The following is a 57,671-nucleotide window of genomic DNA, read 5'->3' on the forward strand; positions in this document are numbered from 1 at the left end:
TGGTTTCTGGTTTCATATTAGAGCCTCATTATTGCAGTATGAAGCTCACATTTTGCACAAAATTTTAAAAAAAAGCAAAGAATTATAAAACCATTCTCACAATATCAATTTCGCCTAATTCTTTATAAAGATTCTCAATTTGGTCAATATGTGTTGCGTTAATAGTAATCGATACAGAATGATAATTACCTTTACTACTTGGTTTGACAGACGGCGTATAATCACCAGGTACATGACGTTGAATCACGGATACGACTTTGTCAACCAACTCTGGTTTTGCTTCTCCCATCACCTTATAAGTGAATGAACAAGGAAAATCTAATAATTCATTTAATTTTGTTTGTTGCATAATTTTATATGTCTCATTTTATTAGTTCATTTTATTGGTATGAATACCAGGAATTACGAATATATATAGGCGGTTTATAATTCTTCAAGTATTAGGAAATATAAACATCGCTTTTTAAAGCTTATAATTTGATCTATGATAAGAAAATTCTAACATAGCTTGATAAATCTATCTTGCATTTTGTTCATAAATATAAGGTTAATATAGCATGTCATCTTTGTCCAATAACAAAGAATCTTTTGGAACATTATTAGGTTATGCGCCAGGCGGTGTTGCAATTTATTCATCTGATTATGAAACATTAGATTCCAATCTTTACCCTAATGATGCTTCATTTCGCAGTTATTCTGGACATGAATATATGGGATACAAATGGCAATGTGTTGAATTTGCAAGGCGATTTTTATTTTTAAATCACGGTATTGTATTTACTGATGTGGGCATGGCACATGAGATATTTTCATTACGATTTTTAAGACAAGTGATTAATGAAGCCATTTTACCTTTACAAGCCTTTGCCAATGGCAGTAAACGAGCCCCAGAAGCAGGTGCATTATTGGTTTGGGATGATGGTGGCTTTTTTGATCGTACCGGTCATGTTGCTATTATTACTGAAGTATTTGAAGATAAAATTCGGATTGCTGAACAAAATGTGATACATACACGTTTGCCAATCGGTCAACAATGGACACGTGAGCTTGCCATGACAAGGATAGATAGTGGTTATCAATTGCATGATACGTTTGATGATACAACAATTCTTGGTTGGATGATTCAAACAGATAATACCGAATATAGTTTACCACAACCCAATGTATCTAATTTGTTGCTGAAGATACACAGTACTCATATAGAAAATGAAAATCAATTTGATAAAAAGTGGCTCGATGAATTAAATACACTTGAAAATGCCTATGTATCAGCCACAGGACATGAAATCAGCCATGACGATCACTATCGTTATTTCAGTATTTCTGAAAGTGCTGAACAAGAATTAATTCGCGCAACCAATGAATTACATTTAATGTATTTACATGCTACTGATAAAGTCTTAAAAGATGATCGCTTATTAGTTAATTTTAATATTCCTGAAATATTATGGCCCAGACTCCGACTGTCATGGCAACAACGTCGCTATCAAATGATCACAGGACGATTAGATTTTTGTATGGATGAACGAGGTTTTAAAGTTTACGAGTATAACGCTGATTCCGCTTCTTGTCATACTGAAGCTGGACATATATTAGAAAAGTGGGCGATTCAAGCAGGATTAAATGTTGGCGTGAACCCAAGTTGTGGTTTACTCAATTCTTTGGCTAACTGTTGGACACATAGCGATGCACAAGCTTTTGTTCATATCATGCAAGATAATGATAGTGAGGAAAATTATCACGCCTTGTTTATGCAAACAGCCTTAACTCAAGCAGGGTTTAATAGCAAGATTCTACGTGGACTTAATGGGTTAAGATGGGATAAGCAAGGTCGATTAGTCGATGATGAAGAGCGGCAAGTCACATGTGTGTGGAAAACATGGGCATGGGAAACCGTTTTAGAGCAACTACGAGAAGAAAGTGAAGCTCAAATTGCCGGTTTACCAATTCGTACTTGGCATCCTGAAAATGCTGTAAGGTTAATTGATGTGCTTTTACGACCTGAAGTGTCAGTCTTTGAGCCTCTGTGGACAGTTATTCCGAGTAACAAAGCTATTTTGCCTGTTTTGTGGTCTTTATTTCCTAATCACCGTTATTTATTAGAATCAACGTTCAAACTTAATGATAGCTTGATTAAAAAAGGTTATGCCATCAAACCAATAGCAGGGCGCCGTGGAAGTGATATTCAATTAGTTAGTAGTCAAGAACAAATTCTCGATAAAACCGTAGGGCAGTTTGCTAAGCAAGAAAATATTTACCAAGAACTTTGGTGTTTGCCGAAAGTTGATGATCGTTATCTACAATTATGTACCTTTACAGTAGGCGGGCATTATGGAGGAGCATGTTTACGTTCTGATCCCTCTTTAGTTATAAGAGGTGAAAGTGATATGCAACCATTACGAGTTTTAACTGATGAAGAGTTTTTAAAACAATTACAATAATCCCCTTCATCATCAACAGTAATCGAAATTGAGAGGATAAAAAAATAGATTGGAAACGTTGGCTGATATGGATGCTTGGTTTGTTGCCTTTATTATTGCTTGTATTTGCAATATTTAGGTTACGAGGATGTTGGCAAATTGGATATTTCGGTCCATCAGGAGATTGCAAAGAAAATAATATCAATCAACTTTCGTTAACCGATAAAAAACAAGATATAAAAGAGGTGATGGCGAAAGATCCCGTGATTGATAGGCAAATTGATGTAAATAATGGCACAAAAAATAATGCAAAGTATACAGTTGAAACCAACGGTGTACCTATTAGTACTGATGTTTTAGTAGATGCTCTTAATACGGTTGATTCAAATGTAATACCAAATAATATTGAAAATAATGGTGGTATTAATCAAGTTTCAAACACTTTAAGTAATAAAAATGACAAAGTTGGTAACTTGTACTTAGCAAAGCCAGATAAAAAAGTCGATAATTTAACTTTATCTCCAGCTCAAGTAACACAAAGATCAACTAACTTTTTGAATGGACAATGGTCTGTGAGTGGAGGTATTCAAGATAAGGCTACAGGTAAACCATTACAATTGAGCTATGAATTTAAAAATAGGAATGGTCAAGTTACTGTTACTCGTAGCGATGGAGTTAAATGTCTAGGTCAAGTTGATAGTGGTATTCAAAATGCTAACTTGAGTATTGTCGGTAATAACCAAGCTATTTGTAGTGATAATACCAAATATCAATTACCTAAGATTCAGTGTAAATTAGGCAACAATAATCAAGCTGATTGTCAGGGAATTTATGACAACGGGGCTTTGTTCCCCATTACGATGAAAAAACAATAAGGTTGTATATGCTTCCAGAAACACGTAACTATGGTCAAGAAGTTACACTTATAATGAATTTTGGAATTCAATTTATTGATTTTTAGTTAAAAATAGATTGAAAAGATAGTCAATGGCGCAATAAAATTAATGGTAGTTTTATCGATCCTTATGAAAGTGGGGCACTAGTTAGATTAATTGAAGATAGCAATAATGGTAAATTTTTTGAACCGGGTAATCACTTTTTTATAGTTACCCCTACACCAGAGATTAGTGTTGACCAATCACTAAAAATGTATGATGGTATTTGGTTGCCTGTTTCTGTTTTAAGATCAATACCCCTTGAACGCTTTGATATAGGATCTCATAACTGGAGACGTGTAAGAATTGTTAGCATTCCAGAAGGAGACGAACCTGATGGCAATACACATCGTGTAACTTTTGCATTTGATACTAAAATCTTTGCAAATATGCAATACGTTGTTTATTTAGCTCCTAATGAGAATGATGTAAAAAAAGGTTCAGTATTTAGTCTGGCACATTGCTCAGATCAGATTTCTTGGTATCTAGAGCTAAAATGGATAACAAGTTGGTTAATTGACTTATTCCAAGAATTAGCTCCTCAGCCAGAACGACTAAAATTACATAAAGAGGATATTGAATTAGAAATAATTAAGAAATCTTATTATGGCCATTATCTGAACATTCTTAATTTGCTTGTAGATTCAATACAACTACCAACAATCAAAATTGTATCAAATTCTCGAAAATTTTTTTGGAGATGGTGGAATGTGTTATTATTAACTCTATTATTATCCGCATTAGGCGCTTCATTGTTCTTTTTTTATCCATTTAACAAGGATAAATTCTCAGAAACCATACCGAAAATTATTATTATTTCTCCTGTATTGATTAGAAAAAACACTTTAACCAATTATTGAACCTTCTAAAGAAGAACCTAGATTCATAGAAGAATTGAAGTATGAAAAGTTACCAATTGAAGATACAAACTCTGGTATCAGGATAGAAAAGGCACCTAAACCATCGCTAGAAAACAAAAATTTCACGAATTGTATTACTAAAAGAAGAGATACAAAATAATCCTAATCCATCAAGAATGATCATTGTGTTTGATAACTCTTTATCCATGATGGCAACGTTAGTTGAACCGCCTCACGAAGTAGAACAGTTTTTAGAATATATAAGTTACGGTTATCCAAATTATATATCAGAATAAGAATAAAAAAACCAGACATTTGTCTGGTTTTTTTATTTATTTTATTGAAAAAACAATTTTAAAAATCTAGATTAGCTGCCTTTAAGGCATTTTCTTCAATAAACAATCGGCGAGGTTCAACCTCATCACCCATTAATGTGGTAAAAAGTTGATCTGCTTCTATAGCATCTTTGATAGTCACTTGTAACATACGGCGACTAGTTGGATCCATGGTGGTTTCCCATAGTTGTTCGGGATTCATTTCTCCGAGACCTTTATAACGTTGAATAGTAAGTCCCCGACGAGATTCGCGGATTAGCCAATTAACCGCTTCTTCAAAGGAATTAACAGGCTGTTTACGCTCTCCCCGTTGAATAAATGCACTCTCTTCAAGAAGATCTTTTAATTGCGATCCTAAATGGCAAATATTTCGATATTCATTACTATGAATAAATACTTGGTCTAATGCATAATTAGTATCAACGCCATGTGTTCTTACTTTTATGATTGGTATATATAATTGCGTTTTTTCATTAAAAGAGGCCGAATAACCATAGCTACTACCGTGTTGTTCTTTACTTGATAATTTTTCTACAATGGTTTTTGCCCAATTTTCAGCTTTTTGTTGGTCTTTTAGTATATTTTCTTCTAATACTTCATGATAAACCATTTCAGAAAGCAGCGCTTTAGGGTAGCGTCGTTCCATTTTAGTAATTAGCTTCTCAACTTTTTGATATTCAGCAATAAGCTTTTCTAATGCTTCGCCAGCTAATGCTGGTGCATGATCATTAACATGTAATGATGCATCTTCAAGAGCTAAGGCGATTTGAAATTGAGTCATCGCATCATCATCTTTAATATATTGTTCTTGCTTGCCTTTTTTTACTTTATATAAAGGTGGCTGAGCTATATAAACATAACCACGTTCAATAATTTCTGGCATTTGACGATAAAAGAACGTTAATAGCAATGTACGAATGTGTGAACCATCGACGTCGGCATCGGTCATGATAATGATACTATGATAACGCATTTTATCAGGATTATATTCGTCACGACCAATTCCGCAACCTAGAGCGGTAATTAATGTTGCTACTTCTTGAGAAGAAAGCATTTTATCAAAACGTGCTTTTTCAACATTTAGAATTTTACCTTTAAGCGGTAAAATGGCTTGATTTTTACGGTTACGACCTTGTTTTGCCGATCCACCTGCAGAATCCCCTTCCACTAAGTAAAGTTCTGAAAGTGCAGGATCTTTTTCTTGGCAATCAGCGAGTTTCCCCGGTAGTCCTCCTAAATCTAAGGCGCCTTTCCGACGGGTCATTTCACGTGCTTTACGTGCAGCTTCACGGGCTCTAGCTGCATCAATGATTTTACCAACAACAATTTTGGCATCCGATGGGTTCTCAAGTAAGTATTCAGCTAATTTTTCACCCATAACAGATTCTACTGCTGATTTAACTTCTGATGAAACCAATTTATCTTTGGTTTGTGATGAAAATTTAGGATCTGGAACTTTTACAGATACTACAGCAATTAAACCTTCACGAGCATCATCTCCCGTGGCACTGATTTTTGCTTTTTTACTGTATCCTTCTGTTTCCATATAATTATTAAGCGTTCGAGTCATGGCGCCTCGAAAACCAGCTAAGTGTGTACCACCATCCCTCTGCGGAATATTATTAGTAAAACAATAGATATTTTCCTGATATCCATCGTTCCACTGTAATGCTATTTCAACACCAATGCCGTCTTTTTCAGTACTAAAATAAAAGATTTTAGGATGAATAGGATTTTTATTTTTGTTTAAGTATTCAACAAATGCTTTAATCCCGCCTTCATAGTGATAATGTTCACTTTTACCGGTACGTTCATCAAGTAGTCTTATCGATACACCTGAATTTAAAAATGATAGTTCTCGTAGACGTTTAGCTAAAATTTCATAGATAAACTCAATATTAGTAAAAGTTTCTGGACTTGGCCAAAAACGAACATACGTACCTGATTCCGTTGTTTCACCAATAACTTTAAGCGGTTCTTGTGGAACCCCAAGTTTATAGATTTGGCGATGAATCTTTCCATCACGGTAAATAATTAATTCTAATTTGTTTGATAAGGCATTAACAACCGAAACACCTACACCATGTAAACCACCAGAAACTTTATAAGAATTATCATCAAATTTACCACCAGCATGCAATACAGTCATGATAACTTCAGCTGCTGAAATTCCTTCTTCTTCATGAATGCCTGTTGGAATACCTCGACCATCATCTCGCACAGAAACAGAGTTATCAGGATGAATAGTGACTTCAATATGGTGACAATAACCGGCTAATGCTTCGTCTATGGCATTATCGACTACTTCAAAAACCATATGGTGAAGTCCTGTTCCATCATCAGTATCACCAATATACATCCCTGGACGTTTTCGGACAGCATCAAGCCCTTTGAGTACTTTAATACTAGAAGAATCGTAAGAATTAGACATGAATTTCTCGACTTATTTGATTGTTTATATCGTTCTGTATATCTAAGAAATTATACCAGATTTTATGTGAAAAATCTTATCATTTTCATTGATCATATGGGTAATCTGATCTTGGCTAACTGCAGTAATAAATACTTGTGAATTAGCTAATTTTAAACGTTTTGCCAATAATTCTCGTTTGGTATTGTCCAATTCTGAAGCGAAATCATCTATCAAGTAAACGCAAGGTTGTGAGTTTTGTTTTGAATAGTACTCACCTTGAGAAAGACGTAAAGCGCACATTAATAATTTTAACTGACCTCGAGACAACATATCTTCAACGGGAATATTATCAATACGTAATCGAATATCAGCTTTATGAGGTCCAACCGATGTATAATTAATGAATTTGTCTCTTTCATATTGTTTATTTAATATTTCTGAATATTCAATACCGTGTTCCCAGCCTTGATAATATTGACAATTAATTTGATATTCAGGTAAAAAATCCTGACAAGTATGAATAATCTCTGGAAAAATATGTTGTGAATAATTTGCTCTAATCTGACTTATTTTCTCAGCTATTGGGGTTAGTTCTTTATCCCAAGGTAGTAATTGATTATAGCTATTACATTGTTTAAGTAAAGCATTACGTTGTTTTAACAAACGCTTCAAATTGTTCCAAAGATAAATAAATTCGGGATAATGATGAAAGCATCCCCAATCAATAAATGAACGCCGATATTTTGGGCCTCCAGTTAATAAATCAAAACCTTCAGGTGTAATTAACTGAATTGGCAATAGTTTAGCCAAATCTGTTAACCGGAAACCTTCATCACCATCAATTTTTATTTTATTATCATTATTACGATTTTTTGCTAGACCAATTGTTCGAATTTGCTGATTGATTGATTTAATTTGGCTGAATAAAACTAATTCTGGTTGTTCGTGTTGTATAATTCGATTGGATTGAATATGTCTAAATGCACGTCCATGTCCAAGCATATAAATGGCTTCAAGTAGACTGGTTTTACCACTACCGTTATCACCTATGATATAGTTGAAATGATGAGATAATGATAACTCAGCATTATCAATATTACGAAAATGATGAATTTTGATTTGTGAAATTGTCATATTAATGAATAAAGCTTCTGATCATCGTCAGAAGCTAAATGAGATTTGATTATAAACGCATTGGCATAACAACATAAGTGGCTGATTGGTCATTAATGTCTTCAATCTGAACACTTGATGTTGCATCAGTTAATAAAAGCTGTACGCTATCACATTTTAATGTATTTAATATATCTAATAAATACGTTACGTTAAAGCCAATTTCAAGTTCTGCTGATTCATATTTTACATCAATTAACTCTTCGGCTTCTTCTTGTTCTGGATTATTTGCTGTGATTTTTATTTGATTATTATGTACATACAATCTTATTCCGCGGAATTTTTCATTAGATAAAATTGCTACGCGAGATAAAGCATTCCTTAATTCATCACAAGATACTTCTAGAGGTTTATCTGGATTTCGAGGTAGTACTCGTTTGTAGTCTGGAAATCTTCCATCAATTAATTTTGAAGTAAAAGTAAAATCACCAAGATTAACACGTAAATTATTATTACCAATTTGTATGTTAATCGGTTCCTCATTATCACCAACAAGTTTCGCAAGTTCAATGACGCCTTTTCTTGGAAGAATAACTGAGCAAGCAGTAGAAATATTTTGCCCAACAGGCTGAGCACAAAATGCTAAGCGGTGACCATCAGTCGCAACCGATTTTAATAAACCATCTTCAATTTCAAATAGCATACCATTTAAATAATACCTTACATCTTGATTAGCCATTGAGAATTGAACTGCATCAATAAGTCGTTTTATGGTTTTTTGTGGAACGGAAAGATCAATATCACTTTGCCAATTTTCAAGATTAGGGAAATCACTAGCAGGTAGTGTTGTTAATGAAAATTTACTTCGACCTGATTGAATAATTAATCGGTTATCGTCAACAGTTATTGAAATTTGAGCATTGCTGGGTAAATTACGACAGATATCGAGAAATTTTTTCGCGGGAACTGTTGTTGCACCCGGTTCGCTTGCTTCAATCAAAGGTAAATGAGAAATCATTTCAATTTCAAGATCTGTACTTGTCATTGATAAAACATTATCACTCACTTGTAATAATAAATTACCTAAAATTGGTAGTGTTGGGCGACTACTTAGTGGTGCGCTAACAAGTTGCAATGGTTTGATAAGTTTTTCGCGATCGATAATAAATTTCATAATGTTGATTCTTTTTTAGGTTGATAATGTTCGTATTAAATTGGAATAATCTTCTTTAATATCGTTGTTTTCTTCTTTTAATTCTGCGATTTTACGACATGCATGTAATACTGTTGTATGATCTCTTCCTCCAAATCCATCACCAATTTCAGGAAGACTTTTGTTTGTTAATTCTTTCGCTAATGCCATTGCAACTTGACGTGGTCTTGCAACAGATCGTGAACGACGTTTTGATAACAAATCAGATACTTTGATTTTATAATACTCAGCAACTGTCTTTTGTATATTTTCAATAGTAACAAGTTTCTCTTGCAAGGCGAGTAAATCTTTTAGAGCATCTTTTACAAAATCAATAGTAATTGATTTGCCAGTAAAATTAGCGTTAGCAATAACGCGATTAAGCGCCCCTTCTAATTCACGCACATTGGAACGTAAACGTTTAGCAATAAAAAAAGCAACCTCTTCAAGCAGTTTAATATTATTTTCTTCTGCTTTCTTCATTAAAATTGCCACACGGGTTTCAAGTTCCGGTGGCTCTATTGCTATTGTTAATCCCCAGCCAAAACGTGATTTTAAACGATCCTCTACGCCATTTATCTCTTTTGGATAACGATCTGAAGTTAATATAATTTGTTGGTTACCCTCTAGTAATGAATTAAAAGTATGAAAGAATTCTTCTTGAGAACGTTCTTTATTCGCAAAAAATTGTATATCATCAATAAGTAATGCATCAACAGAACGATAATAGTTTTTAAACTCTTCAATTGCATTATTTTGTAAGGCTTTTACCATATCTTGCACAAAACGTTCTGAATGCATATAAACAACTTTTGCATTATCTTTTTCATCAATTATTTGATTACCAACAGCATGCAATAAATGAGTTTTGCCTAATCCAGTTGAACCGTATAAAAACAATGGGTTATAAGCCTTGCCTGGATTCTGGGCAACTTGTTTAGCAGCAGCAACAGCAAGTTGATTAGATTTGCCTTCAACAAAGCTATTAAATGTGTGCTTATGATTAATACCTGAGTGATAAGCGTGATTGCTATTAGTTTCTTTAGTCATTTTCCAAGCAGGAACAAGTTCTGCTTTTGGTTGTTCATTTTTGATTTTTTTATCCATCGAAAGTGTTGAACCAACTTCGAGATGCAATTTCAAAGAATCATTATTAAAATGCTTATTTAGTAATTGAGATATTGTTGTTAAATATTTATTTCTGACCCAATCTAACACAAATCTGTTAGGGGCATAAATATAGAGTTTGTTATCAACCATTTCCGCTTGCAATGGTCGAATCCATAAATTAAATTCAGTTGTTGGAAGTTCTTCTTGTAATTGAGAAAGACAATCTTGCCAAATAGCGGTAGGCACAGCAACTCCTTTAATTTTAATTACTAACAATGCTTCTGTAATTATAATCTTTTTTGTGGGTAATTTATAGATAGGGGTGACTATATAATTTGATGAATAAAAATTATATAGATAAAAAAACCCAGTTTAACTGGGTTTTTCAAGTAGAAGTAATAATTAATTTGTTGTATCAATAACTTTAACTTCTTGAATATTACGTGCTTTAACTTCAATTTCAACACGACGATCTGGTGCTAAACATGCTTTTAAGTTAGCGCCACGAAGTGCATTACATTTAGTACCTGTAACTGGTTGTGTTTTACCCACACCACGTGCACTGATTAGATCAGCTGGAACACCTTTTTCTACTAGGTATTTCATTACTGAATGTGCGCGTTGCTCAGAAAGTTTTTGATTATAGGTATCTGAACCAATACGGTCAGTATGACCAATTACAACGATAGCGCTTTGAGTTGGGTTAATTTTAACAAGTGATGTTAATAAGTTGTCTAATGCTTGACGACCTTCAGCTTTTAAGTCAGATTTCGCATAGGCAAATAATACATCTTCATTTAATACATAACGATTTTCTTGTGTTTTAACTTCAACTTCAGGTGCTGCTACAACAGGTGAACCTAAACGGTAAGTAATACCTAAAGTTAATAAACCGGCGTCTGGTGATGCATTAGTTTTAGTGTGGATATGTTGAACATATTGATATTCTAAACGAGTAGAGAAGTCTTCATCAAAGCGATAGTCAAGACCTAATGCATAAACAGGAGATAAGTCAGTTTTAGTTCCGCCGTGTCCATTTACATCTTTAACTAAGCCGCTATTTTTCCACTTGGCAATAGTTACCATTCCACCTGCACGAGCATAAATATCAAGGTCATCAGAAATGAATGATATTGGATAACTTAATTTACCAGTTAAAGAAACACCTTGTGCTGAAACTTTACTGTGACCTAGATCACTGTGAGTGCCTTGATAATTGTAAGTCTTTTTATATTTAGCAGAACCCAACCAGTCATATCCTAATTCAAATGCAAGATAAGGATTTGCTTGGAAACCAAGAAAAGCACCGCCGCCGATATTGCTACGATCAGAAGTGCTAACACCAACGTTAGAGTTTTCACGAATTTTATTTGCATCTAATCTGTAGAGTTCTGACCAACCTAATTTAGCACCTGTATAAAAAGTGTTATCTTCATATGCTGCATTAGCTGCAGTAGCTGTTAAGCTTGCAACTGCAATTGCTAGAGCTAGAGTTGTTTTTTTCATTTTTTTGCCTCAACTTTAATGTTGTTATAGACGATGTTTAGTTTCCTTTTGTTTAAATTTCACTTTAAATAAAAGAACAATTACTTATTGTTGTATTAATTATGCTATACATAATCCTAGTTGATTATAGCATATCTTGTATACAAATCTATATCTAATGATATCGCCTTTAAAAAATTTAAACAATGTTATCAAAATATTTTGTTAATCACTGTAGTAAAATCATTTACCGTATTGGATAACACTTTTGACATAATAAAAAAGTCAGCTTCAAGTCGTTTATCAAATTCATCTGAGCTTATATCTTCATTTTCATCTAGTATTATAGAATCAAATTTTATTCGTTTAAATGTTAGGTCAGAATTGACGATAAAGTTAACACCTCTCTCATCGACAATTTTCATTTTTGTAATCCATTTACCCGAATCAAAATGAACGCGCATTTCATCGCTTGTGATTTCTTGATTTTTACAGCTGATAATTCCATTACCTTCGAGCGGATCTTTAAGTTCAGCTTGATCACCTAATATAAAGGGTGAAAAATTAAGCTTTTCTTTAACCCATGAGGTCATAATCTGTTCAAGTGGTTTGTCAATTGATAGTGGAGTTAATGCTAATGAACCAAGTTCTTTGCGTAAAATCGCGAGAATATCTTCAGCTTGTTTAAAACTACTACAATCAACAATAATACGTTTATTTTCAGTATCAATCCAAAGCCAATAATGGTTATATTTACTAAAAGCCCTTGGCATTAAGTCAATTAAAACTTCATCTTTTAAGCTAGCCTTCTCGTTTTTTGTAAGTCTTCTACTTAGAGCTTGTTCTTGTTTATCAATTTTTTCTAATAAAGTTTGTTTAATGACTGGCGCTGGTAATATTTTGGTTTCTTTTTTTATACGTAATAATAAATGACCTTGCATATCGACAATAAAATCATTTTGGTTATTGTCATGATAGGGTGAAACCCAGCCCATTTTTGTTGTATCTAAGTTGCCACATGGGGTAAACATTTGAGATTTAATTGCTTTTTCAATAGCATCTTTATTGAGTAACGTGTCATTATTTAATTGATAAATAATGGCATTTTTAAACCAAAGCATGGATTTATCGTTCCTAAAATGTGTTTATGGTTATTATTTTAGCATGTTTAGTTTTTATTAACTGCCTGTAAATTGTAAAACAGTCATAGTTTTATTATTGTGCTTAGATTCAGCATGTTTCTAAGGTTAGAATTTATAAGATATGCCCATATAAACTGATGTTACTGTACTATTATCAACCATTGGACTGTCCGCAGCATCACCAGTTAATTTATCAATATGTACACTACCAAATGTAGCAATGTTGTCAGTTAATAAATATTGTGCTCCTATTTCAGCGTAAGGCGTAAATGAGCTGTCAACATTAAAGTAATGTAATTTTGAACGCGATGATTCTTTATGAGAAATACCATAGTAATAATCGTTATGTTTGCTGTTTGCCCAATTTACACCTATAGTTGGAACAATTATTAAGTTACCTTGCATATAAGGAATACTATAATCAGCATTGGCTAATAAACTATTACTTTCATCTAGTATATCAGCTCCTATACTACTAGAAAAACTTCCAAAATTAGTATCTATAGAGTATTCAATTTCAGCCAATAGGGTTGAGTGACGGTTATCAAGAAGTTTTAATTGATGATTATTGGAGTCATTTGGTTTGAATTCGTTAGATAAGTAACGTGCTCCAATGGATAAACTTTGATTATTTGTATTATAAGCATAAATGCCAGCTGATAAATCATCGATAAAAAATAGACCATTGTCATAATCAATATGAGGAACTGGATAAAACTTTGAACTGTAACTTTTATACGGAGAATTCCCCCAACCAATACCTAATCCAATAGATGTTGGATTGGCAGATACAGTTGGTATAGTTGATAAAGTAATTATTGATAAAATAGGAATTGAACAAAATGTTTTTTTCATCTTTTTTATATCCATTTAAGTAATAACGCTATCATCTAATCGAATATTATTCATCTGGAGTCTTGGTCACACAATCAATACATTAATTGTACATTGTAACAAATGAATTTCCTTAATAATAATGCCACATTTTGTCATATTTGAATATGGATTAGTGAGATAAATTATGAGTAAACCAACTTTAGAAATGATTAATAGTCGGCCCGACGATGCAACGTTATTGGCTGATGAAGCAAAATATTGTTCATTTGGTGATACCGTGCATTATGTTGAACCACCAAAGATTTTTGATGGCTGTGAAGGTAGTTACATGTATGATAAAGAAGGTAAAGCCTTCCTTGATTTACAAATGTGGTACTCTGCTTGTAACTTTGGTTATGCTAATGAACGTTTAAATAACGTACTTAAAAAGCAAATTGATACTTTACCACAATGCGCTAGCCAGTATTTACATCCTACTAAAATCGAATTAGCCAAAACAATTGCTCAAGGTATGGAGCAGCGATTCGGTTACCAAGGGCGAGTTCATTTTAATGTTGGTGGTTCACAATGTATTGAAGATTCATTAAAAGTCGTTCGTAATGCTACTGGTGGTAAATCTCTGATGTTTGCATTTCAAGGTGGTTACCATGGCCGTACTTTGGGTGCATCTTCAATTACCTCAAGCTACCGTTACCGTCGTCGTTATGGTCACTTTGGTGATCGTGCAATGTTTGTACCATTCCCATATCCGTTTCGTCGTCCAAAAGGAATGACAGCAGAAGAATATGGTGAACATTTAGTTGCTGAGTTTGCTCGTTTATTTGAAACTGAATATCACGGTGTATGGGATCCAAAAGTAGGACAGGCTGAATATGCTGCATTTTATGCCGAACCGTTACAAGCAACAGGTGGTTATATTGTTCCTCCACGTAATTACTTTAAAGGTCTGAAAAAAGTTTTAGATCAATATGGTATTTTATTAGTTGTTGATGAAATTCAAATGGGCTTTTATCGTACTGGTAAATTATGGTCAATTGAGCATTTTGATGTTAAACCTGATGTGGTGGTATTTGCGAAAGCATTAACTAATGGTTTAAATCCATTAGGTGGCTTATGGGCTCGTGAAGAGTTAATCAATCCGGAAGTATTCCCAGTTGGCTCAACTCACTCTACGTTTGCTTCAAATCCTTTAGGTACTGCAGTTGGTTTAGAAGTATTAAAAATGACTTCAGAAACAGATTACGAAAAAATGGTAATGGATAGCGGAGCATACTTCCTTGAAGGATTAAAAACACTTGAGAAGAAACATAAAGAGATAGGCGAAGTTGATGGTCTAGGTCTTGCACTTCGCGCTGAAATTTGTACCGAAGATGGATTTACCGCTAACAAAGCCTTAGTTGATAAAATGGTAGATATTGGTATGTCAGGTGATCTTGATTGGAAAGGTAACAAAATGGGCTTGGTGCTCGATATTGGTGGTTACTATAAAAATGTTATCACCTTTGCTCCATCATTACATATTTCTCGTCAAGAAATCGATCAAGGTATCGAATTGCTCGATCAATTAATCACACGAGCAAAAAAAGAACTTTAATCCTTTAATTCTATTCTTCCTGCCAACTTTTGTTGGCAGGTTGCGTTTTATAGCCAACCATTTATTAAATTTATGAAATACATCAATCAGTTAGAAAAAAATGAATTAATAGACAGCTTTTTAACTTATCCGCCACAGGATTTTTCAGCTTGGTTAAGTGATGATGATGTGCCTGTTTTTTCTGCCAAGTTTGATTTACTTACAACTGCAAATGATGATTTTAAATATAAAATTCAAAAATTTCCTTTTTATAAAAAATGGAAACATTGGTTACAGCCAAGAACCTGTTTTGTTGGGACAACTGTTTCGGAATATACGTTATTAACAGATAAGGTTGATGCTAATCAATTGGCTAAACATCTTAAAACAACTTATGCCAAACAATATCCTTTTATGATTGTTAAAGATCTTCCTTTAGCATCCCCGTTATTAAGTGAATACGATAACCACTATTCAGAGCAGCTTATTGAAGCGTTAAAAGAACAAGGCTATATCGAAGTTGAAGGACAAGCATTAGCTTGGTTACCTATTGATTTTGTTGATATAAACGAAGTTTTCTCGCGTTTTTCGTATAGTCGACGAAAAAATTTTAGAAGAAAACTAAAATCACGCGATAAATTAGACATTAATATTTTGCATAGTGGGGATGAATGCTTTTTTAATCAAGATGTTCAAGACGAATATTATCAACTTTATCTTAATGTTTATCAGCAAAGCGAAATACATTTTGATTTATTAACTAAACCATTTTTTATTCAATTATTGCAAAGTAAAGCAGCCAAAGCCCATATTTTTACTTATCACAATAATGGAGTATTTATTGGTTTTAATATCTGTTTTGAAGTAAATAATATGCTGATTGATAAATATATCGGCATGGTTTATCCAAAAGCAAGAGAACTAAATCTTTACTTCGTAAGCTGGTTTGTAAATCTTGAATATGCGTTGCAACAAGGATTTAATTATTATATTGCAGGTTGGACAGATCCTGAAGTAAAAGCATCATTGGGTGCTAAATTCACATTTACTAAACATTTAGTATATATTCGTAATCCATTATTACGTGTAATATTACGTAAATTGATTGGTCACTTTGAAAGTGACAAGGAGAAAGTAGCATGACCTGTCCTATTATACTCAATTTCGATAAAAGTGTAGGTAAGATAAACAATGCTAAAACCATCGATGTGACTGAGTGGCAGGATGCCATTCGCTTTGGCTGTACTGAGAAAAAATTCTTTCACTTTAAAAAAGTGTTGCAACACTCCCTACCTGATAAATATGGAACGGTGTTAATGGGAAGTGGAGATTTTCATCATGTTTCGTTATTATTGATTGAACGTTTAGCTAAAGAATATTCAGCTAGCAATCCCATTCAAGTTGTCGTTTTTGATAATCATCCTGACAATATGCGTTATTTATTTGGAATACATTGCGGATCATGGATTAGTTACGTGGCAAGTTTACCTTTTGTTAGCCGCGTACATGTTTTAGGTATTTCATCTCAAGACATTGGTCTTTCTCATTTTTGGGAAAACAGATGGTCACCGCTATTCCATAAAAAACTGACTTATTGGAGTTTAGATGTCAATGTTACTTGGGCAAAAAAAATTGGCTTAAGTCATGCTTTTCGCCATTTTGCTACCCCTGATGATCTTATTGCTAGCTTTCTTTCAGAACAATATCATAGCGCACAACCTGTTTATTTATCGATTGATAAAGATGCATTAAGTGAAGAAGTTGTACATACCAATTGGGATCAGGGTAAATTACAAACATATCATATCCTTGATACTATCACCTCAATCAAACCAAGGCTTGTTGGTAGTGATATTACAGGGGAACTTTCTATATGGAAACCGACAAATTGGTTTAAACGTTTTCTTAGTTCACTAGATAAGCAACCTAGCATATCATCTGATGATCTTATCAATTGGCAGAAAGAGCAACATCAGCTTAATCTAACGTTATTGAAAGCTATTTCAGGATAAACTATTGTCAAAAAGTTTGAGGAAATGTAGGTGTTTGAGTATAAAACTTAGACCTACTTTTCCAAAGATCTGAAAAAAATTTAAGGATGATGTTTAGAAGAATTCTGTTTAGATAATTTGCCTTCTGCTAATGCTAAAAACAAAATTCCTGAAACAATTAGAATTGTACCGATTAATTTAAATAACGTAATAGGTTCCTGAAATAACCAGATTGATGCAATCATTACCGTTACTACTTCAAAGTGAGATGCGGCAAATGCTGGACCGACTGGTGCTTTTTTTAATAACGTCATCCAGGTGAAAAAAGTAAGAATATATCCTGTTATTGATATATAAATCCATGGGTTAGTAAAAACCCGCACTAACCAATCCATACTCATTTCTAGAGGTTGGGCATGGATAGCGGTTAATTTAAAACTACATTGTGCAATAGTATCAAAAAAAAGTAATACTGAAAAACCGATAAGATAGAATCTAGCCATATTTAAGACATTCCTACAAAAATGACGCCAGTAGTAATTAATAGCATGCCAATTAAACGATAAAAGGTAAGCAGCTCTTTGAAAATAATACGTCCAACAATCATAATAGTAATAATATTAAATGAGGCTAGCAATACACCTTGTGAAAGGGGAACTAAAGTTAAAAATGCCAACCATAATAAAAATTCTGCAACATAAGAGATAATGCCAATCCAAATCCAATGATTTTTTGCCAAATCTAGCCAATAATACCAACCATCACGATTATTTGGTGAGATGGCAGCAAATTTAAAAGCGACTTGTCCTAAAGTATCAAAACAGATGTTACTAACCCAAAGTATCATTACTAATGGTGACATTATGACTCTATTCCTTTTGCTATATTATTGAAGAATGTAATGCACTCTTTAATCACTTCCCGACGTTGACTATCAATTGTTATTAAATGATAACTGTCATTTAAGATCACTAGTTTTTTGGAGCCAGAAACGTTTTTTTCAACTAGTTTTGCATTGGTTTCAATATTGGCGATATCATCATTACCTGAGTGCATAATTAAACATGGTGAAACAACATTAGGCAGTTGAGCGCGTACATCCTTGGCAAGTAATTGCATTTCGGCAAGTGCTGGGAAGGGATTTCCTGCAAGTCCTGCTGAAGCTGCATCACCACTTAACATGCTTTCAGATACGACGGCTCGAATCCGTTCATCTTTAAGTCCATATGGTGGTTTTTCAATAAAAGACACTTTTTGGAAAATTCTTAATTTTTTAAAATAAACCAACAAAAAGAAGAATTTTTTTGCCCAAAAAGGCATACTCCAGCCATCGTAATAAAAAGTTGGTGCTAAAACGCCAACACCCTTAATTTGTTCTGGTCTATCAGCGGCTAGTTTCAGTGCTAAAAGTGCACCCATTGATAATCCAGCAACATAAACATTATCAACATGTTGAGCTAAGTAATCAGCCCCTTCTTGTACACTTTGGTACCAATCTTGCCATGATGTTTTACAAAGATCAGCTTCGGTACCACAATGACCGGCTAGTTGAATAGCATAAACTGTAAATCCAGCTTTATGTAAACCATTAGCTAAAATTCGCATTTCATTCGGCGTACCAGTTAAGCCATGAATTAGAAGTACACCATTTTTATTACCAGGTAAAAAATAAGATAAATCTTGCATTGTACTCATTATTATGCCTTTACTATTTTACTATCATGATGGGAATTAAAGAATGTTGTGCTTGTTCTAATGCTTTGGTTACATCAGCAAAACTATTGATAGCACAGTGCGCAATCTTATTTTTTTTACAGTAATTCACTAGTTTGTCTTTGGCAAAAACATAATCAACATTATGTGATACACAGTAGTCTGAGGTACCATCTCCTACAAAAAGTATTTGGGGGAAATATTGTTGCTTTTTAACATGATTACATTTGCAATTACCACTTTGTTTAATACAATCCTTATTGGCATAAGGAAATTCAAGTCGCCAACTACGGTTATTATCATGAAGCAACTTATTGGCAAAAATAGGCAAATGTTCAATTCCATGACGTTTTAATACAAACTGTATTGCGTAATCTAACCCATCACTCACAACATGAACAGGAATATTCTTTTGTTCGGTATAATTAATAAACGATTTAAACATTGGATCGATTTCAATCTTGGAGAGAACTTGATTGAGTTCCTCTAAACTGGCATCCATTAGAGCAATTTGTTTACTCATGCATTCTTGAGAGCCAATTTTGCCATTAACCCACATTTCTTCAAGCTCATCACAACCATCTTGCCCGAAATAACTCAGTAAAGTATCGGTTACATCATTAACACTGATGGTTCCATCAAAATCACATAAGACAATAGGAGTCTGATGCTGAGTATAAGATGGATAAAAAAGATGGTCAGCCATCGATGAAAAAGTATTCATTTTAAAATCAAAATAGTCTAATTGTAGATAATGGCGCAAATTTTCTCATAAAGTAGTTTTAAACTTTGTGGGCTCTTTGTATATATTTTGTAACGAGGGTGAAATTGTCTGTATAATGAGGTTCACTCGGTATAAGCTATAGTAATGAGAATCGATAATGAGCGAACGTATATTAATCATTGAAGACGATCCAAGATTAGCCAACCTCATACAAGTATACCTTGTTCGGCAAGGGTATACCGTTGATTGGCATAATAGTGGTGAAGGAGCAGAAGAAAAAATTCGTCAACTCAATCCAGATTTGGTCATATTAGATGTAATGTTGCCACAAAAATCAGGTTTTGATATTTGTCGTGATATACGAGGCTGGTTCGCCAATTATATTTTAATCATGACAGCCAGTGAAGATAACATCGATGAAATTGTCGGACTTGAACTTGGTGCTGATGATTATTTGGCAAAACCAGTTGAACCAAGATTATTACTTGCTCGAATACGTGCCTTGTTACGACGTAAACAGATAGAAAATGAAAAAGATTGTGGCAAAGAATGGGTTATGCCCTTAAATAACAAAACCCTTATTTTTGATAACTTAGTGATAGATGGCGAAAATAGGAAAGTAGTATTACAAGAACAAGAGATAGATTTAACTACCGCGGAATTTGATCTTCTATGGTTATTGGCTAATAATGCTGGAAACATATTATCAAGGGATGATATTTTTTCTCAAGTGCGTGGTATTGATTTTGATGGTAGCGATCGTTCTATTGATTCCCGTATATCAAGACTTCGCCGTAAATTGCTCGATGATCCTGACAATCCATCACGAATTAAAACGGTTCGAGGAAAAGGTTACTTATTCATGCGTGAGGGGGATAGTCATTGAGTCAATTATTAGCCAAACCACTATTTTTTAATAGACGAATTGTATTTTATCTCGTTATATTACTTTCTTTGCAGTGTATCATTGCTTATGGAGCTTTATTGGTATTTGATTCTTTACCTTCCTCATTAACTGATATGCCCGATGATCATCTTGTATTTCGTGAGTCACAACGAGGTACAGTAAACTTAATTCGTATGAGAATTAACGAAAATAAAAATCGTCCTTTGCAAGAAGTTGTTGACGAGTTGCAACCTTATTTTGGCTACCCAATAGAAATTTTACCAATCAATACGGTTTTACCGCATTCAGTTTTTCAAGAATTAAAAAATCTTGGTTTTTCTTTTGATAGTGATAAAGAAGTTGTCTACATTGATTTAAATGATGGTAATTTATTACAGTTAGGTCCTATCGTAATGCGCGATATATTACAGTCTAACACTATGTCATTAAGTGTTTTTTTAATTATTTGGGCGTTATTTAGTGCGATCATCTTTTTTATTCTAATCTATTTTGCTTTTAGTGCAGTTTGGAAAGATTTAGTAAATATAAGACAAACTGCAGAACAGCTTGGGCAGGGCAATTTAAAAGCCAGAACTGAAAACGTTAAAGGCTGGTTATTCAAACCACTCGCAAAAGTTCTAAATAATATGGGAACACACATAGAACATTTAGTTGGTACGAACCAAACTATCTCGCATGCTATGGCACACGAACTGCGCACACCACTTGCCCGTATGCGATTTGAGCTTAGTATGCTTGAAGAATCTAATGATGAACAAGAAAAATTGCTTCTACAAAAAGGTATGAGTGATGATATTAACGAATTAGAAACCTTAATCAGTGCCAGCTTAAATTACTTTAAAATGCAACAGAGTAATATTGAGTTAAACTTAACTCAAGTTTCATTAAAACAATGGGTTGAAAAAGTCTGTCAGTCCTTAGCATTATTTAAACCAAAAGGATTTGAATTAGTGTGCAATAGTCAGGATGTTTTAGCTATCATTGATACTAATTTAGCAGAAACAATTGTTAAAAATTTACTTCTAAATGCATTTAAATATGCTACGCATAAAGCAGTATTAAATATTACAAAACAGAAAAATAGCGTAGTAATTGAAATTGATGATGATGGACCAGGCGTTCCGTTTGAAGCACGTGAAAAGATTTTTATGCCCTTTGCTAGACTAGATACCAGTCGAACACGTTCTACTGGTGGTTATGGCCTTGGTTTAGCATATGTCAAATTAATGGCAGAATTTCATGATGGTAATGCTTTCGTCGTTACTAGCCCTCTTGGAGGAGCAAGGTTTGTGATTTCATTAAAGTCTAACGATTGTTAATCATTTTCTTATAATTAATGCGTTATTATTAAATATGATCATAATTATTAAGTTTCAATAAGTTATTTTTTACAGTTTATCATAAGATAATATTTACTTTATTGAACAGTGAGGTAAATATTATGACAAATAAGTCAATGCATTCAATTCCAAAATTTTATTGGATCAAGTTTGTGATAATTTTTCTTTTTGGATTGTAATGTTATTTATGCTGGAAGATCTGTTTTAATTCCTTTAGTATGAGAATTACAATCCCAGTTTGGTTTAAATAAAGCACAAAATGGGGGGCATGATAAGTTTGTTTTTTTCGCTTATACAATATTTCAAATACCATCACTTGTTCCTGGCGATATATTGGTAAAATTAGTTTAAATACCGTGTTGATAGCTTTAGTTTCTGATAATGCATCAAAAGCATCATTAAGTACTGTATTTGGACTGTATAGTTTTTTTGTATGGCTGCATCAATCTGTGCTCCTTATTTTTCAGACTTGATTGCCGATAAAACGGTAAGTTTAAATAGTGGTTTTTACTTAGCTGCAGTTATTACTATGGTTGGAATAACTGCAATGCTATTTGTCAAAGAAGGACCAACTGTTTATTAGATTTAATGTATCGTGGTGATTTTAAAGATTTTTAATCATTCTTTCTTGTTGATTATCTTGTCAGAAATATTAGGTAAAGCATAAATTTTAGTAAAACATAGTGTTTTATCGGAATAAAAAGTCTGCTTTTTTTCCATTTCAGAAAAAGAAAAAATTTGTTATATTCTTTAGTCAAAATGATAAAAAGTGACAGAACAAATTTTTAAATTCGTCATTGAAATATAAAATCAGAGGTTTTTTATGAGCGGTTCACTACCGGCTGAGACTGATAATCGTCCAACAAATTTTATTCGCCAAATTATAGATGCAGATCTTGCAGCAGGAAAATATAAAACAACACATACTCGTTTTCCACCGGAGCCAAATGGTTATTTACATATAGGTCATGCTAAATCAATATGTTTAAACTTTGGCCTAGCTCAGGATTATCAGGGTAAATGTAATTTACGTTTTGATGATACTAATCCAGTTAAAGAAGATATTGAATATGTTGAGTCAATTAAAGAAGATGTACGCTGGTTAGGTTTTGAGTGGGATGGTGAAATTTGTTATTCATCTGATTATTTCGACCGTTTATATGAGTATGCTATTGAGCTTATCGAAAAAGGACTCGCTTATGTTGATGAACTATCAGCTGATGAAATTCGTGAATATCGAGGAACGCTAACTCAACCAGGTAAAAATAGTCCTTACCGCAACCGTAGTGTTGATGAAAATTTGGCACTTTTTAAACAAATGAGAGAAGGTATCTTTGCTGAAGGGAAGGCTTGTTTACGCGCTAAAATCGATATGACATCTCCATTCATTGTCATGCGCGATCCTGTTTTATATCGCATTAAATTTGCAGAGCATCACCAAACAGGTAATAAGTGGTGTATCTATCCAATGTACGATTTTACCCATTGTATTTCCGATGCGATTGAAAATATTACCCATTCTCTCTGTACACTTGAGTTCCAAGATAATCGGCGTTTATATGATTGGGTGTTGGATAACATTACAATTGAGGCTCGTCCGCATCAGTATGAGTTTTCTCGTTTAAATTTAGAGTATGCAATAACTTCTAAACGTAAACTGACGTTGTTAGTGACAGAAAAAATTGTTGATGGTTGGAATGATCCACGTATGCCTACTGTTTCAGGCCTACGTCGCCGTGGATATACACCAGCCTCGATTCGTGAATTTTGCCGTCGTATTGGCGTAACTAAACAAGAAAATACCGTTGAGATGAGTACGCTTGAGTTTTGTATTCGTGAAGATCTTAATGAGAATGCCCCACGTGCTATGGCAGTGCTTGATCCTGTTAAAATAGTAATTGAGAACTTTTCAGAAACACTTGATGAAGTATTAAGCATGCCTAATCATCCTAATCGTCCAGAGTTAGGTAATCGTGAAGTGACTTTTACTCGTGAAATTTATATCGATCGTGCTGATTTTAGAGAAGAAGCTAATAAAAATTATAAGCGTTTAGTTTTAGGAAAAGAAGTTCGTTTGCGTAATGCTTATGTAATTCGTGCTGATCGCGTTGAAAAAGACTCAGAAGGTAATATCCAAACGATCTATTGTACTTATGATCCTACTACATTAAATAAAAATCCAGAAGATGGGCGTAAAATTAAAGGTGTAATTCATTGGGTGTCAGCTAAATTTGCAAAACCAGCTGAAATTCGTCTTTACGATCGTTTGTTTAATACGCCAAATCCTGGATCAGCCGATGACTTTTTATCGACCATTAATCCTAATTCTTTATTGATTAAAAGAGGTTTTGTTGAGCCAAGTTTACAATATGCAGAGATCGGTAAGGCTTTTCAGTTTGAACGTGAAGGTTACTTTTGTTTAGACAGCAAATATGCCTCAGATGATAATTTGGTATTCAATCGAACTGTCGGATTGAGAGATAGTTGGAACGATGCTTAAACAATAACATGACATTCGCCGACTTAGGTCGGCGGATTATTAAAATTTAATCTTTAATCTTCAAATTTAAATAATTTTGTTTGTTGATCTAGATAGTTAAGTAAATCAGGTATTCTATATTTACCTGACATTGATTTTACATTTTCCGCAGCCTTTTCTAATGATATACCTAAAGCAGTGACATATAAAGGATGTTTACTTTGCCCTCGAGCTACTTCGATTAAGTATTCACTATTTTCATAAAAAGGTTTTTTCGCTACTCCAATAATGGGTATTTTTTTATCTAAAGCATTATATAAATATCCACCTAATCCTATCTTACCGTTATTCAAGTGCACATATCCATCAATAACAATTGTGGTAATTTTGCTTAAATCGATTTTATTTAAAAGTGACATTATACAAGGTAGTTCTCGTTGATAAAACTGACCTGATTGATAAGGGGCAACATTATTTTGATAATCAATAATGATTCTTTCAATATCACATTTATTATCAGCCCAATGATTAAATAAAATTCCTACAGATTTTGCTTGGTTATTTATGTAATAAACATCAATTGCAAGAATCATTTACCTTAATTTTCCTCTCAATATATTATTCAGTAAACACAACTTATAAATTTTACGATTCATTAAATAACATGATACCATTATTCATTATCATTTCTCTATTATTTATTTGATATTCAATACTTATCATAAAGTTAGGCAACTTAATGCATGATTATCCACACAATATAAACTGTTTTTAAGATAGCCATAATGTGCAGTTTCTTTTATACTATTGCTCTATTTTTTACCTATTTTGGTCTTAAAAAGAGTAATTAGCATGAAAATTTTAGCTGGTTCTTCTGCTTTATCCGCATTTCGTATTAGTAAAATCTTATCTATTTGTCATGAAAAATCCATTCCCGTTATTAGCCTTGAAGCTCAATTTATCCATTTTATTGATTCAATTGATGAGTTTACAGTTGAGCAACAATCAATACTTGAAAAATTATTAAAATATGGTCCGAAATCTGTTCACGTAGATGAAGATTGTAATACCAATAGACAACTCTTTTTAGTCACGCCTCGTGCTGGCACGATTTCTCCATGGTCCTCAAAAGCAACTGATATTGCTCATAACTGTGGTTTAACACAAATTCATCGTATTGAGCGGGGTATTGCTTATTACATTGCAACAAGTTTGCCAATGACTCAATCTCAAAAAGATGAATTTGCCGAGTTAATTCATGATCGTATGATGGAAGCCGTATTAACCAGATTTGATCAAGCAGAACAATTATTTAAAGTTGATGAACCAGCACCAGTAATTGTTGTGGATTTGTTAGGTCAAGGACGACAGGCACTCGAGGAGACTAATATCAAGTTAGGTTTAGCGTTAGCATCTGATGAAATTGATTATTTAGTTGAAAGTTTTAAAAAATTAAATCGTAATCCAACAGATATTGAACTGTATATGTTTGCGCAAGCAAATTCAGAGCATTGTCGACATAAAATTTTCAATGCAGATTGGATTATTGATGGTATTAAGCAGCCTAAATCATTGTTTAAAATGATAAAGAACACCTTTGAAAATGTACCTGATTATGTTTCATCTGCTTATAAAGATAATGCCGCGGTTATGGAAGGTTCTAAAGTAGGTAGATTTTTTGCTGATTATGGAAATCGAACCTACAATTATCATCAGGAATATGTAGATATTTTAATGAAGGTTGAAACGCATAATCATCCAACAGCGATATCACCTTGGCCAGGTGCGGCAACAGGTAGTGGTGGTGAGATCCGTGACGAAGGTGCAACAGGAAAAGGTGCCAAACCGAAAGCTGGATTAGTTGGCTTTTCAGTTTCAAATTTACGAATCCCAAATTTTGAACAACCATGGGAACAAGATTTTGGCAAACCTGACAGAATAGTGAGCGCTTTTGACATTATGATGGATGGACCTTTAGGAGGTGCCGCATTTAATAATGAGTTTGGGCGTCCTGCATTGTTAGGCTATTTTCGTACATATGAGGAAAAAGTAAATAGCTTTAATGGTGAAGAAGTTAGAGGATATCATAAACCTATTATGTTAGCCGGTGGTTTGGGAAATATTCGCCGTGAACATATCCAAAAAGGGGAATTCCCTATTGGTTCCAAATTAATTGTTCTTGGTGGCTCTGCCATGAATATCGGTTTGGGAGGAGGAGCAGCCTCTTCAATGACATCTGGGCAATCTAATGCTGATCTTGATTTTGCATCAGTTCAACGTGATAACGCTGAAATGGAACGGCGTTGCCAAGAAGTGATAGATCGTTGCTGGCAACTTGGTGATGAAAATCCTATTTTGTTTATCCATGATGTCGGTGCAGGTGGCTTGTCTAACGCTATGCCGGAACTGGTTAGTGATGGTGGCTGTGGGGGGCAGTTTGAATTACGTAAAATATTAAGTGATGAATCAGGTATGTCGCCGTTGGAAATTTGGTGTAATGAATCACAAGAGCGTTATGTGCTGGCTATTCATCCAGAAAGTCTTGAGTTATTTGATGAATTTTGTAAACGTGAACGTACACCTTATGCAGTTATCGGAGAGGCTACATTAAATAAAGCGGTAGTTTTACATGATGAACATTTTAATAATAATCCGATAGATTTACCTTTAGATGTTTTACTTGGTAAACCCCCTAAAATGCTACGAGAGGTTAAGTCTCGACAAGCTCATGGTGATAATTTTTCACCAAATGACATTAATTTATATGACGCGGTTAAACGCGTTTTACATTTGCCAACGATTGCTGAAAAAACTTTTTTAATTACGATTGGTGACCGTTCGGTAACAGGAATGGTTGTTCGCGATCAAATGGTTGGACCTTGGCAAGTACCCGTTGCCGATTGTGCAGTGACAACAGCAAGTTTAGACAGTTATTATGGTGAGGCTATGTCGATTGGTGAGCGTGCTCCTGTTGCACTACTTAATTACGCTGCATCAGCAAGATTAGCTGTTGGTGAAGCAATTACCAATATTGCAGCGACCAACATTGGCGATATTAAACGGATTAAGCTTTCGGCTAATTGGATGGCTGCTGCAGGTCATCCAGGTGAAGATGCCGGTCTGTATGAAGCAGTTAAGGCTATTGGCGAAGAATTATGTCCAGCTTTAGGGTTGGCGATTCCTGTTGGTAAAGATTCAATGTCAATGAAAACAACATGGCAACAAGATGGTGAACAAAAAGCAGTAATTTCACCATTGTCGCTAGTAATTTCAGCATTTGCTCGAGTTGAAGATGTTCGTAAAACTGTCACACCTCAATTATGCACAGATAAAGATAATTTATTATTGCTTATTGATTTATCCAAAGGTCATCAAGCATTGGGGGCAACTGCATTAGCACAAGTTTATCGTCATTTAGGGCAAAAAACAGCTGATGTTCATGATGCTAATGAATTAGCATCTTTTTATCAAGCTATCCAAACATTAATCGCGGACAGTTTGCTAGTCTCTTACCATGACCGTTCAGATGGTGGTTTATTAGTTACCCTGGCGGAAATGGCTTTTGCTGGGCATTGTGGTATTGATGTCGATATTCATACGCTTGGTAGTGATGTGATTGCTTCTCTATTTAATGAGGAACTGGGGGCCGTTATTCAAATTCGTGGAAAGGATTTAGATAGGGTAATGGCATGCTTTAAGCAGTTTGAACTTTCTCATGCGATTCATACGCTAGGTAAAGCAAAAGCAGGACAGCAATTCATTATACGTAATAATATAGCAGTAGTTTATAGCGAATCTCGTTTAACATTAAGAACATGGTGGGCTGAAACCACATGGCAAATGCAACGTTTACGTGATAATCCAGCGTGTGCCGATCAAGAACATCAAGCCAAACAAAATAATGATGATCCGGGCTTGAATGTATGGCTTACGTTTGATCCAATGCAAGACCTTGCCGCACCTTATATATTAAAAGGAGTGAAACCGAAAGTTGCGATTTTACGTGAACAAGGTATTAACTCTCATGTTGAAATGGCCGCTGCATTTAATCGAGCTGGTTTTGAATCAATTGATGTCCATATGACTGATTTATTATCTGGTCAGGTGACTTTAGATCAATTTCATACTCTTGTTGCTTGCGGTGGTTTCTCATATGGTGATGTTTTAGGTGCTGGAGAGGGATGGGCTAAATCAATTTTATTTAATGAGCAAGCTAGATATGAATTTGAACAATTTTTTCATCGTAATGATACTTTATCATTAGGTGTCTGTAATGGTTGTCAAATGATGTCAAATTTAAAAGATCTAATTCCTGGTGCTGATTTATGGCCACGTTTTGTGCGTAATTTATCAGAACGATTTGAAGGACGTTTTAGTTTGGTACAAATTCAATCTAGCCCTTCATTATTTTTTACTGATATGGCGGGTTCGCATATGCCAATTGCAGTATCACATGGGGAAGGGCGAGTTGAAATTCGAGATGATGCTCACTTATCTGAATTAGAAACATCAGGATTAATTACAGTACGTTACATTGATCATTTCGGCAATGTAACACAACAGTATCCTGCTAATCCAAATGGCTCACCAAATGGTATTACGGCTGTGACTTCAAGTGATGGCCGTGCAACCATTATGATGCCTCACCCTGAACGAGTATTTAGAACAGTAACTAATTCATGGCATCCTGATAATTGGGGGGAAGACAGTCCATGGATGCGAATATTCCGCAATGCACGTAAGCAGTTGGGTTAAAATATAAAAACCGCCGAAATTTGTCGGCGGTTATTTGTTAAAATAAAATGGCTACATTAAGCGCTTGCATCTTGTTTTTGTCTTGCTACAAGAGGATTTGCTAAAGTATTTGCCATTTTTCTAAGTAATATGTCTGTTTCATCCCAGTTGATACAAGCATCAGTCACTGAAACACCATATTTAAAGTTTTCTTTTGATTGTTCGGAAGATTGATTACCTTCAACTAGATTACTTTCAATCATCACACCAATAATTGAATTATTTCCAAGTTTGATTTGCTCAATAATTGAATCTGCAACAATTGGTTGATTACGATAATTCTTATTAGAATTTGCATGACTACAGTCAATCATTAAATTCGGTAATAACCCCGCTTGTTTCATCTGTATTTCACATAGTGCAACATTTTCAGCATTATAATTTGGAGCTTTACCTCCACGTAAGATCACATGTCCATGAGAATTACCGACAGTTTGTAAAACTGTTACTTGTCCTTGCTGGTTAATACCTACAAAACGGTGAGGCATAGAAGCTGATTTCATAGCATTAATTGCGACATCTAAATTGCCATCGGTACCATTTTTAAAACCAACTGGCATGGATAAACCAGATGCCATTTCACGATGGGTTTGTGATTCTGTTGTTCTTGCACCTATAGCAGACCAGCTAATTAAATCGGCAATGTATTGTGGTGTGTTTGGATCTAATGCCTCGGTTGCGATAGGTAAACCGATTTTAGTGATATCAAGTAATAATTTACGGGCTTTTTTGAGTCCGTACTCAATGTCAAATGAACTATCCATATGTGGATCATTTATCATACCTTTCCAACCAACGGTTGTTCTAGGTTTTTCAAAGTAAACACGCATAACAATAAATAAATCATTGCTAACTTCGTCAGATAATTTTTTTAGTTTATGCGCATATTCAATTGCTGCTTGAGGATCATGAATAGAACATGGACCACAGACAATGAGTAATCGGGGATCTTTTCTCTCTAAAATATCAACTACAGTTTTTCGTGACGAAGCAATTTGGTTTTCTAATTCTGGAGAAAGTGGGTAAAGTTGTTTTATTTCATTAGGGGTGATTAGCATATGTTCATCTCTAATTCGAACATTATTCAACGTATCTTTTAACATTTTTATTTTCCTTATGAAAAATCTTTTAAATATTTTATATGTAAAATATTAATTACATAAACGCCTACTATGTAAACACAAAATTACATAATAGTAAATAGAATTTTTTGTTTTTATTTCATAATGATGGTTTCATAATATTATATATGTAATATATAAAGCTGTTTTTTATAAATGAGTGAATTTATAAGTTATCTTTTTGTTGTGTAAATAAAATTTTACAAATAGCTTACTTGTTAAATTTTTATGGATAATAGAGATTGATGGTGACTGGTTTTTGTTAAAAAATAATTGTAATGTGTAAAATTGTGAATTTAGGAACAATCAACAATGCTTCAACAAAAACGATTTATTCATATAATGGGTACTATTATTGAAATATGGTTGTTAGACGATAATGCAGAAGTTTTATTAGATGCAGCAGAAAATCAGTTAATGGATTACGATCGTCGTTTTAGTGCTAATAATCCTAAATCAGAATTAATGAATATCAATCAAAATGCTGGGATTAAATTTGTACCAGTATCAGCAGACCTTTTTACATTAATTAAGATTGGAAAAATCCAAAGCACTATTGATAATAGTTTTTTAAATATTGCGATAGGACCTTTAATACAAACTTGGCGAATTGGTTTTAATGATGCTAGATATCCTTCTGATAAAGAAATAAAACAGCAATTAAAGTTTATTAATCCTAATAATATTATTTTAGATGAATCCAATAATTCTGTTTTTCTCACTCAACCAGAAATGGCTATTGATTTAGGTGCATTAGCTAAAGGTTTTTTTGCTGATAAGATAATTGAGTTTTTTAAACAACAAAGTGCCAAAGCAGCATTTATTAATTTAGGTGGAAATGTTTTAACTTTTGGTGATTGTCCTTTTCATGATGATGGATACTGGCGAGTGGGTATTCAGAATCCTTTTCAACCAAGAGGAAATATTATCACTGCACTAAAAATAAAAAATCAGTCAGTGGTTACATCTGGTATTTATGAACGAACATTTAGTTATAATGGCAAAACCTATCATCATATTTTTGATAGTCGAACTGGATATCCAGTAGAAACCGATCTAACCAGTATTACTATTGTGTCAAAAAACTCGCTTAATGGAGAAATTTGGACTACACAGCTTTATGGGGCAAGTGCTCAGTATGCTATAAAGGCTATAAATAAAATACCTGATATTGAAGGAATGATTGTTACGATTAATCATAAGTTTGCTTGTTCAGATGGTTTGCTTATTGAATGAATCATTTATAGATTAAATAAGTATTAATTAAATGGCTTGGCTTCACGATTAAGTGATGAGATAAAAATATCAACAAGCGCCCTTTTAGAAGAATTTAAAGCTCTATTTGCAGAATATGCAATAAAGTAATTAAGAGAAATGAGATCTAAAGGAAGTGGTAATAAGTTATAAGCTTGATCATTTTTTTTATTGCAAATATTAACACTTTCTGGAATGAAAGTAATACCTATCCCTTTTTTGGCTAACTCAACAAGTGTAAAAATATTACTACTTTCAAGAATTATTTGGGGTTCAATTTTATATTTTTGAATTAGATATTCAATCTGATGACGAATTGCCGATCCATGTGCTGTTAAAATAAGCTTTTCTTGCAGTAACATTTTTATAACATCATTATTACATTCAAGTATTTTTGGATTTTTTTGATAAAGTTTTGAGCTTTGAGGGATCAGCGCATAATAGCAATGTTTGCCACAGGTATGGCTAATTAAGTTTTGTGATATTGTTTCAGGATTTTGCCCAATAAAAAAATCTAACGTATTATTTTCTGTTTTTTCTTCAAGATTTGTTGGAGTATATTCATGTAATTCAATTTTTACATTTGGATATTTTTGCATAAATTCTGGCAAAAAAAGTGGCAGCAAATAGGTACCTAAACAAGGTAAAACACCTATTTGAATTACTTCATAATTTGTATCAGTGTACTTTTTTATTTTTCTTTTAAATTGTTCTTCTTTGTCTACCAGTGAAGCTAAATATTGATAATAAATCTTACCTGCTTCAGTTAATTGTAAGGGTACCGTTTGACGATTAATGATTTCAATACCAATTTGATTTTCTATTTTTATTATTGTTTGCGTTAAATATGATTGAGAAATATAAAGATTTTTTGCTGCTTTGGTGTAATTTCCATGTTTAAGTAAAACATCAATGTATTGCATCATATTTAATGAATTTATTTTAGTCATTTTATCTCTCATTTCCTGTTTTACTTTGTTATAACAAATTACTTATAACTCTATAATTAATCAGCTATTTCACAAATGTATTTTTCTGTTCTAAACTAACTTTGATATGCATATCACTCAAATATAAACATGCTAAATCTAATAATTAAATATACAACTGTTTTGTAGGATTTCTAAATAATTTATTCTAAAAAAATGAAATATTAATAAAATTTGTACTGATAATTACTAAGTGAGGTTTTAAAGTGAAATTTATTGGCATAGTTGGCACGAATTCGGATCGTTCAACTAATAGGAAATTACTCCATTTTATGAAAACGCATTTTGCGCACAAAGCAGAAATTGAAGTTTGTGAAATTAAGTCATTGCCTGCATTTAATGAGCCTGAAGATAAAACTCCTCCTTCAACAGTAAAAGAGTTATCAGATAAAATTGAAGCAGTTGATGGGGTGATTATTGCCACACCAGAATATGATCATTCAATTACTGCGGCCTTAAAAAGTGCTATTGAGTGGTTGTCTTACACAACTCGCCCACTAATTAATAAATGTGTGATGATTGTAGGAGCTTCCCATGGATCGTTAGGTTCTTCAAGAGCACAGGCGCATTTACGGCAAATTTTAGATGCTCCAGAGCTAAAAGCACGAATTATGCCAAGTTCAGAATTCCTTTTAGGGCATTCGCTCCAAGCTTTTGATGAAAATGGTGTTCTTATTTATCCCGATAAAGTTAAAGAATTAGAGGAATGTTTCGAAGAATTCATTTTGTTTGTTACATTCACTAATGAATTACTTAAAAAATCACAATGTAATACAGAAAAAAATAAGAAATTCAATTGGAAAAAAGCAGCTAAAGAAGGAGCGTTATAATGAAATTAATCGGAATTGTTGGAACAAATGCTCAGAAGTCTTATAACCGTTTACTACTACAATTTATGCAAAAACATTTTGCTGATAAAGCCGAAATTGAACTATTAGAATTGATTGATGTGCCAATGTTTAATGAATCAAATGATCAATCTAATAATCCGATTATTCAGAATTTTAATAATAAAATTATACAGGCTGATGGCGTGATCATTGCTACTCCTGAACATAATCATTCTATTCCATCAGCTCTAAAAAGCATTATTGAATGGCTATCATTTAATTTACATCCATTTGATGGCAAACCAGTGATGATTGTAGGTGCTGCTTATGATGTACAAGGTTCATCAAGAGCACAATTACATTTAAGACAAATCCTCGATGCGCCGGGAGTGAATGCCAATGTTATGCCAGGATCTGAATTTTTACTTGGACGAGCGCATGAAGCATTTGATGAAAAGGGTGATCTTAAATCAGAACGTACAATTGATTTCTTAGACAGCTGTTTTTTCAGGTTTACTCGCTTTACTCAAGTATTAAGCTTACTTAATGTTCCAGAAGAAATCTCTTTTAAACCTGGAAGATACTGTGTTACTGCACCAGGCCATAATGGTGATTTACCGATGGTGGTTATGTTGTCAAATGATCGTATTGAGTCGATTGATATTGATATAGAGGGTGAATCTGAAGGCATTGCTGATGTGGTATTTAAACGTATTCCATCACAAATCCTTGAAGGGCAAACCCTTAATGTAGATATTTTATCAGGTGCATCTGTTACTAGTAATGGCGTGATTGATGGTGTAGCTAAAGCAATTAAGTTGGCTGGTGGTAACCCTGATGTATTACGTAAACGACCAAAAGCTCCAAGTGCGATTGATAATAGCGATGTGCAATATGAAACCGATGTGGTTGTGGTGGGTGCTGGTGGTGCTGGTTTATCTGCAGCAGCAAGTGTTATACAAGAGGGGAAAAAAGTTATAGTGGTTGAGAAGTTCCCTGCCGTTGGTGGTAATACAGTACGTACGGGAGGGCCAATGAATGCGGCTAATCCTAAATGGCAAAATACGTTTAGCGCCATGGCTGGTGAAAGTCATACTTTACAAGAAATCGCGACAATCAATGAGTCAGCTATTGATACTCAATACCTTGATGATTTTAAAATATTAAAGCAGCAGATTAATGATTATCTGGCTGAAAATAGAGATAAGACTGGGTATTTATTTGATTCTGCATTATTGCATCGTATTCAAACTTACCTTGGGGGTAAAAGAACGGATCAATTAGGCAATGTCATTTATGGTCAATACGATTTAGTGAAAATTTTAACTGATGAAGCTTTAGATTCCGTTAAATGGTTGGAAAATATTGGTGTTGAATTTGATAAACATGATGTGACCATGCCTGTTGGAGCATTATGGCGTAGAGGTCATAAACCAATAAAGAGTGAAGGCTATGCTTATATCTCAGCTTTACAAAAATATGTCGAAGTTCATGGCGGTATAATCATTACAGATACAGCAGTAAAAGAATTAATTGTTGAAAAAGGGCAAGTTGTTGGGATAATAGGCAGTGGTTTAAATGGTAAGAAAGTTACAGTGAAAGCTGATGCGGTTATTTTAGCTTCTGGTGGTTTTGGTGCTAATACGAAAATGTTAAAAGAATATAATACCTATTGGACAGAAATTGATGATGATATTAAAACATCAAATTCGCCTGCTATTACAGGTGATGGTATTATTTTAGGACAAAGTGTTGGAGCTGATCTTGTTGGTATGGGATTTTCCCAAATGATGCCAGTTTCTGATCCTGAAACCGGTGCGTTATTTAGTGGATTGCAAGTTCCCCCACAAAACTTCATTATGGTTAATAAGCAAGGTAAGCGTTTCGTGAATGAGTATGGCAGTAGAGATAAACTTACCCAAGCTGCAATTGATAATGGTGGGTTATTTTATCTAATTGCTGATGAAGAAATTAAGAAAACTGCTTATAACACGTCTCAAGAAAAAATTGACAAACAAATTGCGGCTGGCACGCTATTTTGTGCTAATACTTTAGAAGAGTTAGCACAAAAACTGGGTATGGATGCAAAAGTCTTAAAACAAACTATAACTAATTATAATAATTATGTTGATGCCGGAAACGATCCTGAATTTGGCAAAGATGTTTTTGATTTGAAAGTCCATATTCCGCCATTTTATGCTACTCCGAGAAAACCCGCTGTTCATCATACTATGGGAGGTTTAAAAATCGACAAGCAAACACATGTATTAGATAAATCAGGACAAAAAATTACAGGTTTATATGCCGCAGGTGAAGTTGCAGGTGGTATTCACGCAGGTAATAGACTTGGCGGTAATTCATTAACCGATATTTTTACTTTTGGTCGAATTGCTGGCAAAACTGCATCAAAGGATATAAATCAAAGGGTGAAGTCTAATCATGGTGAATGAAAAGTATTATATTAATAGATAGATTGTTCAAGTTGCATCAACATCAATATTGCTTTGTACTGGTGCTATATACTTTTAATGTTTCTACAGGAACTTTATGTATTGAGAAAATTTGGAGTATGTCTAATTTTATGGTTGCAGTTGGCATAAATTCTGCTGTTGGACCAATTCCTATGATACTAAGTGGTTTTGAACAAGGGTTAGCTTATTTAGGCTGCTTAAGCAATAAAATTAAATTTTTCAAAGAGAAACGTGGGTTTGCATTAGGTACTATTATTGCTGATATTATTGGTCAATAATGGTGGAAATTATACTAAAGCATTTTATATTGCAATTGCGGTTGTGTTGTTGGGTGTAGTATTCGATCTGATTTATAAACAGATTAAAAATAAGAGGGTAAAAATAAAAGGTGTCCTGTATAACACCTTTTATTTTATAAATAATGTCTAATATTAAAAATAGCAATTTAAACTTGCTGTATCGATTTAAACACCATTTCTTTTTCAATTCCATCAATAATTTCAGCATGACCAATTTTTGTGGGAATCACTAGGCGTAATTGCCCTGATAGAACTTTTTTGTCGCGCATCATATGTGGAAGATATGATTCTATGGACATTTGTGTGGGTCTTATTACTGGTAGTTTAGCTTTAATCAATAAGTTTTTTATACGATCAATTTCGGTATCTGTTAACTTATTTAATAATTTGGCGGTTTGAGCTGCCATAAGTATACCAACGCTGACAGCTTCACCATGTAACCAATTACCATATCCAAGTTCAGCCTCAATTGCATGCCCATAAGTGTGTCCTAGGTTTAATATTGCACGCATATCTTGTTCAGTTTCATCAGCTGCAACTATTTGGGCTTTGAGTTGGCAACAGCGATAAATACAGTAACTGAGCGCTTTAAGATCTAGATTGAGTAAGTCTTCAATATATATTTCCAACCAATTAAAGAAGTCTGCATCTAAAATAATACCATATTTTATGACTTCGGCCAGACCTGAGGAAAATTCACGTTGTGGTAAGGTTTTTAAGCAATTAAGATCAATAACAACGGATTGAGGTTGATAAAAGGCGCCAATCATATTTTTACCTAATGGATGGTTAATCGCTGTTTTGCCGCCAACCGAAGAATCAACTTGCGATAACAGTGTTGTAGGAACTTGAATAAACTTTATTCCTCGTTGGTAAGCAGATGCAGCAAAACCTACAACATCACCGATTACACCACCTCCTAATGCAATTAGGATACTGTTACGCGTATGATTATTAGCAAGCAAAGCGGTTAAAATAGTATTCCATGTTTCTATGGTTTTATATTTTTCCCCATCTGGAACAATGATGGAGTCGGTTTTCACACCATGTTTTCCTAGCATATCAATTAATGATTGTAAATAAAGTGGGGCAATAGTTTCATTGGTAGCAATTAACACACGTTGACCTGCCTGAAGATTAAAATGGTGGAATTCATTTAGTAGATTTTCGCCAATAATTATAGGATAACTACGTTTGGCTAGTGCCACATTTAAGATTTTTTGCATAATAATTTCCAGTCAAGTCAAAGCTAATTTATTACTTCATGTTAACGATAAAAAAGTGGCAGCGCAACTTAGAATCATTTAAACTTAACGCCAATTTTATTTGAGATTTTGAATTTTATATGTCTTTATCTATTGTTTTAGCACAAATGAATTGGTGTGTTGGCGATATAGAAGGTAATACTCAACAAATTGTTGAGTTGATACATAGCCATTCATCGAATGACCTTATTATTTTTTCAGAGCTTGCTATCTGCGGTTATCCGCCCGAAGATTTAATTTATCGTGCTGATTTTAAAGATCGGTGTCAGAAAGCGCTATCTTTAGTCCAGCAGGCGAGTGTCGATTGTGCTGTAATTGTCGGTCATCCACATTGGCAAGATGGACATATCTTTAATGCATTATCTTTTTTTTATGAAGAAAAGTTATTAACCCGATATCACAAACAACTACTACCTAATTATGATGTTTTTGATGAGAAGCGTTATTTTACTTCCGATAATCAGAGCTGTATTGTCGAATTTAAAGGTAAAAAAATTGGGTTATTAATCTGTGAAGATCTTTGGCAAGATCAGCCTATCGATCAAATTAGTGCTCAGAATGCAGATTTGGTAATCACTATTAATGCTTCTCCTTATGATTATGAAAAACAACAGCGACGACAAGCTTTAATCAAAGATCATGCCATTAGAACCCGATTACCCATTGTTTATGTTAATCAAGTTGGTGGTCAAGATGAACTTATCTTTGATGGCAGTTCTTTTGTTTGTAATCAATACGGTGATATTGTTTGCCAACTAAAATCTTTTGTTGAGCAAATTACTTGTTTTGAATTAGGTGTACCTACTAACCAAACTACCATTGCTGAAGATAAAAATCTTCTTTTAGCGTCGATATATGATGCATTGGTTCTTGCAACACGTGATTACATTACCAAAAATGGTTTTCAAGGCGCAGTATTAGGTCTTTCTGGGGGCATTGATTCAGCGTTAACACTAGCTATTGCGGTTGATGCATTAGGTAAAGATAAAGTGCAGGCTGTTATGATGCCATTCCGTTATACGGCTGATATTAGTATTGCTGATGCTAAAGAAGAAGCTGAATTATTAGGTGTGGAATTTGATATTGTTTCGATTGAACCGATGTTTGATGCGTTTATGTCATCTTTAAAACCCATGTTTTCCGGTACACAAAAAGATACTACAGAAGAAAATTTGCAAGCACGTTGCCGTGGCGTTATTTTAATGGCTTTGTCCAATAAACGACGACGCCTAGTATTAACAACGGGTAATAAAAGCGAAATGTCAGTGGGTTATGCTACGCTTTATGGAGATATGGCCGGCGGCTTTGATGTACTTAAAGATGTACCTAAAACAATGGTGTTTGCATTATCAAAATATCGAAATACTCGCTCGTATGTTATTCCTGAAAGAGTAATTACTCGCCCTCCTTCAGCTGAATTAGCTCCAGATCAAAAAGACCAAGATAGTTTACCACCATATGATATTTTAGATGGAATATTGAAAGGTTATGTTGAACAAGATTTTTCCGTTGAACAGCTTATTGAGCAAGGTTATGATGAAATTACAGTAAGGCGTGTTATTAAATTAGTTGATATTAATGAGTATAAAAGGCGTCAATCAGCTGTCGGTCCAAAAATCACAATGCGTAATTTTGGAAAAGGCAGACGTTATCCAATAACATCTGCATTTGGATTTAAAAATTGGTGATCTCGAATTGAGGAAAATAAGTATGAAAAAAATTGAAGCTATTATCAAACCATTCAAATTAGATGATATTCGAGAAGCGTTAGCCGATCAGGGTATAACAGGTATGACCGTCACTGAAGTTAAAGGTTTTGGTCGTCAAAAAGGGCATACAGAACTTTATCGTGGAGCTGAATATATGGTGGATTTTTTACCTAAAGTAAAAATTGAGCTAGTAGTTTCTGACGATATTTTAGAAATGTGTATCGAAACCATTATGAAAACTGCACAGACTGGCAAAATCGGTGATGGTAAAATTTTTGTTTATAATGTCGAGCAAGTTATTCGTATTCGTACCGGTGAAACGGATGATTCAGCAATTTAGTTAAATTTATTTGATATCAGGGCGTTCTTGTTTTAGTAATTCTACTGTTACAATGCCTTGAATTGAACAAATTAACAGATTCATATTTGCGCCTTTTTCAAGTAATAACAACTTTTCAGTTGTATCCGGTGCAGGAATGGTTTTTACACCTACTACCGTACCGGTATTTTCATTCCACACATGTATTTCATCGTTAATATTACGAATCATCGGATTAGCAATATAAAGTAAATTGTCTTCCATATTTTTCCAATCAATGAAATTTAATGCATCTTTAATTTGGTTAATATCATTATCAATAATAAAGCCCCAAAAATAATATTTTCCCATTTTTCCTAGATCCATGGCACTATCATAGTAACCTTTAATTGTTAAATTTTTATAAATCATAGGAATTTTGAAATAAGTATAGTTTTTATTGGTATCTGTACGATTTTCGACAGAAATATAAGCTTTATTCTTATCAAAAGTTTGGATCTCTGTATATTTTTGCAATTCACTTTTGTTAGCATAAACTTCTTTGAAAAAATTAGGATTACAAAGAGTCAATGATTGTATTAATGCAAGTTTATCTGCAGTTGCAGCAGATGAACAAAACAAAACAAACAAAATAACAGCAATTTTGATCATGTTAATGTGAATTGACAATAATTGAAACCATATAATTCATAGTGTGTTGATTGTATAATTTTTACAACATAATAACAATGTTAAAGTATCTTTTCTTTTTAAAGAATTATTAAGATTTGTTTATTTATAATTAGTTTTATTTTTGAAACGAATATTAGAAAGATAAAAATTTATTTTATCAAGTATTAATCTCATTTATGTTTATTTATGGAAGATAGATCCCAGAATTATGAATTTATAAAAAAAACAGTTTTATTATTAAACTATTTACTATAACTTAATTTAAGCAGTAAGTTATCTATGTTATTAAATTAATTAAGTTAAGTGGAGATAAATTATGAGTTCAACATTTGCAAATAAAATCCTGAAGGATTTATCTTCCTTTGATAATATTTCAATCAAAACATTTTTTGGGGGTTTTAGTATTAATAGCAAAGGAGTAATGTTCGGATGGATTGGTGAACAAGAGTTTTATTTAAGAGGTCATTCACATTATCGCTCGATTTTTATTGATATGGGCATGACAACTTTAACCTTACCTTCAGGGATTTTGACAAAATCATTAGATTATTACAAGGTAAGTGATGAATTATTTGAAGATACACAAACTTTTCATTCCATGGTTAAAATGGTTATTAAATATGCTCAGTTAGAACAGAGTGAGAAAATTAAGCTAAAAAATCAGCGAATTAAAACACTTCCCAATATAACATTATCATTAGAAAAGTTACTATTTAGTGTTGGTATTACCAATATAGAAATATTTTATAGAGTAGGATATTTAGAAGCATATCATAGGATAAAAAATAAAAACTCTCGTATTTCAGGTAATGTTTTATTTATTTTATTTGGCTCATTGAATCAACGCCATGTTGCATCGTTATCTAAGGCAACTAAAAAACAGATTGAATTAGCCTATGAAGATTTTTTAAAAAACAAAAATAAAAATTAATTATTTATTAATCTATAAGTTAAATAAATATATTAATTTTGATAACAGTTATCTTAATTATGACTGATTTTTTAAGATAACTGTATATTGCTTATAATAATATTACAAAGTTTATATTATTATGTTATGTGGATGATCTTCTACGTGGAGTACGTTTAAACGTTTTTGGTATTGGTAAGTCAACTAATAATGCAGATGGATCATATTGACTAACTGGAATAGTATGATCAATTGCTTTTTCAATTGCTGGTAAATTTTGAGAATAACGTTCACAAGCAAGTGAAATTGAGTAACCTTCAGCCCCTGCACGCCCTGTTCTTCCAATTCTATGACGGTAGTCATCACAATCATCAGGTAGATCATAATTAAAAACATGGGTAACATCAGGAATATGTAAACCACGCGCAGCAACATCCGTTGCAACTAAAATATCTAGATCTCCACGAGTAAACTGTTCTAAAATTGACAAACGTTTTTTCTGAGCAATATCACCTGTTAATAGTCCCACACGATGACCGTCTGCAATTAAATGTCGCCATATTTTTTCACAGGTGACTTTAGTATTGGCAAATACAATGCAGCGATCAGGCCATTCTTCTTCAATAAGTGTCTGTAGTAGGGCAAGTTTGTCTTCATTGGATGGAAAAAATAGTTCTTCTTTGATTCGATGACCAATTTTTTGTTCAGGTTCAACCTCAACGTATTGTGGATTATTCATGTGCTCAAAAGCTAATTCACGTACGTTATGTGTTAATGTTGCTGAAAATAACATAGTCAATCGTTTTGAAGGGGAAGACATATGTTTAAAAATCCAGCGTACATCACGGATAAATCCTAAATCAAACATACGATCAGCCTCATCCAAAACGGCAACCTGTATTGCTTCTAAATTTATATAATTTTGTTTAGCATAGTCGATTAAACGACCTGTGGTAGCGATTAAAATATCTACGCCAGCTGATAACATTTTTAACTGTTTATCATAGCCATCACCGCCGAAAGCTAGCCCTAACTTAAGACCTGTTTCTTCAGATAATACTTCTGCATCATGATAAATTTGTACCACAAGCTCTCTAGTTGGAGCTATAATAATTGCTCTAGGTTGATTTGCTTTATGATCCGCTAATGGTTCATGATTTAATAAATGATTAAAAGTTGAGGCTAAAAAAGCAATAGTTTTACCTGTTCCTGTCTGTCCTTGCCCAGCTATATCAACTCCATTTGTTGTTAACGGTAATGTTTGTTCTTGAATTGGCGTACAATAAGTAAAGCCTTTCTTATCAAGTGCTTTTATTACTAAAGGATGTAATGGAAATTGACTAAAAGTTGTTTTGGTAAGATAAGATGGAATCATTATGGTTTCAAATGTAATTATCAAAGTTTGAGAATTATAGCATATTAGTCATACAGACATCACTAATAATTATGCCCTATTATACTAATTACTAGTGGAAAAATAGAAAATTTATTAATATTATAAATATAAAATATTTATTGGGGGATAAACAAATGAGTAATAATATTGTTACACTTTCTGAAGCGACATTTGACAAACAAATCAATGATGCTGAAAAACCGATATTGGTTGATTTTTGGGCTGAATGGTGTGGACCTTGTAAAATGATAGCACCAATTTTAGAAGAAATCGCAGAAGAATATAGTAATGAAATGATTTTTGCTAAAGTAAATATTGAGGAAAATCCCAACATTGCCCCTAAATTTAATATACGTGGAATTCCTACACTATTAATTTTCAAACATGGTAAAGTTGTTGCAACACAAGTGGGAGCCTTAACTAAAGCACAACTTAAAAGCTTTATTGATGACCAACTTTAATTGTGTTAATTAGTTATTACAAATAATAAGAGTAATAAAATTACTCTTATTATTTCATTTTAAATACATATATCTCTATACATTAACTATAATTAAGTATAGACATAGTACCTTTTTTAGTGTACATTGCTAACCTCTTACAAGAACTCCTTTCTGCAATCCATTGTTTTTATTGATTAAGTGGGTGAATAGTTTATATCTAAGCGCATATTATCATCAAAAATTAATAATTGATTGCGTTTGTTTATTGCCAGAAAGAGGTTTTTTATAAGTAAATTAAAAGAAATATACAAAAAATAGCGGTAATTGCAAACATATCAATTTTATCCTCAAGAATTTTTAAAATTATGAATTTAACTGAATTAAAAAACACTTCTGTCTCCGAGCTTGTAACGCTTGGTGAAAAAACAATGGGTCTTGAAAATCTTGCTCGTCTTAGAAAACAAGACATTATTTTTGCGATTTTAAAGCAGCATGCTAAAAGTGGAGAAGATATTTTTGGCGATGGCGTACTTGAAATTTTGCAAGATGGGTTTGGTTTTTTACGTTCTGCCGATAGCTCATATTTAGCTGGGCCTGACGATATTTATGTATCGCCAAGTCAAATTAGGCGATTTAATTTAAGAACAGGTGATACGATTGCGGGTAAAATCAGACCACCAAAAGAAGGCGAACGTTATTTTGCCTTGCTTAAAGTTAACGAAGTTAATCATGATAAACCTGAAGATGCTCGCAACAAAATCCTCTTTGAAAACTTAACCCCACTTCATCCAAACTCTCGATTACGTATGGAACGCGGTAATGGTTCTACCGAAGATATTACTGCCAGAGTACTTGATTTAGCTTCACCTATTGGTAAAGGTCAGCGTGGTTTGATTGTAGCACCTCCAAAAGCAGGTAAAACCATGCTTCTGCAGAATATTGCACAAAGTTTGGCGGTAAATCATCCTGAGTGTGAACTTGTAGTCTTGATGATTGATGAACGTCCAGAAGAAGTTACTGAAATGCAACGTCTGGTAAAAGGCGAAGTTGTTGCATCAACCTTTGATGAACCTGCTGCAAGACATGTTCAAGTTGCGGAAATGGTCATTGAACGAGCTAAACGTTTAGTAGAACATAAAAAAGATGTCATTATTTTACTCGATTCGATTACTCGTCTAGCTCGTGCTTATAATACGGTTGTACCATCATCCGGTAAAGTATTAACTGGTGGTGTAGATGCAAATGCATTACATCGACCAAAACGTTTTTTTGGTGCCGCACGTAATGTAGAAGAAGGTGGTAGTTTAACTATTATTGCAACTGCGCTAATTGATACTGGTTCAAAAATGGATGAAGTTATTTACGAAGAGTTTAAAGGTACCGGTAATATGGAAGTGCACTTATCTCGTAAAATAGCAGAACGACGTGTATTTCCTGCAATTGACTTTAATCGCTCTGGCACTCGTAAAGAAGATTTAATGACTTCACCAGATGAATTGCAGAAAATGTGGATTTTGCGCAAAATTCTTAACCCAATGGGTGAAATTGACGCGATGGAGTTTTTAATTGATAAACTTGCCATGACTAAAACGAATGATGAGTTTTTTGAAATGATGAAACGTTCATGATTTGCGTAATTAGAACTCAGTATAATTAAAGTTGCCAAAAAAGCCGTATTATATTCTGATACGGTTTTTTTGTGGCAAAATATAGCGTAATTTAAATAATTTTTAGGTATTGTTAAAAAGCCTTAATATTTAAGGTGATATATAGATTTAATATAGGAGCCAAATCATGTCTAAACAACAAATCGGTGTTATTGGAATGGCAGTTATGGGGCGTAACCTTGCGCTCAATATTGAAAGTCGTGGATTTTCTGTTGCTATCTATAATCGCTCTAAAGATAAAACAGAACAAGTAATGGCAGAGCATTCTGATAAGCAATTGGTTCCTTACTTCACTATTGAAGATTTTGTAAATTCTTTAGAAAAACCTCGCCGTATCCTTATTATGGTTCAAGCTGGTAAGGGAACAGATGCCGTTATTAATGAGCTACGACCGCTATTAGATAAAGGTGATATTATTATTGATGGTGGTAATGCGTATTTTGAAGATACTATTCGCCGAAATAAAGTGTTATCTGATGAAGGTTTTAACTTTATTGGTGCAGGTGTTTCTGGTGGTGAAGAAGGTGCATTAAAAGGTCCTTCAATTATGCCTGGAGGTCAAAAAGAAGCATATGCATTAGTTGCACCGATATTAGAAAAAATAGCTGCTAAAGCTAATGGAGAACCATGTGTGGCTTATATTGGTCCAAATGGCGCAGGTCATTATGTGAAAATGGCACATAATGGTATTGAATATGGTGATATGCAACTTATAGCTGAAAGTTATTCAGTTCTAAAACATGTTGTAGGTTTAACTAATGATGAGCTAGCTAACGTTTTTTGTGATTGGAATGAAGGTGAGTTAAATAGCTATTTAATTGAGATCACAGCTGATATTTTTAAATTTAAAGATGAGGATGGTAATTATCTTATTGATGTGATTTTAGATGCAGCGGGTAATAAAGGTACGGGTAAATGGACGAGTCAAAGTGCCTTAGATCTTGGGGAACCTTTATCATTGATAACTGAATCGGTATTTGCTCGTTATCTTTCTGCAATCAAAGATCAACGTATGGCTGCATCAAAAGTATTAACAGGTCCTAAACACGATCCTTATGCTGGTGACAAGAAAGAATTGATAGAAAAAGTGCGTAAAGCACTTTATATGGGTAAAATTATTTCTTATGCTCAAGGATTTGCACAGTTAAAGGCTGCATCTCATAAATATCACTGGGATTTAAATTATGGAGAGATAGCTAAAATCTTCAGAGCTGGATGTATTATTCGTGCGCAATTCTTGCAAAAAATTACTGATGCCTATGCTAATAATAATCAGATTGATAATTTATTATTAGCACCTTATTTCAATCACACTGTTGAAGTTTATCAACAGTCATTGCGTGATGTTGTCTCTTTAGCTATTCAACAGGGTATTGCTGTGCCAACGCTTTCGGCAGCTATAGCTTATTATGATAGTTATCGTTCAGCAGTATTACCCGCTAATTTAATTCAAGCACAGCGAGATTATTTTGGTGCTCACACTTATCAACGTATTGATAAAGAGGGTATTTTTCATACCGATTGGCTCAATATTGAGTCATAATTATTTTTAATCTAAGTAATAACAGTTGCTAAAAGAGTGCAAGATTATCTCGCACTCTTATAAAAATTGTCTTCTTATCATCCAATAAATTCATTCAAATTTTTTAAGTTATCCATAAAAAGACTTGTTGTTCTTGAACTTTGCTTTGTCAAGTAATATTATTTACTAAAAAATCTGGAAAAACACAATATATGGTGTATAATTTATTTGTATTTACTATATATAGTGTTATCTTAGCAATGTGAAAATCTCGATCTATATCAAATAAAGTCTAATATTCTTATAAAAAAATCAATTGTTTTAATCATTACAATTAACATGAGTATTAATATTGATATAAATCTTATGCAAACTGCTATTTATTAATGAATGTTGAGGAGTATATATGCCTGTAGTAATTAAACGTGATGGTTATCAGACCGCATTTAATGAAGATCGAATCAGAGATGCTATCATTAAGGCAGCAGTTGCTGCTAATGTTAAAGATCCTAATTATTGTGCTGCTGTTGCCCAAGATATTACTAATCAAATGGCTGATCGTGAAAGTGTTGATATTAATGAAATCCAAAATGCAGTTGAAAATCAGCTAATGTCAGGCCCTTATAAAAAGTTAGCAAGAACCTATATAGAGTATAGACATGATCGTGATCGAGAGCGTGAACAACGCAGTCGTTTAACTCAAGATATTCGTGGTTTAATTGAACAAAGTAATGTTGCAATATTAAATGAAAATGCTAATAAAGATAGTAAGGTTATTCCTACACAACGCGACTTGCTCGCGGGAATTGTAGCAAAGCATTATGCAAAACAATATCTATTACCTAAAGAAATTTCGCAAGCCCATGATTGTGGTGAAATTCATTATCATGATCTTGATTATGCACCATTTTTTCCAATGTTTAACTGTATGCTAATTGATTTAGATGGCATGTTAACAAATGGCTTCAAAATGGGAAATGCTGAAATTGAACCGCCAAAATCAATTGCGACTGCTACAGCAGTAACTGCACAAATTATTGCTCAAGTTGCTAGTCATATTTATGGCGGAACAACTATAAATCGTATTGATGAAATTTTAGCAAAATTTGTCACTATCAGTTATCAAAAACATAAACAAGTAGCTGAAGAATGGAATATACCTAATCCAGAAGCTTATGCTGAAAGTCGAACTAAAAAAGAGTGTTATGATGCTTTTCAATCTTTAGAATATGAAGTTAATACGTTACATACTGCTAATGGACAAACTCCGTTCGTTACTTTCGGCTTCGGTCTAGGAACTAGCTGGGAGTCACGTTTAATTCAAGAGTCCATTCTCAAAGTTCGTATAAAAGGTTTAGGTAAAAATCATAAAACGGCTGTTTTTCCAAAATTAGTTTTTGCAATTAAAGATGGAATTAATCATAAAAAAAACGATATCAATTATGACATTAAACAACTTGCATTAGAGTGTGCGAGCAAACGTATGTATCCAGATATACTAAATTACGATAAAGTTGTTGAAGTCACTGGTTCATTCAAAACTCCAATGGGTTGTCGAAGCTTTTTAGGAGTTTATGAAGAAGATGGTCATAAAATTCATGATGGGCGTAATAACTTGGGAGTAATTAGTTTAAATCTTCCGCGTATTGCAATTGAATCGCGTGGCGACGAATTGCAGTTTTGGAAAATTTTAGATAAACGTTTAGCTCTATGCAAAAAAGCCTTAATGACACGTATAGCTCGTTTAGAAGGTGTTAAAGCTCGTGTAGCACCTATTTTATATATGGAAGGAGCTTGTGGTGTGCGATTAAAAGAAGATGATAGTGTGTCTGAAATATTCAAAAATGGCCGTGCTTCTATTTCATTGGGCTATATTGGTATTCATGAAACCTTAAATGCACTTTATGGTAATCAAACGCACCCATTTGATAATGAAACATTACGTCAAAAAGGTATTGCTATTGTTAAACACTTACGTAAAGCAGTAGAACAATGGAAGGATGAGACAGGTTATGGTTTTAGTTTGTATAGTACACCAAGCGAAAATTTATGTGACCGTTTTTGTCGACTCGATACTGCCGAGTTTGGCATCATTTCTGGTGTCACTGATAAAGGTTATTATACTAATAGTTTTCATCTTGATGTTGAAAAAAAAGTCAATCCATATGAAAAAATTGAGTTTGAGAAAGCTTATCCACCAGTAGCAAGTGGCGGATTTATCTGTTATGGAGAATATCCTAATATGATAAATAATATTAAAGCATTAGAAGATGTTTGGGATTATAGCTATAGTCGAGTACCTTATTATGGTACCAATACCCCAATTGATGAGTGTTATGAATGTGGTTATATGGGGGAATTCTCTTGTACCAGTAAAGGCTTTGTTTGTCCAAGTTGTGGTAATCATGATTCCTCTAAAGTCTCTGTGACTCGTCGTGTGTGTGGTTACTTAGGTAGCCCTGATGCTCGTCCATTTAATGCAGGAAAACAAGAAGAAGTAAAACGTCGAGTTAAGCATCTAAATAATGGTCAAATTGGTTAATCATAGTTTTAAAAAATATGAATTATCATCGCTATTATCCTGTTGATGTTGTAAATGGGGAAGGGACCCGCTGTGTACTTTTTGTTGCTGGCTGTGTACATCAATGTCCAGGTTGTTATAACAAAAGTACATGGGGAATTCATTCAGGTTCGCCGTTTACACAATCACTTGAAGATCAGATTATTAAAGATTTACAAGATACAGAAATAAAACGTCAAGGATTATCACTTTCTGGTGGTGATCCTTTACATCCAAAGAATGTTCCAGCAATATTAAAACTAGTTAAACGTGTTAAATCTGAATGTGATAACAAAGATATTTGGCTATGGACTGGATATAAACTTGATGAACTCAATGCCGAACAGCAAGAAGTTATATCTTATATTGATGTACTAATTGATGGTAAATTTATTCAACAACTAGCTGATCCTCGACTATTATGGCGAGGAAGCAGCAATCAAATCATTTATCGTTTTAAATAAAGCGTTAAGATTATTGTTGAGACTTATGTAAGTTTAAAAGATAGGATATTGCTTCTCGATAATTAATCTCAAGATTTTCACTACTTGATGATGTGATATGCAAATCAGTAATTTTGCCATTATCAATACCATAAACCCAACCGTGTAAATTTATTCTGTGTCCGCGTTGCCATGCAGATTGAATAATTGTTGAATGACCTAAATTGTAAACTTGTTCAATAACATTAAGCTCACATAAAATATCTAATCTGATTTTTGGTGGAAACTCACCAATGAGCGAACTATTACGAAACCATAAATCACGAATATGTAGCAACCAATTATTAATTAATCCTATGTCAGGATTTTCGACTGCAGTGCGTATACCGCCACATCCTAAATGTCCACACACTATAATATCTTCAATTTTTAGCACATCAACGGCATATTGCACAACAGATAAACAATTAAGATCTGTATGGATAACTAAATTACCGACATTTCGATGAACAAACAACTCACCGGGTTTTAGCTTAATTAATTTTTCTGCAGGAACTCGGCTATCTGAACAACCAATCCATAAAAATTTTGGATTTTGAGCAATAGCAAGTTGTTTAAAAAATTCGGGATCTTCTTGTTCTATTTTTTCTGACCATTCGTGATTAAAACGGATTAAATCGTTAACACTAAACTTCACAACAATTCCTTATGTATTTATTATTGAGTTATTTTATTGATATAAATTCAATATTAATTAATTCGTTCTTATATGTTGAATCTTACTTTTCATAATCAGCTTTCGCCAAATTGGCGTAGTGAATATTTTGGCTTTAATAATTTTGCTATATAATTTAAGGCGTAATGGTATTGTTTTTTGATAATATCGCTTATTTGGTTTTGATTGACCACTGTTTAATATTTTGCTTAAAATCTCAGCGCTGTCAAGAGCGTAGCTGATTCCCTCTAAAGAACTTGCACTGATAAATCCTGCCGCCTCACCTATTAAGAATATATTTTCATTGCCAGTATAAAAGTCACGGAAACGATTAGGATAGATAACTAGACATTTTTCAGATTTCACCGATTCGCTAAGTATAAAGCCTTGTTGTGTTAATTTTTGTTTTAATTGTTCAAAATATTTATTGGCATTTTTTTTGGGAAATGCTCCACCAAGTATAAAATACCCATCTTTAGACATACTCCAAGCATAGCAATTAGTTAATTGGTTATCAAAAATACAAGAATAAAAAGGATTTGTATGTTTTTCAATAAACCATTGTTGAATTGCTACATATTGCCTAATGGAATGATTTGGATAGCGCATTCGTCTAACAATCGAATTTGCTCCATCAGAACCAATTACATACCGAGAGGTAACATTATGTTCAATCTCATTTTCATCGACAAAAGTAATTTGATAACCATCAATGATTCTTCTTACTTCTTTACACAGCGTATTATGTAAGACTGTAACTGTTGAAGGAATAAGTGACTTTAACCATAGATCAAACTTATGTCTATCAAAACTAATATAGCTACGTTGATAGTTACGAACTAATTTAGTTTGTAAATCTATAGTTTTGACACTGAAAATTTGTGGGTTGGTTAAAATATCAGTTGGAATATTTAATTTTTGTCTAGCAAAAGATTTTTGAGCATCATTTGCCAATAATCCTCCACAAGGTTTATGAAAACCTTTATCACCAGTTTGATCTTTTTTATCTAAAGCAATAATCTTAAAAGATGGGTTAAGTAAACGTGCTAACGTACTACCTGCAGGACCTAGGCCAATGATTGCAATATCGTAATCCATATTATTATATTACTTACTTAATAAATTTGAAAAATTCCGTCATATTATCATATATAAAATAAAAAGTGACTATTATGGTTATACCGTTTCTAATTTAGGATTTTGTAAAGATCTTTCAGGTTAACTATACATTTCAGTATAAAATAGATAGTGAATTAATCGATGAAATAGATGTTATCTTTTATTGGGTTAAACAAATATGCATTAATTTTTAGTCAGCAATAGTTTTTAAAAATGCTTGATTCAAATCGTCAAATGGCAAAATACGACTAATTACTACTAATCGAGATATTTTTTCAGAAGGATCTTGCCATGAAGAACCATAATCGAAACCAACAATTTTATGCACGCCTTGAACAATCAAGCGTTGTGGGTTGTCTTTAATAGCTAATACACCTTTATACCGTAACATGTCATTACCATATTGTTCAACCAAGTTTTCCATAAATAAGCCTATCTTTTTCAAATCAAGTTCGCCAGCTTCAAAAAGATAGGAGCAGATATTATCTTCCCAAGATTGAGGTTGCTTCTCTAATGGGAGAATTTTAAAGCTTGTTTCAACATTTTTTATTGAATTGATAACAAAAAAACCTTTATTAATAATTAAATCGTCATTTAAATCAAATGAATGAATGTCAATCCATTGTGATTTTGGTAATTGTCCATTTATTGCTACAACAATTGCTGCTTTATTATTAATTCTATTAATTCTATTAATAATTTCATTTTTTTGCTCTTCACTTACACAATCAGTTTTAGTAATTATAATGCGATCAGCAAATCCAATTTGTGAAAGTACTACTCGGTGTTGTTCTAGATGCTGCAAAATATGTTGAGCATCGACTAAGGTAATAATCGCATCAAGTTTAATTGTTTCACGAATCAAGCCATCAATAAAAAATGTTTGAATAATTGGCGCTGGATCGGCAAGTCCTGTGGTTTCAATAATAAGACGATCAAATGTTAATTTGCCAGCTGTTCGCTGTGCGTGCAATTTATGAAGGGCATCCGTAAGTTCGCCTTGAACGGTACAGCAGATACAACCATTTGTCATCTCAACAATTTGAATATCACAATTGACATTTAATAAATCGCTATCAAGGTTTACTTGACCAAATTCATTTTCAATAATAATTATTTTTTCATTACAATTATTCTCTAATAAATGATTAATTAATGTCGTTTTACCCGAACCGAGAAATCCTGTTAGTAAAGTGACAGGTAGGGGATGCGGAATGATTGGGTTGCTCATTTGCTATCTCTCAATTTTAACAGCATTTAAATCCACCTTTACCACTGTAACGTGCATCTTGGCGTTCTTTGAAAAATTCCTCGTAAGTCATAGGTGTTTGTTCAGGATGGGTTAGTTTCATGTGTTGAACATAGTTATCGTAATCAGGAATACCGACCATAAGCTTAGCAGCTTGACCGAGATATTTTCCTGCTTTGGTAAGTGAATCAAACATGTTTTATCTCTTATTATTTTGAAAAAGAACATTAAGAGTTTTAATTTTCTCTTAATCAACTATATTAATAATTAGAACATTTTTCAATATAAGACGCTATATAACTTGAGTCAATCATTGATTTGAAGTAATTTATAAAATTACATAAAAATGATAATAATATTGTGTGAAATCTATCCTAATCCCTTTTAATGATTTAAATATATTTTTACTAAATTGATTTATATATTATTAAATAACTTTTATAATATTGCCTAATTTATTATTTATTAGAGTTTAATAATGGAAAAGTTTCTCCTTAAAGGTCCAACTTCTTTAAACGGTGAAGTGATTATTTCTGGCGCTAAAAATGCTGCTTTACCTATTTTATTTGCGGTCATCTTAGCTGAAAAGCCGGTAGAACTAAAAAATGTACCTAAGTTGAAAGATATTGATACTACATTGGAATTACTAAGCCAGTTAGGTGTGAAATGTCAACGTAATGGTTCTGTTCAGCTTAATGCTGCTCATCTTAACAATTATTGTGCACCTTATGAATTAGTGAAAACAATGCGTGCTTCCATTTGGGCTTTGGGACCATTGGTAGCTCGTTTTGGTCAAGGACAGGTTTCATTACCTGGAGGTTGTGCAATTGGCGCAAGACCTGTTGATCTTCATATTACTGGACTTCAACAATTAGGTGCTACAATTGTTTTGGATGAAGGATATGTTAAAGCTTCTGTAGATGGTCGATTGAAAGGAGCTCATATTGTTATGGATAAAGTGAGTGTAGGTGCTACAGTGACGATTATGTCTGCTGCAACTTTAGCCGAAGGTAAAACGATAATTGAAAATGCAGCATGTGAGCCTGAAATTGTTGATACAGCTAAATTTTTAAATATGCTTGGTGCAAAAATTACAGGTGCTGGAACAATGCGTATTGAAATTGAAGGTGTTAAAAATTTAGGTGGTGGTACGCATGAAATTGTTTCAGATCGAATTGAGACAGGAACTTTTTTAGTAGCCGCTGCTATTTCAAAAGGAAAAATTACTTGTCGCAAAACTGATCCAAACTTGTTAGATGCCGTTATATCAAAATTAAAAGAAGCAGGTGCAGATATTGAAGTTGGCGAAGATTGGATTTGTTTAGATATGCAAAATAAACGAGCAAAAGCTGTAAATATTCATACTGCGCCACATCCAGGTTTTCCTACCGATATGCAAGCACAATTTTCATTATTGAATATGGTCGCTGAAGGTACTGGAATTATTAAAGAAACAATTTTTGAAAATCGATTTATGCATGTGCCAGAATTAATTCGTATGGGTGCTAGAGCAGAAATTGAAGGTAATACATTAATTACACATGGCGTAGAAAAACTGAGTGGCACACAAGTGATGGCGACAGATTTACGAGCATCGGCAAGTTTAGTGTTAGCTGGTTGTATTGCAGAAGGTTCTACAATGGTTGATCGTATTTACCATATTGATAGAGGTTATGACAATATTGAAGAAAAGCTAAGAAGTTTAGGAGCCAATATTGAAAGAATAAAATAAAATTCATCATAATTAAAATTAAATAGATTCTTAATTGGTTAAAAGGAGTACCATAATGATGAAACAAGCGATGATCTTTTTATCAGATGGCTGCGAAGAAACAGAAGCAGTAACAACAATTGATTTACTAACCAGAGCAGGTATTAAAGTCATTACTGCGAGTATCTCAGATTGTTGCGAAGTTAAATGTTCTCGTGGAGTAACAATTTTAGCTCAAAAAACGATTTCAGATGTTCAATATGAGAATTTTGATGTGGTTATTTTACCAGGTGGGGTTAAAGGAGCTGAAAATTTTCGAGATTGCACGTTATTAATCGAAATATTGAAAAAAACTCATCACGTTGGCGGCGTTATTGCGGCAATATGCGCTTCTCCAGCAATAGTTTTACAACATCATAATTTATTTCCAAAGGCATATATGACTGGTTACCCATCTACAAAAGATGCATTTAAACTTTGGAAAACGGATAGAGTATATTTTGATGAGCAAAATAAAGTTATCACGAGTCAAGGTCCTGCTACATCAATAGATTTTGCTTTGAAAATTATTGATGTTTTAGTCGGGCGAAAAAAGGCAGCTGAGGTTGCTCAGCAATTAGTCCTTCCATTGGGGATTGAATCCTATCAATAAAAAGGTACCAAATGTCAAATTCACATTTGTACGATAAATTAGTTAAAAGATCTACATTGATTGCTGTTTTAACATCTATTTTTCTAATTTTCTTAAAATTTATTACCTGTTGGATAACGGGTTCAATAAGTTTATTTGCGTCATTATTAGACTCAAGTATTGATTTACTTGCTTCAGGACTTAATTTCTTTTTGGTACGTTATGCTATGAAACCTGCCGATGATGATCATACTTTCGGTCATGGTAAAGCTGAATCACTTGCAGCACTGGCACAAAGTACATTTATTATAGGTTCAGCGACAATTTTATTGCTTTCTAGTATTAAATCTATTGTTCATCCTAGTGAGCTACAAGCTCCATTGTTGGGGATTATTGTTTCAGCCATATCTGCGGTATTTACTTGTTTACTTGTTTTATATCAAAGATATGTTGTGAAACTAACTCAAAGTAAGGCAATTCAAGCTGATATGCTACATTATTCTTCTGATATGTTAATGAATATTACTGTCATCATTGCACTCTTTTTAAGCTGGTATGGAATTTCTTTTGCTGATGCTGCATTTGCTTTTTTGATTGCTTTATATATTTGTTATAATGCTTATAAGATTGCTTACAATGCTATACAAGATTTACTTGATAGAGCATTGCCAGAAAGTGATAACGAGAAGATTGCTAATATTGTTGCATCCTATCCGAATGTTCATGGTTTTCATGATTTGAAAACTAGGCAAGCAGGTCCGATAAAATTCATTCAATTGCATATAGAACTTGATGATAATATGCCTTTAGTTAAAGCACACGCTATAGCGGATTCAATTGAAAAGCGTATTGCTGAACTCTTTTCTCCTGCGACAGTAATTATTCATCAAGATCCCATTTCGGTTGTACCAATTGAAATAATGTCGTAGAAAAAAACACCAAAAATACCTTTTATCATCTATTGTTAGAAATCTGTTAAGACTCTATAATAATCAGAAGTTAATTATTAGGAGTTATTTTCTATGGTAAAAAAAATAGGTATTTTGACTAGTGGTGGTGATGCACCAGGGATGAATGCAGCCATTCGAGGTGTGGTTAGAACTGCTTTAACAGAAGGGTTGGAAGTTTTTGGTGTATATGATGGTTATTTAGGTCTTTGTGAAGATCGAATTACTCAGTTAGAACGTTCTAGCGTGTCAGATATCATTACTCGTGGTGGTACGTTTTTAGGTTCTGCCAGATTCCCAGAGTTTAAAGATAAAACAGTAAGACAAAAAGCTATTGAGAATTTGAAAAAACATCAAATTGATGCTTTAGTTGTTATTGGTGGTGATGGTTCTTATATGGGCGCCATGCGTTTAACAGAAGAAGGTTTTCCATGTATTGGTTTACCAGGTACCATTGATAATGATATTCGAGGAACCGATTATACGATTGGTTATTTCACAGCATTAAGTACTGCTGTTGAAGCTATTGATAGATTGCGTGATACTTGTTCTTCACATCATCGAATATCTGTGATTGAAATTATGGGGCGAGATTGCGGTGATTTAACATTAAATGCGGCAGTTGCTGGTGGTTGTGAATTCATGATTATTCCAGAAATGTCTTATACAAAAGAAGATTTAATTGAAGAAATTAAATTAGGTTTTGCAAAAGGTAAAAAACATGCAATTGTAACCGTTACAGAGCATATGTGTGACGTAAATCAACTTGCAGCTGATATAGAAGCAGCCGTTCACCATGAAACTCGTGCTACAGTATTAGGTCATGTTCAACGAGGTGGCACTCCTGTTCCTTATGATCGTATTTTAGGTTCACGTATGGGTGCTTATGCTGTTGAATTATTATTACAAGGTCATGCAGGAAGAAGTGTAGGCGTTCAAAATGGCAAATTAGTACATCATGATATAATAGATGCTATTAATAATATGAAGCGCCCATTTGATGTAGATCTTTATAATATTGCAAAACGTTTATTTTAGTTATTAATATTATGTCGATCAAACAATCTGCATAAATATAAGTAATAAGAAAGCATTGTTTAATAAGTGAATGATTGATAAAACAATATTTCAATCATTCACTCATTAATTTTTTTAATGTTCAGCTGACTTTATACTATCAATAAACTTAATTTTTTTGTTTGATAATAATTTTATAGATACATTGTTAATATTTATTTTTTACTCAATTTATTAAATTTCAGATCCCAAATAAATAGTTTAAATAGCAGGAAGAGATTATGTCATTAAGTTATTTAGAAGATATTGATCGTTTCTATGTCTGTGATGCAAAACATCAACAGATAGCCGAGATGACTTTTACTCGTCTAGGACAAAATCAAGCTACTATTAATCACACTTATATAGCTCCTGATTATCGAGGTCAAGGCATTGCTGAAAAATTATTAGATCTTGTTGTAAAAAAGTTACAACAAGAAAACCGTAAAATTATTCCTATTTGTTCTTTTGCTATTAAAAAATTAAACGAACAAAATTAATTCTAGTTATTAAAAAAATTTAAATATTTCAATTATCAAATTGTCAAGCCTTATTTTAAATATTATTTTTTATAAATGCTAGTTCCAGTTATTCGAATATGTGCTAATGTATCGCTATATTTATTACCATAGTATTTTGATTTTAAGATGGAATCTGCGAAACCTCAAAAAATTTATTCTATTCACGTATTGCGTGGTGTTGCAATTATTATGATTGTTTTTAGTCATTGTTTAGGTGTATTTAAAAACTCTAATCTAATTGCGAATAGTTATTTATTTTCTTTTTTAAATTTGTTTGCATTTAATTTCACAACCTTTTTTGTATTGATTGCTGGTTTTTTGTTTCAACATTTAACATACAAATTTGATACTAAAACATACTATTTATCAAAATTTAAAACAATTATATGTCCTTATATTTCAGTGTCTATTTTTTGTTTTTTCTTTTATCACTATCAATATCTATCGGGATTACCATGGTACTCATCAACAGAACCTAGCGTTATCAGC

The 57,671-nt window shown here is 33.3% G+C and carries 51 protein-coding genes and 1 pseudogene (2 of these 52 only partly in view); 29 read left to right on the forward strand and 23 right to left on the reverse strand.

What is annotated here, in order from left to right:
* Together J3U13_RS04220 and ybeD are read right to left on the reverse strand one after the other, a co-directional pair.
* On the reverse strand, positions 1 to 16 hold the beginning of the coding sequence (locus tag J3U13_RS04220; RefSeq protein ID WP_267340350.1) for a bifunctional O-acetylhomoserine aminocarboxypropyltransferase/cysteine synthase. The gene continues 1,265 nt to the left of window position 1, outside the view; only the first 16 of its 1,281 coding nucleotides appear in the window; its start codon is at positions 14 to 16; its stop codon lies beyond the left edge, outside the window.
* A gap of 66 nt (positions 17 to 82) precedes the next feature.
* Entirely contained in the window at positions 83 to 349 is a 267-nt protein-coding gene (gene ybeD, locus J3U13_RS04225; protein WP_267340351.1) for a DUF493 family protein YbeD, read from the reverse strand.
* A gap of 208 nt (positions 350 to 557) precedes the next feature.
* On the opposite strand from ybeD, the gene gss reads away from it, so the two are divergent.
* The 3 genes and pseudogenes from gss to J3U13_RS04240 all read left to right on the forward strand — a co-directional run.
* Entirely contained in the window at positions 558 to 2,441 is a 1,884-nt protein-coding gene (gene gss, locus J3U13_RS04230) for a bifunctional glutathionylspermidine amidase/synthase (RefSeq protein WP_267340352.1), read from the forward strand.
* A gap of 65 nt (positions 2,442 to 2,506) precedes the next feature.
* Entirely contained in the window at positions 2,507 to 3,295 is a 789-nt protein-coding gene (locus J3U13_RS04235; RefSeq protein ID WP_267340420.1) for an SrfA family protein, read from the forward strand.
* Between the two features lie 122 nt (positions 3,296 to 3,417).
* Positions 3,418 to 4,215 (forward strand): annotated as a pseudogene (locus tag J3U13_RS04240) (virulence factor SrfB); the annotation flags it as partial.
* Positions 4,216 to 4,569: 354 nt separating this feature from the next.
* Here the strand turns inward: J3U13_RS04240 and gyrB are convergent.
* The 7 genes from gyrB to J3U13_RS04275 form a co-directional block, all read right to left on the reverse strand.
* Positions 4,570 to 6,981 carry a DNA topoisomerase (ATP-hydrolyzing) subunit B gene (gyrB, locus tag J3U13_RS04245; RefSeq protein WP_267340354.1) on the reverse strand — a complete coding sequence of 804 codons (2,412 nt, stop codon included), beginning with the start codon at positions 6,979 to 6,981 and terminating at the stop codon, positions 4,570 to 4,572.
* A gap of 42 nt (positions 6,982 to 7,023) precedes the next feature.
* Positions 7,024 to 8,097 (reverse strand): DNA replication/repair protein RecF, encoded by a 1,074-nt coding sequence (gene recF / locus J3U13_RS04250; protein WP_267340355.1) that lies wholly within the window; start codon positions 8,095 to 8,097, stop codon positions 7,024 to 7,026.
* Between the two features lie 49 nt (positions 8,098 to 8,146).
* Positions 8,147 to 9,250, reverse strand: a complete 1,104-nt coding sequence (gene dnaN, locus J3U13_RS04255) for a DNA polymerase III subunit beta (protein WP_267340356.1) — start codon at positions 9,248 to 9,250, stop codon at positions 8,147 to 8,149.
* 15 nt (positions 9,251 to 9,265) lie between these two features.
* Positions 9,266 to 10,624, reverse strand: coding sequence for a chromosomal replication initiator protein DnaA (gene dnaA, locus J3U13_RS04260; protein ID WP_267340358.1), 1,359 nt, complete (start codon positions 10,622 to 10,624; stop codon positions 9,266 to 9,268).
* A 156-nt stretch (positions 10,625 to 10,780) separates the two neighbouring features.
* Positions 10,781 to 11,884 carry a porin OmpA gene (gene ompA / locus J3U13_RS04265; RefSeq protein ID WP_267340359.1) on the reverse strand — a complete coding sequence of 368 codons (1,104 nt, stop codon included), beginning with the start codon at positions 11,882 to 11,884 and terminating at the stop codon, positions 10,781 to 10,783.
* A gap of 191 nt (positions 11,885 to 12,075) precedes the next feature.
* Complete coding sequence (locus J3U13_RS04270; protein ID WP_267340360.1) at positions 12,076 to 12,984, reverse strand: recombination-associated protein RdgC; 909 nt, start codon at positions 12,982 to 12,984, stop codon at positions 12,076 to 12,078.
* A 126-nt stretch (positions 12,985 to 13,110) separates the two neighbouring features.
* A complete protein-coding gene (locus J3U13_RS04275; protein WP_267340361.1) occupies positions 13,111 to 13,860 on the reverse strand; it encodes a MipA/OmpV family protein in 750 nt (249 codons plus the stop codon).
* Positions 13,861 to 14,026: 166 nt separating this feature from the next.
* Between J3U13_RS04275 and J3U13_RS04280 the strand changes: the two genes are divergently transcribed.
* From J3U13_RS04280 to J3U13_RS04290, 3 genes are all read left to right on the forward strand, one after another.
* On the forward strand, positions 14,027 to 15,436 hold the full coding sequence (locus J3U13_RS04280) for an aspartate aminotransferase family protein (RefSeq protein ID WP_267340362.1): 1,410 nt from the start codon (positions 14,027 to 14,029) through the stop codon (positions 15,434 to 15,436).
* 72 nt (positions 15,437 to 15,508) lie between these two features.
* A complete protein-coding gene (locus J3U13_RS04285) occupies positions 15,509 to 16,558 on the forward strand; it encodes a peptidogalycan biosysnthesis protein (protein ID WP_267340363.1) in 1,050 nt (349 codons plus the stop codon).
* Entirely contained in the window at positions 16,555 to 17,427 is an 873-nt protein-coding gene (locus J3U13_RS04290; protein WP_267340365.1) for an arginase family protein, read from the forward strand. Before J3U13_RS04285 ends, J3U13_RS04290 begins: the two co-directional genes overlap by 4 nt.
* An 80-nt stretch (positions 17,428 to 17,507) precedes the next feature.
* Here J3U13_RS04290 and J3U13_RS04295 read toward each other — a convergent pair whose 3' ends face one another.
* From J3U13_RS04295 to J3U13_RS04310, 4 genes are read right to left on the reverse strand one after another with little or no spacing between them, the layout of a single operon-like run.
* Positions 17,508 to 17,909, reverse strand: coding sequence for a DMT family transporter (locus J3U13_RS04295; RefSeq protein ID WP_267340367.1), 402 nt, complete (start codon positions 17,907 to 17,909; stop codon positions 17,508 to 17,510).
* Positions 17,910 to 17,911: 2 nt separating this feature from the next.
* On the reverse strand, positions 17,912 to 18,268 hold the full coding sequence (locus tag J3U13_RS04300) for an EamA family transporter (protein ID WP_267340369.1): 357 nt from the start codon (positions 18,266 to 18,268) through the stop codon (positions 17,912 to 17,914).
* Positions 18,268 to 19,101 carry an alpha/beta hydrolase gene (locus J3U13_RS04305; protein WP_267340371.1) on the reverse strand — a complete coding sequence of 278 codons (834 nt, stop codon included), beginning with the start codon at positions 19,099 to 19,101 and terminating at the stop codon, positions 18,268 to 18,270. Before J3U13_RS04305 ends, J3U13_RS04300 begins: the two co-directional genes overlap by 1 nt.
* A 13-nt stretch (positions 19,102 to 19,114) precedes the next feature.
* Entirely contained in the window at positions 19,115 to 19,843 is a 729-nt protein-coding gene (locus tag J3U13_RS04310) for an MtnX-like HAD-IB family phosphatase (RefSeq protein WP_267340373.1), read from the reverse strand.
* Positions 19,844 to 20,000: 157 nt separating this feature from the next.
* Here J3U13_RS04310 and J3U13_RS04315 point away from each other — a divergent pair, with 157 nt between their 5' ends.
* From J3U13_RS04315 to glnS, 4 genes are all read left to right on the forward strand, one after another.
* Positions 20,001 to 20,729: a response regulator transcription factor gene (locus J3U13_RS04315; protein WP_267340374.1), complete on the forward strand. Its 729-nt coding sequence runs from the start codon at positions 20,001 to 20,003 to the stop codon at positions 20,727 to 20,729.
* Complete coding sequence (locus J3U13_RS04320) at positions 20,726 to 22,069, forward strand: ATP-binding protein (RefSeq protein WP_267340375.1); 1,344 nt, start codon at positions 20,726 to 20,728, stop codon at positions 22,067 to 22,069. The genes J3U13_RS04315 and J3U13_RS04320 overlap by 4 nt, the downstream gene beginning before the upstream one ends.
* Positions 22,070 to 22,523: 454 nt before the next feature.
* Positions 22,524 to 22,673, forward strand: a complete 150-nt coding sequence (locus J3U13_RS04325; protein ID WP_267340377.1) for a hypothetical protein — start codon at positions 22,524 to 22,526, stop codon at positions 22,671 to 22,673.
* A 240-nt stretch (positions 22,674 to 22,913) separates the two neighbouring features.
* Positions 22,914 to 24,590, forward strand: a complete 1,677-nt coding sequence (gene glnS / locus J3U13_RS04330) for a glutamine--tRNA ligase (RefSeq protein WP_267340378.1) — start codon at positions 22,914 to 22,916, stop codon at positions 24,588 to 24,590.
* Positions 24,591 to 24,643: 53 nt separating this feature from the next.
* On the opposite strand, the gene J3U13_RS04335 is transcribed toward glnS, so the two are convergent.
* A complete protein-coding gene (locus tag J3U13_RS04335) occupies positions 24,644 to 25,162 on the reverse strand; it encodes an endonuclease V (protein ID WP_267340380.1) in 519 nt (172 codons plus the stop codon).
* Positions 25,163 to 25,421: 259 nt separating this feature from the next.
* Between J3U13_RS04335 and purL the strand changes: the two genes are divergently transcribed.
* A complete protein-coding gene (gene purL / locus J3U13_RS04340) occupies positions 25,422 to 29,324 on the forward strand; it encodes a phosphoribosylformylglycinamidine synthase (RefSeq protein ID WP_267340381.1) in 3,903 nt (1,300 codons plus the stop codon).
* Between the two features lie 56 nt (positions 29,325 to 29,380).
* On the opposite strand, the gene J3U13_RS04345 is transcribed toward purL, so the two are convergent.
* Complete coding sequence (locus J3U13_RS04345) at positions 29,381 to 30,466, reverse strand: 3-deoxy-7-phosphoheptulonate synthase (RefSeq protein ID WP_267340382.1); 1,086 nt, start codon at positions 30,464 to 30,466, stop codon at positions 29,381 to 29,383.
* A gap of 330 nt (positions 30,467 to 30,796) precedes the next feature.
* On the opposite strand from J3U13_RS04345, the gene J3U13_RS04350 reads away from it, so the two are divergent.
* Positions 30,797 to 31,720, forward strand: a complete 924-nt coding sequence (locus J3U13_RS04350) for an FAD:protein FMN transferase (protein WP_267340384.1) — start codon at positions 30,797 to 30,799, stop codon at positions 31,718 to 31,720.
* A 23-nt stretch (positions 31,721 to 31,743) separates the two neighbouring features.
* On the opposite strand, the gene J3U13_RS04355 is transcribed toward J3U13_RS04350, so the two are convergent.
* Positions 31,744 to 32,688 carry a LysR family transcriptional regulator gene (locus tag J3U13_RS04355; RefSeq protein WP_267340385.1) on the reverse strand — a complete coding sequence of 315 codons (945 nt, stop codon included), beginning with the start codon at positions 32,686 to 32,688 and terminating at the stop codon, positions 31,744 to 31,746.
* A gap of 245 nt (positions 32,689 to 32,933) precedes the next feature.
* Here J3U13_RS04355 and J3U13_RS04360 point away from each other — a divergent pair, with 245 nt between their 5' ends.
* The 3 genes from J3U13_RS04360 (at position 32,934) to J3U13_RS04375 (ending at position 36,306) form a co-directional block, all read left to right on the forward strand.
* The gene (locus J3U13_RS04360; RefSeq protein ID WP_267340386.1) at positions 32,934 to 33,557 is read left to right on the forward strand and encodes an NADPH-dependent FMN reductase; all 624 of its coding nucleotides are present in this window, start codon (positions 32,934 to 32,936) and stop codon (positions 33,555 to 33,557) included.
* Positions 33,557 to 36,007, forward strand: coding sequence for a flavocytochrome c (locus J3U13_RS04370; protein ID WP_274460533.1), 2,451 nt, complete (start codon positions 33,557 to 33,559; stop codon positions 36,005 to 36,007). The genes J3U13_RS04360 and J3U13_RS04370 overlap by 1 nt, the downstream gene beginning before the upstream one ends.
* A 119-nt stretch (positions 36,008 to 36,126) precedes the next feature.
* On the forward strand, positions 36,127 to 36,306 hold the full coding sequence (locus tag J3U13_RS04375) for a hypothetical protein (protein WP_267340388.1): 180 nt from the start codon (positions 36,127 to 36,129) through the stop codon (positions 36,304 to 36,306).
* A 167-nt stretch (positions 36,307 to 36,473) separates the two neighbouring features.
* Here the strand turns inward: J3U13_RS04375 and aroB are convergent, their stop codons facing one another.
* Positions 36,474 to 37,553 carry a 3-dehydroquinate synthase gene (aroB, locus tag J3U13_RS04380; RefSeq protein ID WP_267340389.1) on the reverse strand — a complete coding sequence of 360 codons (1,080 nt, stop codon included), beginning with the start codon at positions 37,551 to 37,553 and terminating at the stop codon, positions 36,474 to 36,476.
* Between the two features lie 119 nt (positions 37,554 to 37,672).
* On the opposite strand from aroB, the gene J3U13_RS04385 reads away from it, so the two are divergent.
* A complete protein-coding gene (locus tag J3U13_RS04385; RefSeq protein ID WP_267340390.1) occupies positions 37,673 to 39,280 on the forward strand; it encodes an NAD+ synthase in 1,608 nt (535 codons plus the stop codon).
* 22 nt (positions 39,281 to 39,302) lie between these two features.
* Positions 39,303 to 39,641, forward strand: coding sequence for a nitrogen regulatory protein P-II (gene glnB, locus J3U13_RS04390; protein WP_267340391.1), 339 nt, complete (start codon positions 39,303 to 39,305; stop codon positions 39,639 to 39,641).
* A 6-nt stretch (positions 39,642 to 39,647) separates the two neighbouring features.
* Here the strand turns inward: glnB and J3U13_RS04395 are convergent, their stop codons facing one another.
* Positions 39,648 to 40,289 carry a hypothetical protein gene (locus J3U13_RS04395; RefSeq protein WP_267340393.1) on the reverse strand — a complete coding sequence of 214 codons (642 nt, stop codon included), beginning with the start codon at positions 40,287 to 40,289 and terminating at the stop codon, positions 39,648 to 39,650.
* Between the two features lie 319 nt (positions 40,290 to 40,608).
* On the opposite strand from J3U13_RS04395, the gene J3U13_RS04400 reads away from it, so the two are divergent.
* A complete protein-coding gene (locus tag J3U13_RS04400) occupies positions 40,609 to 41,223 on the forward strand; it encodes a TfoX/Sxy family protein (protein WP_267340394.1) in 615 nt (204 codons plus the stop codon).
* A 124-nt stretch (positions 41,224 to 41,347) separates the two neighbouring features.
* Here J3U13_RS04400 and rhlB read toward each other — a convergent pair whose 3' ends face one another.
* Entirely contained in the window at positions 41,348 to 42,577 is a 1,230-nt protein-coding gene (gene rhlB / locus J3U13_RS04405; RefSeq protein ID WP_267340395.1) for an ATP-dependent RNA helicase RhlB, read from the reverse strand.
* Between the two features lie 155 nt (positions 42,578 to 42,732).
* Between rhlB and trxA the strand changes: the two genes are divergently transcribed.
* The 5 genes from trxA to nrdG all read left to right on the forward strand — a co-directional run bounded on the left by trxA (position 42,733) and on the right by nrdG (position 49,254).
* Positions 42,733 to 43,059: a thioredoxin TrxA gene (trxA, locus tag J3U13_RS04410; RefSeq protein ID WP_267340396.1), complete on the forward strand. Its 327-nt coding sequence runs from the start codon at positions 42,733 to 42,735 to the stop codon at positions 43,057 to 43,059.
* Between the two features lie 347 nt (positions 43,060 to 43,406).
* Entirely contained in the window at positions 43,407 to 44,669 is a 1,263-nt protein-coding gene (gene rho / locus J3U13_RS04415; protein WP_065565045.1) for a transcription termination factor Rho, read from the forward strand.
* Positions 44,670 to 44,835: 166 nt separating this feature from the next.
* A complete protein-coding gene (gene gndA / locus J3U13_RS04420; RefSeq protein WP_267340399.1) occupies positions 44,836 to 46,251 on the forward strand; it encodes an NADP-dependent phosphogluconate dehydrogenase in 1,416 nt (471 codons plus the stop codon).
* A gap of 385 nt (positions 46,252 to 46,636) precedes the next feature.
* Positions 46,637 to 48,772 carry an anaerobic ribonucleoside-triphosphate reductase gene (gene nrdD / locus J3U13_RS04425; protein WP_267340400.1) on the forward strand — a complete coding sequence of 712 codons (2,136 nt, stop codon included), beginning with the start codon at positions 46,637 to 46,639 and terminating at the stop codon, positions 48,770 to 48,772.
* A gap of 17 nt (positions 48,773 to 48,789) precedes the next feature.
* The gene (gene nrdG / locus J3U13_RS04430) at positions 48,790 to 49,254 is read left to right on the forward strand and encodes an anaerobic ribonucleoside-triphosphate reductase-activating protein (RefSeq protein ID WP_267340401.1); all 465 of its coding nucleotides are present in this window, start codon (positions 48,790 to 48,792) and stop codon (positions 49,252 to 49,254) included.
* 10 nt (positions 49,255 to 49,264) lie between these two features.
* Here nrdG and can read toward each other — a convergent pair whose 3' ends face one another.
* The 4 genes from can to J3U13_RS04450 all read right to left on the reverse strand — a co-directional run bounded on the left by can (position 49,265) and on the right by J3U13_RS04450 (position 52,512).
* Complete coding sequence (gene can, locus J3U13_RS04435; protein WP_267340403.1) at positions 49,265 to 49,930, reverse strand: carbonate dehydratase; 666 nt, start codon at positions 49,928 to 49,930, stop codon at positions 49,265 to 49,267.
* Between the two features lie 57 nt (positions 49,931 to 49,987).
* Positions 49,988 to 51,046 carry an FAD-binding protein gene (locus tag J3U13_RS04440; protein ID WP_267340405.1) on the reverse strand — a complete coding sequence of 353 codons (1,059 nt, stop codon included), beginning with the start codon at positions 51,044 to 51,046 and terminating at the stop codon, positions 49,988 to 49,990.
* A 211-nt stretch (positions 51,047 to 51,257) separates the two neighbouring features.
* A complete protein-coding gene (locus J3U13_RS04445) occupies positions 51,258 to 52,298 on the reverse strand; it encodes a CobW family GTP-binding protein (protein WP_267340406.1) in 1,041 nt (346 codons plus the stop codon).
* A 16-nt stretch (positions 52,299 to 52,314) separates the two neighbouring features.
* Positions 52,315 to 52,512: a YbdD/YjiX family protein gene (locus tag J3U13_RS04450; RefSeq protein WP_267340407.1), complete on the reverse strand. Its 198-nt coding sequence runs from the start codon at positions 52,510 to 52,512 to the stop codon at positions 52,315 to 52,317.
* 282 nt (positions 52,513 to 52,794) lie between these two features.
* Between J3U13_RS04450 and murA the strand changes: the two genes are divergently transcribed.
* The 6 genes from murA to J3U13_RS04480 all read left to right on the forward strand — a co-directional run.
* Positions 52,795 to 54,048 (forward strand): UDP-N-acetylglucosamine 1-carboxyvinyltransferase, encoded by a 1,254-nt coding sequence (gene murA, locus J3U13_RS04455; protein ID WP_267340409.1) that lies wholly within the window; start codon positions 52,795 to 52,797, stop codon positions 54,046 to 54,048.
* Between the two features lie 55 nt (positions 54,049 to 54,103).
* On the forward strand, positions 54,104 to 54,679 hold the full coding sequence (locus tag J3U13_RS04460) for a DJ-1 family glyoxalase III (RefSeq protein WP_267340410.1): 576 nt from the start codon (positions 54,104 to 54,106) through the stop codon (positions 54,677 to 54,679).
* A gap of 11 nt (positions 54,680 to 54,690) precedes the next feature.
* Positions 54,691 to 55,587, forward strand: coding sequence for a cation diffusion facilitator family transporter (locus J3U13_RS04465; RefSeq protein ID WP_267340411.1), 897 nt, complete (start codon positions 54,691 to 54,693; stop codon positions 55,585 to 55,587).
* 93 nt (positions 55,588 to 55,680) lie between these two features.
* Complete coding sequence (pfkA, locus tag J3U13_RS04470; RefSeq protein ID WP_267340412.1) at positions 55,681 to 56,643, forward strand: 6-phosphofructokinase; 963 nt, start codon at positions 55,681 to 55,683, stop codon at positions 56,641 to 56,643.
* 260 nt (positions 56,644 to 56,903) lie between these two features.
* Entirely contained in the window at positions 56,904 to 57,161 is a 258-nt protein-coding gene (locus J3U13_RS04475) for a GNAT family N-acetyltransferase (RefSeq protein WP_267340413.1), read from the forward strand.
* Positions 57,162 to 57,308: 147 nt separating this feature from the next.
* On the forward strand, positions 57,309 to 57,671 hold the start of the coding sequence (locus J3U13_RS04480) for an acyltransferase family protein (RefSeq protein WP_267340414.1). The gene runs 708 nt beyond the window's last position; the window shows 363 of its 1,071 coding nt (coding positions 1–363); the start codon lies at positions 57,309 to 57,311; the stop codon falls past the right edge of the window.

This window comes from Gilliamella sp. B2887, assembly GCF_026537015.1.
In the GTDB taxonomy this organism is placed as follows: domain Bacteria; phylum Pseudomonadota; class Gammaproteobacteria; order Enterobacterales; family Orbaceae; genus Gilliamella.

Excerpts from the sequence above, each read along its gene's own strand:
- ybeD (WP_267340351.1), bottom strand. The coding sequence starts at position 349 with ATGCAACAAACAAAATTAAATGAATTATTAGATTTTCCTTGTTCATTC.
- gss (WP_267340352.1), top strand. The coding sequence starts at position 558 with ATGTCATCTTTGTCCAATAACAAAGAATCTTTTGGAACATTATTAGGT.
- gyrB (WP_267340354.1), bottom strand. The coding sequence starts at position 6,981 with ATGTCTAATTCTTACGATTCTTCTAGTATTAAAGTACTCAAAGGGCTT.
- recF (WP_267340355.1), bottom strand. The coding sequence starts at position 8,097 with ATGACAATTTCACAAATCAAAATTCATCATTTTCGTAATATTGATAAT.
- dnaN (WP_267340356.1), bottom strand. The coding sequence starts at position 9,250 with ATGAAATTTATTATCGATCGCGAAAAACTTATCAAACCATTGCAACTT.
- ompA (WP_267340359.1), bottom strand. The coding sequence starts at position 11,884 with ATGAAAAAAACAACTCTAGCTCTAGCAATTGCAGTTGCAAGCTTAACA.
- J3U13_RS04270 (WP_267340360.1), bottom strand. The coding sequence starts at position 12,984 with ATGCTTTGGTTTAAAAATGCCATTATTTATCAATTAAATAATGACACG.
- J3U13_RS04275 (WP_267340361.1), bottom strand. The coding sequence starts at position 13,860 with ATGAAAAAAACATTTTGTTCAATTCCTATTTTATCAATAATTACTTTA.
- J3U13_RS04280 (WP_267340362.1), top strand. The coding sequence starts at position 14,027 with ATGAGTAAACCAACTTTAGAAATGATTAATAGTCGGCCCGACGATGCA.
- J3U13_RS04285 (WP_267340363.1), top strand. The coding sequence starts at position 15,509 with ATGAAATACATCAATCAGTTAGAAAAAAATGAATTAATAGACAGCTTT.
- J3U13_RS04290 (WP_267340365.1), top strand. The coding sequence starts at position 16,555 with ATGACCTGTCCTATTATACTCAATTTCGATAAAAGTGTAGGTAAGATA.
- J3U13_RS04295 (WP_267340367.1), bottom strand. The coding sequence starts at position 17,909 with ATGGCTAGATTCTATCTTATCGGTTTTTCAGTATTACTTTTTTTTGAT.
- J3U13_RS04300 (WP_267340369.1), bottom strand. The coding sequence starts at position 18,268 with ATGTCACCATTAGTAATGATACTTTGGGTTAGTAACATCTGTTTTGAT.
- J3U13_RS04305 (WP_267340371.1), bottom strand. The coding sequence starts at position 19,101 with ATGAGTACAATGCAAGATTTATCTTATTTTTTACCTGGTAATAAAAAT.
- J3U13_RS04310 (WP_267340373.1), bottom strand. The coding sequence starts at position 19,843 with ATGAATACTTTTTCATCGATGGCTGACCATCTTTTTTATCCATCTTAT.
- J3U13_RS04315 (WP_267340374.1), top strand. The coding sequence starts at position 20,001 with ATGAGCGAACGTATATTAATCATTGAAGACGATCCAAGATTAGCCAAC.
- J3U13_RS04325 (WP_267340377.1), top strand. The coding sequence starts at position 22,524 with ATGGCTGCATCAATCTGTGCTCCTTATTTTTCAGACTTGATTGCCGAT.
- glnS (WP_267340378.1), top strand. The coding sequence starts at position 22,914 with ATGAGCGGTTCACTACCGGCTGAGACTGATAATCGTCCAACAAATTTT.
- J3U13_RS04335 (WP_267340380.1), bottom strand. The coding sequence starts at position 25,162 with ATGATTCTTGCAATTGATGTTTATTACATAAATAACCAAGCAAAATCT.
- purL (WP_267340381.1), top strand. The coding sequence starts at position 25,422 with ATGAAAATTTTAGCTGGTTCTTCTGCTTTATCCGCATTTCGTATTAGT.
- J3U13_RS04345 (WP_267340382.1), bottom strand. The coding sequence starts at position 30,466 with ATGTTAAAAGATACGTTGAATAATGTTCGAATTAGAGATGAACATATG.
- J3U13_RS04350 (WP_267340384.1), top strand. The coding sequence starts at position 30,797 with ATGCTTCAACAAAAACGATTTATTCATATAATGGGTACTATTATTGAA.
- J3U13_RS04355 (WP_267340385.1), bottom strand. The coding sequence starts at position 32,688 with ATGACTAAAATAAATTCATTAAATATGATGCAATACATTGATGTTTTA.
- J3U13_RS04370 (WP_274460533.1), top strand. The coding sequence starts at position 33,557 with ATGAAATTAATCGGAATTGTTGGAACAAATGCTCAGAAGTCTTATAAC.
- J3U13_RS04375 (WP_267340388.1), top strand. The coding sequence starts at position 36,127 with ATGTCTAATTTTATGGTTGCAGTTGGCATAAATTCTGCTGTTGGACCA.
- aroB (WP_267340389.1), bottom strand. The coding sequence starts at position 37,553 with ATGCAAAAAATCTTAAATGTGGCACTAGCCAAACGTAGTTATCCTATA.
- J3U13_RS04385 (WP_267340390.1), top strand. The coding sequence starts at position 37,673 with ATGTCTTTATCTATTGTTTTAGCACAAATGAATTGGTGTGTTGGCGAT.
- glnB (WP_267340391.1), top strand. The coding sequence starts at position 39,303 with ATGAAAAAAATTGAAGCTATTATCAAACCATTCAAATTAGATGATATT.
- J3U13_RS04400 (WP_267340394.1), top strand. The coding sequence starts at position 40,609 with ATGAGTTCAACATTTGCAAATAAAATCCTGAAGGATTTATCTTCCTTT.
- rhlB (WP_267340395.1), bottom strand. The coding sequence starts at position 42,577 with ATGATTCCATCTTATCTTACCAAAACAACTTTTAGTCAATTTCCATTA.
- trxA (WP_267340396.1), top strand. The coding sequence starts at position 42,733 with ATGAGTAATAATATTGTTACACTTTCTGAAGCGACATTTGACAAACAA.
- rho (WP_065565045.1), top strand. The coding sequence starts at position 43,407 with ATGAATTTAACTGAATTAAAAAACACTTCTGTCTCCGAGCTTGTAACG.
- gndA (WP_267340399.1), top strand. The coding sequence starts at position 44,836 with ATGTCTAAACAACAAATCGGTGTTATTGGAATGGCAGTTATGGGGCGT.
- nrdD (WP_267340400.1), top strand. The coding sequence starts at position 46,637 with ATGCCTGTAGTAATTAAACGTGATGGTTATCAGACCGCATTTAATGAA.
- nrdG (WP_267340401.1), top strand. The coding sequence starts at position 48,790 with ATGAATTATCATCGCTATTATCCTGTTGATGTTGTAAATGGGGAAGGG.
- J3U13_RS04440 (WP_267340405.1), bottom strand. The coding sequence starts at position 51,046 with ATGGATTACGATATTGCAATCATTGGCCTAGGTCCTGCAGGTAGTACG.
- J3U13_RS04445 (WP_267340406.1), bottom strand. The coding sequence starts at position 52,298 with ATGAGCAACCCAATCATTCCGCATCCCCTACCTGTCACTTTACTAACA.
- J3U13_RS04450 (WP_267340407.1), bottom strand. The coding sequence starts at position 52,512 with ATGTTTGATTCACTTACCAAAGCAGGAAAATATCTCGGTCAAGCTGCT.
- murA (WP_267340409.1), top strand. The coding sequence starts at position 52,795 with ATGGAAAAGTTTCTCCTTAAAGGTCCAACTTCTTTAAACGGTGAAGTG.
- J3U13_RS04460 (WP_267340410.1), top strand. The coding sequence starts at position 54,104 with ATGATGAAACAAGCGATGATCTTTTTATCAGATGGCTGCGAAGAAACA.
- J3U13_RS04465 (WP_267340411.1), top strand. The coding sequence starts at position 54,691 with ATGTCAAATTCACATTTGTACGATAAATTAGTTAAAAGATCTACATTG.
- pfkA (WP_267340412.1), top strand. The coding sequence starts at position 55,681 with ATGGTAAAAAAAATAGGTATTTTGACTAGTGGTGGTGATGCACCAGGG.
- J3U13_RS04475 (WP_267340413.1), top strand. The coding sequence starts at position 56,904 with ATGTCATTAAGTTATTTAGAAGATATTGATCGTTTCTATGTCTGTGAT.